General features: G+C 38.5%; 47 protein-coding genes and 1 pseudogene (2 of these 48 cut by a window edge). 27 read left to right on the top strand and 21 right to left on the bottom strand.

Annotation, left to right across the window (positions count from 1 at the left end; translation table 11 throughout):
- Nucleotides 1-681: the 3' portion of a hypothetical protein gene (locus tag RM549_RS03470; protein WP_311681279.1), read on the top strand. The gene continues 159 nt to the left of window position 1, outside the view; 681 of the gene's 840 nt are visible here — the last part of the coding sequence; the start codon falls outside the window, past its left edge; its stop codon occupies nucleotides 679-681.
- A gap of 56 nt (nucleotides 682-737) precedes the next feature.
- Here the strand turns inward: RM549_RS03470 and RM549_RS03465 are convergent, their stop codons facing one another.
- The 4 genes from RM549_RS03465 to RM549_RS03450 all read right to left on the bottom strand — a co-directional run bounded on the left by RM549_RS03465 (nucleotide 738) and on the right by RM549_RS03450 (nucleotide 8794).
- Nucleotides 738-3575 (bottom strand): hypothetical protein, encoded by a 2838-nt coding sequence (locus tag RM549_RS03465; protein ID WP_311681278.1) that lies wholly within the window; start codon nucleotides 3573-3575, stop codon nucleotides 738-740.
- The gene (locus tag RM549_RS03460) at nucleotides 3576-6944 is read right to left on the bottom strand and encodes a DUF8740 domain-containing protein (RefSeq protein ID WP_311681276.1); all 3369 of its coding nucleotides are present in this window, start codon (nucleotides 6942-6944) and stop codon (nucleotides 3576-3578) included. It abuts the gene before it with no gap.
- Between the two features lie 5 nt (nucleotides 6945-6949).
- Complete coding sequence (locus RM549_RS03455; protein ID WP_311681274.1) at nucleotides 6950-7528, bottom strand: T9SS type A sorting domain-containing protein; 579 nt, start codon at nucleotides 7526-7528, stop codon at nucleotides 6950-6952.
- A 729-nt stretch (nucleotides 7529-8257) separates the two neighbouring features.
- Nucleotides 8258-8794 carry a hypothetical protein gene (locus tag RM549_RS03450; RefSeq protein WP_311681272.1) on the bottom strand — a complete coding sequence of 179 codons (537 nt, stop codon included), beginning with the start codon at nucleotides 8792-8794 and terminating at the stop codon, nucleotides 8258-8260.
- Nucleotides 8795-9126: 332 nt separating this feature from the next.
- On the opposite strand from RM549_RS03450, the gene RM549_RS03445 reads away from it, so the two are divergent.
- Complete coding sequence (locus RM549_RS03445; RefSeq protein ID WP_311681270.1) at nucleotides 9127-10305, top strand: PQQ-dependent sugar dehydrogenase; 1179 nt, start codon at nucleotides 9127-9129, stop codon at nucleotides 10303-10305.
- Nucleotides 10306-10501: 196 nt separating this feature from the next.
- On the opposite strand, the gene RM549_RS03440 is transcribed toward RM549_RS03445, so the two are convergent.
- From RM549_RS03440 to RM549_RS03430, 3 genes are all read right to left on the bottom strand, one after another.
- Nucleotides 10502-11725, bottom strand: coding sequence for a DUF4126 domain-containing protein (locus RM549_RS03440; protein ID WP_311681268.1), 1224 nt, complete (start codon nucleotides 11723-11725; stop codon nucleotides 10502-10504).
- Nucleotides 11726-11900: 175 nt separating this feature from the next.
- Complete coding sequence (locus RM549_RS03435) at nucleotides 11901-12410, bottom strand: hypothetical protein (RefSeq protein WP_311681266.1); 510 nt, start codon at nucleotides 12408-12410, stop codon at nucleotides 11901-11903.
- Nucleotides 12411-12601: 191 nt separating this feature from the next.
- A complete protein-coding gene (locus tag RM549_RS03430; protein WP_311681264.1) occupies nucleotides 12602-13720 on the bottom strand; it encodes a GAF domain-containing protein in 1119 nt (372 codons plus the stop codon).
- A 427-nt stretch (nucleotides 13721-14147) separates the two neighbouring features.
- Here RM549_RS03430 and RM549_RS03425 point away from each other — a divergent pair, with 427 nt between their 5' ends.
- The 3 genes from RM549_RS03425 to RM549_RS03415 all read left to right on the top strand — a co-directional run bounded on the left by RM549_RS03425 (nucleotide 14148) and on the right by RM549_RS03415 (nucleotide 16861).
- Complete coding sequence (locus tag RM549_RS03425; RefSeq protein WP_311681261.1) at nucleotides 14148-14702, top strand: hypothetical protein; 555 nt, start codon at nucleotides 14148-14150, stop codon at nucleotides 14700-14702.
- Nucleotides 14703-14994: 292 nt separating this feature from the next.
- Nucleotides 14995-15759 carry a LytR/AlgR family response regulator transcription factor gene (locus RM549_RS03420; RefSeq protein ID WP_311681260.1) on the top strand — a complete coding sequence of 255 codons (765 nt, stop codon included), beginning with the start codon at nucleotides 14995-14997 and terminating at the stop codon, nucleotides 15757-15759.
- Between the two features lies 1 nt (nucleotide 15760).
- A complete protein-coding gene (locus tag RM549_RS03415; RefSeq protein WP_311681258.1) occupies nucleotides 15761-16861 on the top strand; it encodes a sensor histidine kinase in 1101 nt (366 codons plus the stop codon).
- 349 nt (nucleotides 16862-17210) lie between these two features.
- Here RM549_RS03415 and RM549_RS03410 read toward each other — a convergent pair whose 3' ends face one another.
- From RM549_RS03410 to RM549_RS03400, 3 genes are read right to left on the bottom strand one after another with little or no spacing between them, the layout of a single operon-like run.
- Nucleotides 17211-20339 carry an efflux RND transporter permease subunit gene (locus RM549_RS03410; protein ID WP_311681254.1) on the bottom strand — a complete coding sequence of 1043 codons (3129 nt, stop codon included), beginning with the start codon at nucleotides 20337-20339 and terminating at the stop codon, nucleotides 17211-17213.
- Between the two features lie 5 nt (nucleotides 20340-20344).
- Nucleotides 20345-21556 carry an efflux RND transporter periplasmic adaptor subunit gene (locus RM549_RS03405; RefSeq protein WP_311681249.1) on the bottom strand — a complete coding sequence of 404 codons (1212 nt, stop codon included), beginning with the start codon at nucleotides 21554-21556 and terminating at the stop codon, nucleotides 20345-20347.
- Nucleotides 21557-21574: 18 nt separating this feature from the next.
- Nucleotides 21575-22888: an efflux transporter outer membrane subunit gene (locus RM549_RS03400; RefSeq protein ID WP_311681657.1), complete on the bottom strand. Its 1314-nt coding sequence runs from the start codon at nucleotides 22886-22888 to the stop codon at nucleotides 21575-21577.
- Between the two features lie 568 nt (nucleotides 22889-23456).
- Between RM549_RS03400 and RM549_RS03395 the strand changes: the two genes are divergently transcribed.
- On the top strand, nucleotides 23457-23663 hold the full coding sequence (locus tag RM549_RS03395) for a hypothetical protein (RefSeq protein ID WP_311681246.1): 207 nt from the start codon (nucleotides 23457-23459) through the stop codon (nucleotides 23661-23663).
- A gap of 87 nt (nucleotides 23664-23750) precedes the next feature.
- On the opposite strand, the gene RM549_RS03390 is transcribed toward RM549_RS03395, so the two are convergent.
- Nucleotides 23751-23900 (bottom strand): hypothetical protein, encoded by a 150-nt coding sequence (locus RM549_RS03390; protein WP_311681240.1) that lies wholly within the window; start codon nucleotides 23898-23900, stop codon nucleotides 23751-23753.
- Nucleotides 23901-24410: 510 nt separating this feature from the next.
- Nucleotides 24411-24677 carry a hypothetical protein gene (locus tag RM549_RS03385; RefSeq protein WP_311681232.1) on the bottom strand — a complete coding sequence of 89 codons (267 nt, stop codon included), beginning with the start codon at nucleotides 24675-24677 and terminating at the stop codon, nucleotides 24411-24413.
- Between the two features lie 610 nt (nucleotides 24678-25287).
- On the opposite strand from RM549_RS03385, the gene RM549_RS03380 reads away from it, so the two are divergent.
- Nucleotides 25288-27933, top strand: coding sequence for a PAS domain S-box protein (locus RM549_RS03380; protein ID WP_311681226.1), 2646 nt, complete (start codon nucleotides 25288-25290; stop codon nucleotides 27931-27933).
- A 25-nt stretch (nucleotides 27934-27958) separates the two neighbouring features.
- Here RM549_RS03380 and RM549_RS03375 read toward each other — a convergent pair whose 3' ends face one another.
- The 6 genes from RM549_RS03375 to RM549_RS03350 form a co-directional block, all read right to left on the bottom strand.
- A complete protein-coding gene (locus RM549_RS03375) occupies nucleotides 27959-28276 on the bottom strand; it encodes a hypothetical protein (protein WP_311681221.1) in 318 nt (105 codons plus the stop codon).
- A gap of 80 nt (nucleotides 28277-28356) precedes the next feature.
- Nucleotides 28357-28791, bottom strand: a complete 435-nt coding sequence (locus RM549_RS03370; protein ID WP_311681216.1) for a hypothetical protein — start codon at nucleotides 28789-28791, stop codon at nucleotides 28357-28359.
- Entirely contained in the window at nucleotides 28754-29194 is a 441-nt protein-coding gene (locus RM549_RS03365) for a GreA/GreB family elongation factor (RefSeq protein ID WP_311681209.1), read from the bottom strand. Before RM549_RS03365 ends, RM549_RS03370 begins: the two co-directional genes overlap by 38 nt.
- A gap of 22 nt (nucleotides 29195-29216) precedes the next feature.
- Nucleotides 29217-30497 (bottom strand): Glu/Leu/Phe/Val family dehydrogenase, encoded by a 1281-nt coding sequence (locus RM549_RS03360; protein WP_311681205.1) that lies wholly within the window; start codon nucleotides 30495-30497, stop codon nucleotides 29217-29219.
- A gap of 354 nt (nucleotides 30498-30851) precedes the next feature.
- Complete coding sequence (locus tag RM549_RS03355) at nucleotides 30852-32168, bottom strand: sigma-54-dependent transcriptional regulator (protein ID WP_311681656.1); 1317 nt, start codon at nucleotides 32166-32168, stop codon at nucleotides 30852-30854.
- Nucleotides 32169-32171: 3 nt separating this feature from the next.
- The gene (locus RM549_RS03350) at nucleotides 32172-33269 is read right to left on the bottom strand and encodes a sensor histidine kinase (protein WP_311681201.1); all 1098 of its coding nucleotides are present in this window, start codon (nucleotides 33267-33269) and stop codon (nucleotides 32172-32174) included.
- A 256-nt stretch (nucleotides 33270-33525) separates the two neighbouring features.
- On the opposite strand from RM549_RS03350, the gene RM549_RS03345 reads away from it, so the two are divergent.
- Complete coding sequence (locus tag RM549_RS03345; protein ID WP_311681195.1) at nucleotides 33526-35112, top strand: hypothetical protein; 1587 nt, start codon at nucleotides 33526-33528, stop codon at nucleotides 35110-35112.
- Nucleotides 35113-35160: 48 nt separating this feature from the next.
- The gene (locus RM549_RS03340) at nucleotides 35161-36552 is read left to right on the top strand and encodes an aldehyde dehydrogenase (protein WP_311681187.1); all 1392 of its coding nucleotides are present in this window, start codon (nucleotides 35161-35163) and stop codon (nucleotides 36550-36552) included.
- A 405-nt stretch (nucleotides 36553-36957) separates the two neighbouring features.
- Here RM549_RS03340 and RM549_RS03335 read toward each other — a convergent pair whose 3' ends face one another.
- Nucleotides 36958-37881: a LysR family transcriptional regulator gene (locus tag RM549_RS03335; RefSeq protein ID WP_311681180.1), complete on the bottom strand. Its 924-nt coding sequence runs from the start codon at nucleotides 37879-37881 to the stop codon at nucleotides 36958-36960.
- 85 nt (nucleotides 37882-37966) lie between these two features.
- On the opposite strand from RM549_RS03335, the gene RM549_RS03330 reads away from it, so the two are divergent.
- From RM549_RS03330 to RM549_RS03285, 10 genes and pseudogenes are all read left to right on the top strand, one after another.
- The gene (locus RM549_RS03330) at nucleotides 37967-38218 is read left to right on the top strand and encodes a hypothetical protein (protein ID WP_311681173.1); all 252 of its coding nucleotides are present in this window, start codon (nucleotides 37967-37969) and stop codon (nucleotides 38216-38218) included.
- An 11-nt stretch (nucleotides 38219-38229) separates the two neighbouring features.
- A complete protein-coding gene (locus RM549_RS03325; protein WP_311681165.1) occupies nucleotides 38230-38520 on the top strand; it encodes a hypothetical protein in 291 nt (96 codons plus the stop codon).
- Nucleotides 38520-39356, top strand: a complete 837-nt coding sequence (locus tag RM549_RS03320) for a DUF6671 family protein (RefSeq protein ID WP_311681159.1) — start codon at nucleotides 38520-38522, stop codon at nucleotides 39354-39356. Before RM549_RS03325 ends, RM549_RS03320 begins: the two co-directional genes overlap by 1 nt.
- A 9-nt stretch (nucleotides 39357-39365) precedes the next feature.
- Nucleotides 39366-40322: an L-threonylcarbamoyladenylate synthase gene (locus RM549_RS03315; RefSeq protein WP_311681150.1), complete on the top strand. Its 957-nt coding sequence runs from the start codon at nucleotides 39366-39368 to the stop codon at nucleotides 40320-40322.
- Between the two features lie 5 nt (nucleotides 40323-40327).
- A pseudogene (locus RM549_RS03310) lies at nucleotides 40328-41677 on the top strand (dihydroorotase).
- A 77-nt stretch (nucleotides 41678-41754) separates the two neighbouring features.
- Nucleotides 41755-42714 carry a sodium-dependent bicarbonate transport family permease gene (locus RM549_RS03305; RefSeq protein ID WP_311681132.1) on the top strand — a complete coding sequence of 320 codons (960 nt, stop codon included), beginning with the start codon at nucleotides 41755-41757 and terminating at the stop codon, nucleotides 42712-42714.
- Between the two features lie 418 nt (nucleotides 42715-43132).
- Entirely contained in the window at nucleotides 43133-44326 is a 1194-nt protein-coding gene (locus RM549_RS03300) for a PepSY-associated TM helix domain-containing protein (protein ID WP_311681126.1), read from the top strand.
- Between the two features lie 516 nt (nucleotides 44327-44842).
- Nucleotides 44843-45172, top strand: a complete 330-nt coding sequence (locus tag RM549_RS03295) for a DUF4256 domain-containing protein (RefSeq protein WP_311681654.1) — start codon at nucleotides 44843-44845, stop codon at nucleotides 45170-45172.
- Nucleotides 45173-45256: 84 nt separating this feature from the next.
- Nucleotides 45257-46228, top strand: coding sequence for an ion channel (locus RM549_RS03290; RefSeq protein ID WP_311681120.1), 972 nt, complete (start codon nucleotides 45257-45259; stop codon nucleotides 46226-46228).
- A 317-nt stretch (nucleotides 46229-46545) separates the two neighbouring features.
- Nucleotides 46546-46854 (top strand): hypothetical protein, encoded by a 309-nt coding sequence (locus RM549_RS03285; RefSeq protein WP_311681112.1) that lies wholly within the window; start codon nucleotides 46546-46548, stop codon nucleotides 46852-46854.
- Nucleotides 46855-47100: 246 nt separating this feature from the next.
- On the opposite strand, the gene RM549_RS03280 is transcribed toward RM549_RS03285, so the two are convergent.
- On the bottom strand, nucleotides 47101-47238 hold the full coding sequence (locus tag RM549_RS03280; protein ID WP_349254673.1) for an FKBP-type peptidyl-prolyl cis-trans isomerase: 138 nt from the start codon (nucleotides 47236-47238) through the stop codon (nucleotides 47101-47103).
- A 20-nt stretch (nucleotides 47239-47258) separates the two neighbouring features.
- Nucleotides 47259-47387 carry a hypothetical protein gene (locus tag RM549_RS03275; protein WP_311681098.1) on the bottom strand — a complete coding sequence of 43 codons (129 nt, stop codon included), beginning with the start codon at nucleotides 47385-47387 and terminating at the stop codon, nucleotides 47259-47261.
- A 631-nt stretch (nucleotides 47388-48018) separates the two neighbouring features.
- Between RM549_RS03275 and RM549_RS03270 the strand changes: the two genes are divergently transcribed.
- The 8 genes from RM549_RS03270 to RM549_RS03235 form a co-directional block, all read left to right on the top strand.
- On the top strand, nucleotides 48019-49023 hold the full coding sequence (locus RM549_RS03270; protein ID WP_311681090.1) for a LacI family DNA-binding transcriptional regulator: 1005 nt from the start codon (nucleotides 48019-48021) through the stop codon (nucleotides 49021-49023).
- A gap of 248 nt (nucleotides 49024-49271) precedes the next feature.
- Entirely contained in the window at nucleotides 49272-50420 is a 1149-nt protein-coding gene (locus RM549_RS03265; RefSeq protein WP_311681082.1) for an endo-1,4-beta-xylanase, read from the top strand.
- Between the two features lie 22 nt (nucleotides 50421-50442).
- Nucleotides 50443-52377, top strand: a complete 1935-nt coding sequence (locus tag RM549_RS03260) for a glycoside hydrolase family 97 protein (RefSeq protein WP_311681074.1) — start codon at nucleotides 50443-50445, stop codon at nucleotides 52375-52377.
- Nucleotides 52378-52418: 41 nt separating this feature from the next.
- Nucleotides 52419-53981 (top strand): glycoside hydrolase family 43 protein, encoded by a 1563-nt coding sequence (locus tag RM549_RS03255; RefSeq protein WP_311681069.1) that lies wholly within the window; start codon nucleotides 52419-52421, stop codon nucleotides 53979-53981.
- A gap of 1 nt (nucleotide 53982) precedes the next feature.
- Nucleotides 53983-55341, top strand: a complete 1359-nt coding sequence (locus RM549_RS03250; protein ID WP_311681068.1) for a family 43 glycosylhydrolase — start codon at nucleotides 53983-53985, stop codon at nucleotides 55339-55341.
- A gap of 5 nt (nucleotides 55342-55346) precedes the next feature.
- Complete coding sequence (locus RM549_RS03245; protein ID WP_311681067.1) at nucleotides 55347-56396, top strand: glycoside hydrolase family 95 protein; 1050 nt, start codon at nucleotides 55347-55349, stop codon at nucleotides 56394-56396.
- Nucleotides 56397-56420: 24 nt separating this feature from the next.
- Nucleotides 56421-57389, top strand: a complete 969-nt coding sequence (locus tag RM549_RS03240) for a glycoside hydrolase family 43 protein (RefSeq protein ID WP_311681066.1) — start codon at nucleotides 56421-56423, stop codon at nucleotides 57387-57389.
- 72 nt (nucleotides 57390-57461) lie between these two features.
- Nucleotides 57462-57671: the start of an alpha/beta hydrolase-fold protein gene (locus tag RM549_RS03235; RefSeq protein ID WP_311681065.1), read on the top strand. The gene runs 960 nt beyond the window's last position; the window shows 210 of its 1170 coding nt (coding positions 1-210); its start codon is at nucleotides 57462-57464; the stop codon falls past the right edge of the window.

Below are 57671 nucleotides of genomic sequence, written 5' to 3'. Positions count from 1 at the left end.
ACCCTTTACCAGATCCAGGGAATAATTATACATATTATTGCCTTTTCAGTAGCATATGAAATAGGTTATATTTTTACAGATAATATTTCAATAAAAAAAGAAAATGAAAATATCCGAAAGCTTATATATAAAGATCCTGTCCCAGATGCAATCATTTACTTTTCTATTTTAATTAGATTTATAGTATTGGCAGGAATTCTTCTGCTCTTTAATGCGTGGGTAACTACCGAGATAATTATCCTATATGGTACAGTTTTGTTAATTTACTGGGTGTATGGTAATCTTAAGGAGGAATACAGGGTCCCTCTTTTTCTGCTGCTTAGGTTCTTTAAGGGTTTTGTTCCTTATGCTTTTCTTATATTAATGTTAAGTGGTCCCACTTTAACGCTTATTTCTCTCCTTTTAGCAGCAACAGCGTGTTTCTTTACCATAGAATATGCAAGCAGAAAACTGGATTTTCAATATGTTAATATTCAATTAATGAGGTATGTTTGGATACGATACCTCATTATATTGTTTTTTGTTGCCCCATATGTTTATTTTGGTCATATAGGTTTCCAGAAATTCAGTATGTTATTTACCATTTATGTTGCTATACATTTAATTATGATCATTTCTTCACTTGTGCGCCGTGTTTTAATTGGAGAATTCAGCTTAAAATATTTTCACAAGGAATTATAATAATTTTTCTAATTCACTTAATATGGTAAAAGTGAATTCAGCATTACTCTGACTAATTAATTCCCTGTAGAGATGGGCATTCTTCTTTCTTCAACGCTATCCAAATTCGAAATTTTCCAACGGTGTACACCATAATGATGATCTTCCCCATTGTGGTATAGGTAATAATCTTCTCCTACCTTAACTATTCCTCCGGAAAAAGCATTACCAGCCTGGCCTTTCACAGGGACTTCTTTAACGTGCGTACCAAAAAGACCTAACATAGCACCTGTATTAGCATTAAAATGCTGCCAGTAATTTGTTTGAGCCTGTTTCCAGAATTCTCCTCTGTAGTTCCAGAATACATGGTCTTCAATCGTGACGCAAACTCCTCCGGAATTTTGATTTACTCCATTTCCTATGTCAAATCTTCCATCTGTTGGATAATTACCACTATAACCCTCCGGGGTGTTTTTTGAAGTCTTCCATAAATATTTATTGTCTCCAACCTTTACTCCGCCTAAATGGTAATTCGTGCCGCCATTAGAGGGAATGTCACTGTTATAAGCTATTATAACATCTTCAGGTGTTACTTCGGGTAAGGGAGAAGAGATATATGAAGATGAAAAGTTGTAAGGTTCATCAAGAGTAATATTCTGTACAACTGCCAAAGTTTCTTTACCTCCCCAAATTGGATTATTCTCAGCGTCAAATCCCGTGACCTCACGTTTATACCAGATGGAATTATCTCCCGATTTTGAACCTCTTGGTCTTAATGTTCCATCATAATTCAAGACCTCTCCAAAACGACTTTGGAATAGACCGGTATATCTTATCCCTTTTTCGGTATCTAACTCTACAATTTCAAAGAATCTATCATTACCATTCTTGGTTGTAGATTCTATCTGGGCATACGTCCTCCCATTTGAAAGGGTTGCGATCCTCTTAAAACCTTCAGCCAGTCCATCTCTCTCATGGCTATCTAAATTTCCCCTCCAGTTCCTTTTTAATTTCCATGATCCATTAAAATTTGCAAAGGGCTTTGAATAATCAATTTCAAATTCATGATAATAATAAAATAGTCGCTCCGGGTGATTAGGGTCTATACTTACTTGCTTTAATGGATCCTGAGTCATAAGGCTGTGTTCCAATTTATCACCATTAAAATGTTGTACTCTGTGATTCCAGGTGTCATTTAACCAAACACTATTATCAGATTCATATGCTACAAACGTTATCCCTTTGTGAGGCTGGTGCTCATTTTGACTACTACCGAACATGAACTTGGTATCCTCGACTTCTGGTGATTCAGCATAAGCATTTAATTGTCCAAAAGTACGAGTTAGAGAACCATCAGAAGTATTATAAGTTTTCACCTGTTGACTTTTTCCATCAATAATAGAGACTGTGTTTCCATCATGCTCGCCTCCTATGGCCAATGCTTCATTTCCAGCAATAATAATTCCGGTAGAGGATAATGACCCATCTGTATTAATTCTGAATTTCTCTACTCCAGAACTATGGCCAACCCATAAATCTCCATTTCCGTTAGTATCAATAGAAAGTCTGAAAGGTTCTGAGAATGAAGAAATATCACGTACCAGAGCACCTGTGGTTTTATTATAAACTTTTATAAGATTTAGATCCCTGTGTGCGACAAAAAGATAGTTTCCATTCCTTTGTACATCCATTCCGGTAATTCTTCCATTTTGATCCTGTACTCTGCTAATAATACTGGGAAATGTTGTGTTACCGGAAGGAGGTCGATAAGAGGAGCCGGAATTGAATATCCGAAAACTGTCGTCGCTCACTTTAGTGCCAAAAACAAAATTTTCCCTATCCGCATAAGGATCATAGCCACCCCAGTAAACTGTATTGGCATCAGAACAAACTACCCAACTCTCTTGCCCTCTGTTAAAGGGGTTCAAACTATGCAATTCTATTCTGTCATATGGATTTGCTAAGTTTATTTTAAATGAGGAAGGATTGTTTTCACCTTCATTATACCCAAGAGTTAAATAACCATAGTTTCCTTCTATGGTCATATCCATAATACGGGCATAACTTCCAATGTAAAATCTCCCTCCGGCAAAGTCGTCCGATGTGTTTCCTACCACACCTTCCCATTCGTATTTTACGTTGTTGGAGGTGATCTTTACATGGTAATCTCCTTGAGGAACATCCCTTCCTTCATCATCCCTCCCATCCCATTCGGGTGTTTCCCGGGTGCTCTCATAATCCTTGGGTACATTGTTCCATAGCGTTCTAACTAATACTTCTTCACTATTATAAACACCAGCGCTGGTGGTTACAATATTTCTATTTTCCACATTGTTTGCAGGTTCATCTTCCTCTTTTGTAATAAATATTCTGTCAAGTTGATAACCTTTTTCATGTATATAAAATTGGAGAGTATTGGTGCCTTCTTTAAAATCGAAAACAAGCTTATTTGTGGGAGAAGAAATGCCTGCCCCGCCGTGGGATGATGTCCAGGAAAATTCTTCACTATTGTCGTTCACGATACCTTCATATGCTTCGCTACTGTTGTTGGCTGCTACCCAGAAGGTATTACTTGAAATTTCTACCTTGCCCCGTACCCAAACTGTATACCTTCCCGCTTCACAATTGGGAAGGACAAATTCTATTTTGTCTTTATCGTTATCGGGAGAATGGTTATAATTTGGATAGGGATTTTCAAAAGGATACTTAGGAGCAACCACATACATACCAGCGCTGGCTCTTGAATCTCTAAATTTTTCAAATGTTGAGCCTATAAAATCTGCATCCTCAGCCTCAAAATACCATCCATTAGATGGATCCACTGCAGCAGCAGCTGGGCCATCCAGAGGATAGTAATAATTTTGAGCTGTTAAACTCCCGCAGAGGAGGATGAATATGGAAAATAAGTTTTTCATTTATAGTACAATATACGTGTTTGATCCTGTTTTTCTTAATATCCCTCCGGTGTAGGCTTCATTATTACCAAGTGCTTTGCTTCCTCCGGTATTACCATTTATAGTAACGCCAGAACTTCCTTTTACAGTAAGGGTAGTGCCATGAATTTCTAAATTTATAGTTTGACCCACAATCATATCATTAAAATTAGAAGTTATGGTAAGTGTGGCAGATGTCGTACAAACTATCGTATTTTCAATATCTGTATTTTTAATAGTCCTTGAAGAACCAAAGTCAACAATTTCCGCTTTTTTAGCATACTTTCGTTCCACCTCTTCCAGAAGATCTGCTTTTATACTATCTACCTGTGATTGAGTGTAGATTTTTGGAGCATTAATAAGACTTGAATAGTTGCCATCAAAATCATCTGTTGCATCTCTGTCCCAGTTTTCAAAGGAAATTGTATTTCCATTAGAAATGGTTAGTTGATCTTCATTTAAGGTGAGGAATTGTGAACTGTCAGCTGATTCTTCAGAACCTCCATTTGCTACCAGATCATCTACTTCTGCTTTAGTATAAACTTCTGGAGCATCAATGAGACTTGTGTAGTAGCCATCAAAGTCATCAGCAGCGTTGGTGTCCCATTTTTCAAAAGAAATACTATTTCCTCCTGAAATTGAAAGTCGGTTTTCTTCCAAATTTAAAGATTGTACGGCACCCCCATCACCTACATTAGCAGAAACCAAGCTATCCACTTGGGCTGTTGTATAAAGTTGCGGTAGATTTCTTAAATCAAAATAATCTCCGGAAAAATCATCAGAATTATCCATATCCCATCCTTCCAAAGAAATACTGTTTCCACCGGAAATATTTAATTCAGATCCTTCTAAACTAAGGGTTTGAACAGTTCCTTCAGAACCGTCCCTGGTAACTATTAAACTATCGACCTGGGACCTGGTGTAAAGTTCGGGAAGACCTTGTAGATCCTCATAGTTCCCTGTGAAAAATTCTGGAGTATTGGCTAAATCTTCGAAATCACCACTAAACAATTCCGGTCTGTTTTCCAGATCCAGATAATCTCCTGAAAATCCTCCTTTCCATTCATTTAAAGATATCGTATTTCCTCCTGAAATTGAAAGTTGATCTCCTTCTAAATTTAAAGATTGTACGGCACCTTCAGATCCGCTTCTGGTTACAATCAAGCTGTCAACTTGTGTTCGGGTATAAATTTCGGGCGTGTTCATCAAATCAAAGAAATCCCCACTAAACAATTCCGGCCTGTCTTCAAGATCAAGATAGCTTCCTGAAAATCCTCCATTCCATTCATTTAAAGATATCGTATTTCCTCCTGAAATTGAAAGTTGATCTCCTTCTAAATTTAAAGATTGTACGGTACCTTCAGATCCGCTTCTGTTAACTAAGAGACTATCAATTTCTGCTGTTGAATATAGTTGTGGAAGATTTCTTAAATCCAGATAATCTCCCGAAAAGTCATCAGAAGCATTCATATCCCATCCTTCAAATGAAATGCTGTTACTGCCGGAAATTTTCAATTCATTTCCTTCTAAACTTAAAGACTGTATGCTGCCTCCAGGTCCGTTGCTGGTTATAATCAAACTGTCAACCTCAGTTCTGCTGTAAATATCCGGTCTGTCTTCAAGCTCAAGATAACTTCCAGAAAAGCCTCCACCCCAATTGTTTAAAGAAACTGTATTTCCTCCTGAAATTGAAAGTTGCCCTCCTTCTAAACTTAAAGACTGAATGCTTCCTTCAGCTCCGCTTCTGGTTACAATCAGGCTATCGACCTGACTTTTGGTATAAAGCTGGGGGAGACCCGTTAAATCATTAAAGTTCCCACTGAAGAATTCCGGGGTATTCATAAGATCATTGAAATCACCACTGAAAATTTCCGGTTTGTTTTCAAGATCTATGTAGTCACCCGAAAAATCGTCAGAACTATCCATATCCCATCCTTCAAAAGAAATACTGTTTCCACCAGAAATATTTAATTCATCTCCTTCTAAATTTAAGGATTGTACGGCACCTTCAGCTCCGCTTCTGGTTACAATTAGGCTATCCACTTGGGATTTTGTATAAAGCTGGGGGAGACCCAGTAAATCTTCAAAATTCCCACTGAAGAATTCCGGGGTATTCATAAGATCATTGAAATCACCACTGAAAATTTCCGGTTTGTTTTGAAGGTCCATATAATTTCCGGAAAAGTTTCCATTCAATTCATTTAAAGAAATAGTATTACCTCCAGTAATAGAAAGTTGATTGCCTTCCAGGCTTAGTAATTGTAAGTTTCCTTCTGACCCGCTTCTTGTAACGATTAAACTGTCTACCTGATTTCTGGTGTATATTTCGGGCGTATTTCTTAAATCATAAAAATCACCGCTAAAAAACTCAGGTTTATTTTCAAGATCCATGTAATTACCAGAAAAGTCATCAGAGCTATCCGTATCCCATCCTTCAAAAGAAATACTGTTTCCTCCGGAAATGGAAAGCTCATTTTGATCAAGGTTTAAAGATTGCGCTACTCCGTCAGGACCGGTATTTGCTATAACTAAACTATCCACCTGGGTAGTAGTGTAGATACTTGGAACATCCTGCAAATCGAGATAGCTACCGCTAAAAAGATCCGGTTTATTCTCAAGGTCTGAGTAATTTCCGGAGAAATCATCTGAAGCATCCCTGTCCCAGTTCTCAAATGAAATACTGTTTCCTCCCGAAATTGAAAGCTCATTCTCAGTAAGGTTTAAAGACTGGGTAAATCTACCTGGACTTTCATTTCCCGAAAGAAGTTGGATGACTTCACTTTTAGTATAGATATCTGGCAGTCCGGTGAGACTGGAATATTTTCCATCAAAATCATCGGAAGCATCTTTATCCCAACCTTCAAATGCAGCTTCAAACCCGTTAATATCTGCATCAGAATAATGATAAAGATCTGAGATTTGAGCTTCTGAAATTGCACCTGAAAAATTTTCAGCTGTTTTTGAATGTAACGAATAAGGTACACTCAGGATCTGGCTTACACCTGTTATAGAATAATTACTACTACCTGTAGGATCCACCTGGGATTCTATAAAATAAGATCCCTTTGCCCAATTTATATTTTCAAAGCTTCCTCTGTTTACTATTCCCGTACCTATTTGGAGGGAAATTAAACCATTGCTATTCGTGGTAGTATAGTGGGTTTCTTCATAAACAGCTGTACCTTTAGCTGAGCCTTCGCGAATAAGTATTTTCAGATCGACATCAGAGCTGGTTACAAGTGCCTGGGAGTTATCTCTTATTACGGCCTGATAACTGATTTTCTCCGGGGTTTGAGCAAAAAGGCTATTAATGGTCAGGAGCAGTAGGGGGAAAATGGGGATCCATTTCATTGCTTTTATCTTTTAAGAATTTTAAATGTTTTAATATTTTTGTTTTGCTTAAAAACCTTGAGTATATACATTGCAGATCCTAAATTACTCGGGCTAATTTTTGTTCTGCGATTTTCGATTGGACCTAGTTCCAATAACCTGCCGTGCAAATCAAAGAACTGGTAGGAGTAACCTTCAGCCTTAAAATTAGATATTTCAATAATGAAAAATTCAGTCATAGGATTGGGGTAGGCTATAACCTCAATACTTGGCGGAAGGTTTTTATCCGTTTCATCCCCGGGAGGATTAGATTCATCTACAACAGCAGGAACTTCTTCAGATGCATTTAGAAATGGTTGCTGGATACCTTCGTTAATAGAATTATCGGTATCCTCATAAGTGAGATAAAATACCTGGCCTAAAGTAAAAGCAACAGAACCGCCATCACCATTAGCATCTCCTCCCGAAGGAACAATTACATTATGAATGGTATAACCTGGGTTTGCTTCAGGTTGCTCTTCCTGAGCCTGGATAACATGGGGTAGGAATAAAATAAGCAATAGGGACAAATATTTCATAAGTAGGGTTAGGGGCAGATTACTCATTCAAATTTTACTGCTATTCTTTTTGTTAATGATTTGCCAAACATCAAAATAATATCCGATAAAACAAACATTATAATCGATTAAGTGCTAAGTAGGAAAATACGTAGGTGGGGTGTAATCTTAAATTCTTATGATATCAAATGGGAAACTTTAAGGATAATTTAGACGTCTATTGTGGAAGGAAATGTGCTTTGAAAAAAGGTTGTAGAAATTGAAAATTCAGAGACATAAAAGTATCTCCCTGGTCGAAAAAGAATATTCTTTCTCATAAAGTTTCTGTGTTTTGAAAGTTCAGTAAACTTAGGTGTTTCCTACGTAATTAGAAATAATAAATGAAAAACCATTTATGTATAGGGTTTTGGTTTTCAATAATTTAAAAAGCTGTTTTGATCACGACAGGAATAAAAAATGAGGCACCTTTCTTACAGCTTGAAAGTTACTTTTTAAACTCATTTTCCAACGAGCCATGTGGAAATTCGAGTTAATGCGTGGCTAATTAAACGACTTATTATACGTAGGAAATATCTGGCGATGTCCAAATAAGTAATTTTTCAAGAAGAGGTAGGATTTTCCGCAATAGAAGGATTGCAAAAGGGGTTTAAAGAAGATTAAATCCTGGAGAAAATAGTCGAAAATTTTTTTTGAAAGAAAATAATTCTTGTAATCCTAAACTTACATCGCTGAAAGTCAGTAGAATGAATGTAGTTTTTTACTTACAAAAATAGGGTATTAAAAAATGTAATTAAAGCTCCTGACGTTAGGAAGAAATTCATAACTAACTTCAGAAATACCATTTACCCGATTTCTAATAGTAAGAAAAAAGATCCCGAGCCTTTCGCCTTTGTGTTCGATAATATAGCTTCCGGGAAAATCTTCATGGTAGATTTTATTGGTTGCTTTAATAGCCTCCCATGAAGCGGCAGAGTTTGGTTCCAGATTTAATGAATTGCAAAGAACTTCACTTAACATTTGTTCTTCCTCTTCTTTACTGTTGTCGTTAATAACATAGGTAGCTACGGGGGTTTCTTCCTGTTCTGGAAAAGTTTGAGGGCTGTCAATTAATTTTTGCCAGGCGTTTAAAAAGGAACTCACAAGGCTATTGCTTACTTTACCTAAAGATATTCCTATGGATTTCTGTTCTTCTTTTTTCGGGTTCTTTAAACCGACTTTTAAGCTCGCTGATCGACTTACGGTTATAGAAGAGACTTCATTTCTCACCAGGTAAGGATTAGGATATGTACAGAAAACCTCAGAAGTTTCTTTCATGACTATCAAGAATTAAGGTTTAAATATAATAAAATATAGATTAAGTGCAACATTTTTGGTAAAAATAATTCTTTTTGTAAGATAATTAAATGATTGGATATTAGTGATTTAGAGGTTTTATATGCCATTTCAAGGGTTTTTTATAATGGTGTGTAGGAAATTATGGTTCTTTGTCCATAGTATTTGTATTTGAGGTTGTAAAGGAAAGTGAATTAAAATGAAGGTGAAATCCTACGTATTATATAATTTTTAGCTGTTAAGGCTTTGCCAAGTTATTGTCCAAATTTGCAACTCTTGCTATATTAGGTATATAGGAATAAAAAATAAAAGCTATGATTCGAAACAGACAACTTATTTTCCATTTACAGAGACAGTTTTTGTCTTTAGTGCCTGAGAGCCATTTTAAAATTACTGGGGTTTTTTTGCTCTTAACATTTTCATTTTCGGCTTTTGCGCAAAAGAGTAATGTTAGGACAGACGCCGGTGACATTAAGGTTGAGGTGTTGGCAGAGAATCTTGATCATCCATGGGGAATGGCGTTTTTACCCGATAACCGGCTGTTGGTTACAGAGCGTGCGGGGACATTAAGAATTTATGATGAACAGGATAGTATCTCCCAACCAATCCAGGGTACCCCAGAAGTTTTTAATCAGGGTCAGGGAGGTTTATTAGATGTAGCATTGGATCCCGACTTTGAACGGAACAGCTACATTTATCTCTCTTTTGCTGAACCTGGCCAGGATAGTACGGCATCAACTGCTTTGGGAAGGGGACGATTTGAAGATAATGAGGTAAAAGATTTTGAAGTAATATTCAGAATGGAGCCAAAAGTTGAAGGCCCTAACCATTTCGGCGGAAGAATTATTTTTGCACAGGATGGAATGCTGTTTCTTACACTGGCCGAGAGATTCAAATTTGAACCCGCTCAGGATAATTCCAGTCATCTTGGCACTATAGTAAGAATCAATAAAGATGGCTCGGTACCGCAAGACAATCCCTTTACAGATCAGGACGATGAGAAGGATGAGATCTGGACATACGGTCACCGCAATATAGAAAGTGCTGCCATAGATCCAGGTACCGGTATGCTTTGGGTCGCTGAAATGGGACCTTTTGGAGGTGATGAGTTTAACCTGATTAAAGTTGGAGAAAATTACGGTTGGCCGGTAGAAAGCTGGGGTGATAATTACGACGGAAGTGAAATTCCAGATCCTCAACCCAATTCAGAATTTGCTGATGCCGTGGTGCATTGGACGCCTACAATTTCGCCTTCAGGTTTAATATTCTATACCGGAAGTATGTTTCCCGAATGGCAAAATAGCGCCCTCATTGGTGGATTGACAAGTAGCGGACTGGTAAGAATGGAGGTAAATGGTGAACAAGCCGAAGAAGTGGAGCGGATTCCTTTAACCGTAAGGGTAAGAGATGTTGAACAGGCTCCAGATGGATCCATTTATGTTCTTACCGACGATAAAAACGGTAAAATCCTTCGCTTAAATGCCATGGATTAATTAGCAGAGCGTGAAAATTAAGTTTTGATCTAAAGGACAGCCAAATTTTGGCAATTTTCGCACTTCATTACTTTTTAGACATAGAATTAAACCTGCAGTTGATAAGCTGCGGGTTTTTTATTCACATCATACATACCTCATATTAGAATACGAAAAAGACACCTTTAAAAAATGTCAATTATCGTCCTCCATTCCTTCAAGTGGTTGTTTTTTCCGCAGAAGAAAGAAAATTGGCAGACTTACCAGCTCTTGATTGGAACTTTTTCTTCCAGATATAATAGCGAAGCACGATATAAACTGGTGCAGCTATAAAGCCCAGGGCAATTCCAACCACAAAGAACAGGAAAGTGAGAATTTTAATAAAGACTTTAGTAAGGAAGGAACTTCCTTTAGGTATATACCTGCGGTAAGGCGAAAAAAGGTGGATATTGGCTATTACAGCGCTTGTAAGAAAGCCTACCACGGGCACAAAGCCAAGCAGAAATGACAGTCCGGCAATTTTATAAAATTTCTTGTCCTGATTCTTTATAAATTCTTTTACAGTAGGGGACTGAAAATGGGCGTTGCCGCAAAAATGGCAGTTTTGAAACAATCTGTTACTGTCGAGCTTGTTTCCGCAGTCTGCACATTTTCTATGAGAGAGAAGGTTTAACTGATGCTTCTCAACATTAACAATAAGTTCTTCTTTCTTTTGCCCAAATATTCCTATAGCATAAATTTGAGGCTGAAGTTTTTTGCAATTCACACATTTTACTGCAAAAGGCAGGTTTTTTTCTCCGCAATTAAAGCATTTCAGCTTTTGCTCTTCCAGCTTTTTATCATAGCGCTTCCTTATAAATACAAAAAAAGCAATGGCTGTAGCGTAAAGGATTACCATTATTATTCCTGTCCAGATAAGCAATAGAAAACCAAAAACTACGAGACTGTCTTCTATCCAGCTGGTGATGCGGCCGATAAAAAGATTGTCATCCTCATCTATATCTTCAAGAAAATCTAGGAAATCCCTCCTCAAAGTGGCGAGCCAGTGCACCATGAGGGCACCAAAGGCCAATACTACCCAAAGAGGATCAAATGCCGCCCACTGGACTTCCTGAAGAACTTCTACTGAAGTCTCATCCAAAAGGCTCAGGTTAATAGCTAAAAAGGCAATCGGTTTTAGGTAAGTTTCGGCGTTTTTTAGGAGGTTACGAACATCGGTATTCTTATCTCCAATAATTTCCAGCAGGCTTAAACTTCCAAGTACAATTAAAACCCAATTTCTGCTAATAAAAGCTTCTTCAGAGACTGCAGGGACACCTTCCAAGCCGGGAAAATATTCAGGATAAGTTAAGAGTAGGGCCGTTAAAAATGCCGGAAGAAATGTCCTTAAGGAGAACAGCGGAATTGAACCAATAATGGTGACAATTTGAACTATAGACATTTTTATTCTTTAGTAAATCTAAGATAAAACTAAAATATCACATTCGGGAGACGGTAAAATGGTGCGAAAAAAAGAAGATCTCGATTTTTGCCAATTATCGACTAAATGATGACAGATTCTGGGAACCACAATTTACCAGAAGAAAATATTGAGCATAAAGTCTTATAAGCAGATCCTATTCGCTAAGCCTGGTTTCTGATATTGATTTCAGCTTATAATTTGCATCCCAATGCGTCCTTATATTTAGATGGTAAGCCTGGTAATTTTCGTTTAAATTACGTTTGGTTCTGTGAAGCAAATGGTAGGTCGCGATATATTCGCCACTCTCCAGATGCTCAACTTTAAAAGAATCCCAGTCTACTTCTGAATGAGAAAAAGGAAATCTCACGCGCTGTTTTCTGGCCTCCTTCATTATCTCCTTAAGGCTAAAATCTTTGTTGCCGTACCATTCACATACTTTAGGACTGAGATATTTGGGGAGGGTTTCAATTTTATTGAAGTTCATGGCGTGGTAATATTCTCCAACAATAGATTTTAGTTCATGTTCAGGTACGGTTTCTTCTTCAGTAAAAGCGAAGGTGTAAACGGTAAAAAGCAGCATAAAAATTCCGAGGCAGGCAGCTACGAAAACTTCTGAACGATTAAAAAATCTTTTCCCAAAGACTCTTATTTTCTCTTTCTTCATTACTTAAACATTAAGTTCAATCCTCAAATCGTAAAAATTTTCTTACAAGAACATTCAGCAAATCTAAGAAAAATTTCAAAATTCAGGAGGTTGTTTTAGAACCGCTAAGAAGGATTTATAGAGTTGAAGATGATAAAGGAAAGATGGAATGTACTACAACCATTTCCCGGCAGCCAATTTCCATAACAAGATTAATTTTCTTCAGGATTTTCTGAAAAGAATTGCATTTTTATTTTTGAATAATCATCTGCCAATTGATGTATAAAAGAGTCCATTTCTTCTGAAACTGCTTTTAGATGCTTACTGTAAAGCTTTATTTTATGATCATCCAATTCGTCAGATTCCAGGGCAGAAGTTAAACCAAGCATATTTGCCACGGGCTTGCGAAGCACATGAGAAATATCAAAAAGAATCTTTTCCAGGGTTTGAATATATTTTTTTTGCGGAGTAACATCCTCAAAGGTTCCATACCATACCACCGTGTTATTGGGTTGCTTTTCTGGTTTAGCAAGAGCTCTGTGCCAGTTAATATCACCTTCTGCTGCACCAACTCTGTATTCTACATCCCAAATGTCTAGGTCCCTGGCAGATTTCTGAAGGCTTTTTCTAACCATTTCCCGATCCTCCGGGTGGACTACACTAAAGCAAATTGTGGCATCTTCTTTTAATTCTTTAGGGTTAAGGTTTGGATGTACTTCTGAAATGCCTTTGCTGATAAAAGAAAAGTATAGCCTGTTGTCAGGGGTAAGCTCCAGCTGGTAGATTACTGCGGGAGCAAGATCTGTAAGCTTTTTAATACGTGCGGAGCTAAGTTCTATTTTGTCGTCCTGTTTCTTCAGTACTTTGCGGGTTTCCAGATAATCTATGGCCTTGCCTGCCAGTAACTGTAGCATCTTTTTTTGTACTTCAGTAATAGTTTTTGGTTTGCTGTCAATAATGCAAAGGGTTCCTATCACATTGCCTTTCGCAGTTTGGAGTGGAGCACCGGCATAAAAGCGAATTTTAGGATCGTTAAGGACAAGGGGATTGTCCTTAAACCGAATATCATTTAGAGGATCTTCGACAACAAGTACTTCATTGGGGCGGTGGAGGGTGTGAGCACAAAAGGATGCTGATCTGGGAGTCTCCATCCGGTTAAAACCTTTGTTTGCTTTAAACCACTGGCGTTCTTTATCTACAATAGATAAGAGGGAAACCGGAGTGTCGCAAAGAGCCGAAGCAATTTCAGCTAATTCATCCAGATATTTTTCCGGGGGAGTGTCTAATATCTCCAATTGCCGGATCTCAAGAAGTCTTTCTTCTTCATTCATAAACTATAGTAATACACGGAGAGCTTTAAATTTAACTCAAAATTAATATTAGATCAAGCGAAAGTAAAAAAATTACTTTTTTACAGGTAGACGAATCAACAGGAAAACTATTACAAAACAATTTTTTCACCTTCTTCTGTATTAGTTAAGGTTCTGATAACCAATTAATAATAATCCTAGTCACTTCTTTGCAGCAGGTTGCTTTTTCTTTGTTCTGAACAACTTCAAATCTGGTTTAAATGGATTTACTCATTAAAATTAAAATTCTCAATCACTTTATTACATCTTATGGATATCCTGAAACGATAAATCAGCAGTTCAAATCTTTTCAAGGTTAGGTAGGGGAGGTATACGGTACTTTTATTTATGTAAATCTGAAATAGCAACTAAAACAATAAAAACAACCAACATTTTAAAATTCACAATCATGAAAACACTAATTTTTAATCTTGTATTATTTGTATGGGCTGGCGCTGTAAGTGCTCAGGGAATCGTCGAATTAAATGAAACCACTGTTTCATTTGCTCCAAATGCTTCTCATATCACCAATAGCGGAAATAAATATTTCTATAATGTAAGTGAAACTTATACTGGGGAATTTGAAAAAGATCCTTTAGCTTTTATGGAAAAGAACTTTGATGTAGACCGCTTTATCCTTGAGCTGAAAGATAAGGATATGGATTCTTACCAGGTGAGTTTTGTCACCCTAAAGGGTTTTCTAAAAGTGGATTTTGACAGAGAAGGCAAGGTGGTAAAAACCTATCAGAGGTTCAGGAATATAAAATTGCCCAATGCTCTTTCTCACGAAATCTACAGGGACTATAAAGGCTGGAACATTTTAAGGAACCTCTACGTCGCAAAAGGTAGAAACGGTAACATAGACAAAGAATTTTATCGTCTTAAACTGGAGAACGGCAACAAAATACAGAATATTAAAATAGACAGGACTGAAGTGGCACCCATTGAATTAGCCAGTAATTAAAATATAGCCATCTTCAAAACTCGGGACGGACTAAAGATCAGAGACATTGATTTTAGTCCGTTTTTTTTGTTCTGTTTTTATTGAATTTTTCTTTTTTAGTTTTGTATTAATCTCAATTTTAAGTCGTTCATATCGTATTTCAGGCCATCCGCATCAGTTTTTAATTATCGGCAATTTTATTTCATAATTTTTCGGGCTGGAAGCTTTTCCGAAGAAATAAGAGGAGATAAATTTTAGCTTTTAGGAATAACATATTCATAAAAAGTATAAAATTGCAGTAAAATTACTGATTATGAGAGCGTTAATAATTGATGATGAAGAACTCGCTAGAAAGCGGATTTTAAACCTTTTGGAGGAGGTTCCGGAAATTAAAGTTGCAGGGGAATGTTCTAATGGTAAAACAGCCATAAAACAGATAAACGATCTTAAGCCCGATCTCATCTTCCTGGATATTAATATGAAGGATATGAATGGGTTTGAAGTTTTACAGAAAATAAATATTTCTCCTAAGCCAATTGTGATTTTTGTCACTGCTTTTGATAATTATGCCAGCAGGGCTTTTGATGTGGATGCTTTTGATTTTCTTTTAAAGCCTTTTAAAGATCAGCGGTTTTTTAAAACAATCAGTAAAATTCTGAATATTTCCCGCAGTGAAGCCGATAGTAATTTTGAAAAGAAAATAAGGGAATTGTTCAACATCTATTCCAGGGAAACAAAAGGTGGGTCTTCCCCGGTTAAAATTCCGGTAAAACAGGGAAATAAAACAATGCTGTTGGATCCTTCAGAAATAAGCTACATCATCGCTTCCGGTTGTTATGCCGAAATTTTTACTAGCAATAAAAAGTTCGTTCTCCGGGAATCTTTAAATAATCTAGAAGAGATGCTGGATACTAATATTTTCTTTAGGATTCACAGGTCTACGATTCTTAATCTTAATCATGTAAAGGAAATTGTGCATTCAGATTACTCTGAAATTGACGCCCGAATGACAGATGATAAACTGCTACATATTAGCAAATCCAATAAAAAACAATTCCTGGAAAAAATAGGAATTTAACATGAAAATTCATCTTAAAAAATACCTGGACGTAAAACTTATCCTGCTTTTAACCGGGTTTTATGCACTTTTTAATATCGTGTATGTGGCTAAAGCGGCTTACATGCATCATTATTTCCCAAGGATGCCGGAGTTCCCGTGGCGTGACTTCCTGTTGTACAATATTTTGGTGGATTGGGTAGTGGTGGTAACGTACATGACGCTTATCGCCATTAACACCAAAAAGCTGCTGAATAAAAATTATTCGTGGGTTAAAATTATTTCCATCCACACGCTTTTTTCGATATTAATCGGATTAATTATCAGGATGATATTTGATATTTTTGGGATCCTTGCCGGTCATATAGATCCTTCAGAATATGAATTACAGGAGAGTTTTCACCGGTTTGTGGCGGTAATGGAACTTAATTTTTTGATCTATTTCGCGATGATTTTCATCATTTACACCTACTATTATTTAAAGCAAGTAAAAGAAGCAGAGAAACGCCACAGCTTGTTAGAGACTCAGTTGGTGAATACGAGAATGAAGATGCTTTCTTCCCAATTGCAGCCGCATTTCTTGTTCAATACGCTTAACAGCATTTCGGTTTTGGCAGATCTGGATGCCGGCAAAGCGAAGGATACTATTGCAGATCTCAGCGATTTTCTGCGGGAAATATTGTATAGCAGCGACGAAAATGAAATTAGCCTTGGAAAGGAATTAAAAACACTGGAATATTATCTTAATATATTGAACATCAGGTTTTCAGATCATTTAAAGATTACAAAGGTTATCGATGAGGAGTTACTTAACAAGAAAGTACCGGCGCTTATCCTGCAGCCAATTATCGAAAATTCAATTAAACATGGATATTCCTACGGGCATACAGATCTGGAGGTTCACATATCGGTACAGCAAGAAGGGGATCACCTGCAAATAAAAGTGGAAAATAACGGAGAGCCAATTAGGCTGTCTGAAGTTGAACTACAGAAAAAAGGGGTTGGTTTGGCAAATATTAAGGATCGTCTTAATAATCTCTACGGAAGTGATTTCTTTTTTAAGATTCGTAACAAGGAAAACAACGTGGGAGTGGAAACGATTGTCTGTATCCCGCTGAAATAATGCCTTTTTCTTCTGAAATAGTTTAAATTCAGTAACATTCAGCGCTTTTTGTTATTTTTTCACTGTTTTTCGTGTGGAAAGCAGAAGGAATTCTTCTTAAGAAGCATTTTTAGCTGAAAATGTTAAATTTAAAGGTTATAGGTACTTCATTATAAGTATTTTATAAGTGAAAATACCATATTTTGGGTATTGATATGTAGCTTCAGAAGTATTAATTTCAATTTTAACAAAAGACAACTATTCTTAGTTTAATTTGTTTTAGTCTATAGTTAAAAATGCCAGTTTTCGACCTTCAGTTTGAGTAGGGGCAACCTGAAGGAGTGGAAGCTGGTATTTTTATTAATTGCACTTATGTTGCTGAAGTCTCTGGATTTCGTTTTACAGTTTTACCCTTTTTAATAAGCAGCGTAACATCTTCCAGCGCCAGATAAAGACAGGGTACAATAACCAAAATAATGGAGGTGGCAAAGATAATTCCGAAGCCCAACGAAATAGCCATTGGGATAAGGTATTCTGCCTGGCTTGAAGTTTCCATGATAATAGGGGTGAGGCCCCCAAAAGTAGTGAGGGTGGTAAGCATAATTGGCCGGAAACGCCGAAGCCCCGCTTCATGAATGGAATCATAAACCGAAAATTTTTCCCGTTGTTTATTGGCAAAATCTATCATTATCAAAGAGTCATTTACCACAACACCAGAGAGGGCAATAACGCCCATCAAGCTTACTACAGAAAGATCGTAACCCAGTAGAATATGTCCTATTACGGCTCCCACAATTCCAAAAGGAATGGCAGAAAGTACAATAACGGGCTGGGTGTAACTGCCAAAAGCAATGGCTAAAAGTGCATAAATAATTAACATAGCCATAGCAAAGCCGCTCCATAACGAATCTGTAGATTCACGCATATCTGCCTGGCTCCCTTCAAAACTCCAGGTAAGCCCCGGAAAATCTGCTCTCAGCTGAGGTAAAACTTCGTTTTGTACCGATTCCAGCACCTGGCTCACGGCATTAGAAGGTTCTACATCCATTCCTACATTTACCACTCTGCGTCCGTCCCGACGGTTTATACTGGTAAAGGCTTCCCGCTGTTCCACCTCTACCACATCTAAAAGTGGAACTTCAACTCCGGCGGGAGTACGAACAAGGAAATTCTCGAGGTTATCGATATCCCGTCTTTCTTCCAGTGGCAGTTTAACCCGCACTTCAATTTCGTTGGTGCTTCTTAGTTGTCTCATGGCAAGAGCCCCAAAAAAGGCATTTCGCACCTGCCGGCCTACTTCATTAGAGGTGAGACCAAGATTCCTGCCTTCTGGTAGAAGCTTAAAATCGTATTGAAGTTTTCCTTTGTCATAATTATCGTTGAGGTCGCGGGTATTTTCAAAAGCTTCCATCTCTTCAAGAAACTTTGTGCTTGCCTGTTCCAGCACATCAATATCTGAATGGCTAAGGTCTACGCTAATATCCTGCTGATAGCCACCTGGCCCGCGTTCTGCTTCAAAAGTAATCTGGTCCACACCTTCAATTTCTCCAATATTGTCGCGCCATAATTCGATAAGTTCCCGTGCAGACATATCCCTTTCATCGGGTGGAAGCATTACAATTTCCACATCAATAAAATTTTGTCCGCGTACGTTGGTTTTCACTCCTTCTGCCACTTCGAAGAGGTTATGTTCTTCAAACATTAGGCGTGTAGATTCAGTAATTTCTTCGGCAACTTTGGCAGCCTGTTCAGGAGTTGTGCTTACAGGTAGTCGCACCCCGGCTTCAATTTCATCGGCTGCCACTTCAGGCATCATAATCATTCCCATATGATCGCTGTAGCCGTATCCGCCTACGATTAGCAGAAGTGCTACAGCAGCGCTCAATGTGATATACCGGTATTTAAGACAAAGGTCCAGCAGGGGGCGGTAATATTTATCAATAACACGGTTATAACCTTCAGCAAAAGATTCCTGCATTTTTTCCAGTTTGGCTGCCCACCCTTTTGTTTTTTTATCTTTAAGATGCCCAAGGTGCGAAGGCAGTATAAAAAGGGCTTCTAATAGGGAAACAGCCAGAATAACAATCACAACTGCCGGCAGCGGCCACCAGAATTTCCCTGTTTCCCCGGGCATAAAAAGCAGCGGTACAAAAGCGATTATTGTAGTGAGGATGCTAAAAATTACCGGTTTCGAGACATCTTTGGTTCCTGCAATGGCAGCATCTATAGGGTTCATTCCCTTTTGCCTGTATTCATGGATGTTTTCACCTACCACAATGGCATCATCCACCACAATCCCTAAAACTACAAGGAAACCAAACATCGAGATCATATTAATGCTTAGTCCTACCAAGGGGAGGAATATCATGCCGCCAATAAAGGAAATGGCCATTCCCATCATCACCCAAAACGCCAGCCGGTATTCCAGGAACAGCGCCAGTATTACCAGTACAATTACAATAGCCATAATTCCGTTTTCTGTAAGCAAGGCTAACCTTTCGCGGTAATCTTCGGCACTATTACTGTCTACACGAAATTCCACTCCCGGAGGTAGTTGAAAATCTTCCATAATTTCCAGAACCGTTTCTTCAATATCCAGCGGGGACTGATCCCCAATGCGGTAAATACTAAGGTCTACGGAAGGGCTTTGATTAAATTGTCCGTGAAATCCGGTTTCTTCAAATCCGTCGGTGATGGTTGCTATATCCTTCAGGGTAACCCGTGCGCCTGAAGCAGAGGAGACAATAGTAATATCTCCAAATTCTTCAGCCCATTGTTTACGTTCCTGCATGCGGAGCAAAATTTCCCCGGAATGGGTTTCAACTGCACCCGCCGGCACATCTTCGCTGGACTGGGCGACAATATTCGCCACCTGCCCCAAAGTAAGGTTATATTGTCTAAGATTATGCCGCGGGATTTCAATATGCGTGACATAATCTGGCACATTTCCTATTTCTACCTGCGTAATTTCCGGATCGCTGAGAAGTCGGTTGCGGAGCCGTTCAGCAAGAATCCGAAGTGTCCAGATGTCTGTTTCCCCGTAAATGGCAATTTCCATTACATCCCGTTGGCGGGACTGGAGGTTTACCTGCGGCCGCTCAATATCATCGGGAAAAGTTTGTATGCGCCGCACTCCCTGATCTATATCCTGAAAAGCCTGCATCCGGTCTGTACCGGCTACCAGTTCAATAAGAATATTTCCTGAACCTTCATTAGCGGTGGAAGTAATTTCTTTGATGCCCTGAATGCCGCGGATTGCTTCTTCTACCGGAAGTAATATCCCCTGTTCCACTTCAGCAGGAGCAGCACCGGGATAAACCACATTTACCTCTACATAATCCAGCTGGAACTGCGGAAATACTTCCTTTTGAATATTGAACATCGTCCAAATCCCGCCACCTATTAAAATGATCATTAATAGGTTTGCAGCAATAGAATTCCTGGCCATAAACGCTATAGCTCCTTCTTTCCGCACTTTTCTATTCTCCGGCTTCCCCATTTCTTTTATTCCTCCGTGTTTCGTTCCTGCTGGTTGTTGTTTCCGGAAGCATTTTCAGATTCTCCCGTTCTTAATTTGACCCCTTCAGAAACAGTGCTAAGATTTGTGGTCACCACTTCTTCCCCTTCACTTAAGCCGGAGCTTATATATGCATATTCCGAATCTGTAAGAATGATTTCCACTTCCCTGATGGAGAGTTGCCCATCTTCATTTACCCACACGGTTTGATTATTCCGAAGGTAATCCCGGTTTAATCTTACCACATCATCAATTTCCTTTGCCTGTACATTTGCTTCTACAAAACCTCCTATCATAAGTTCCCTTTGAGCGTTGGTAGTATCTTCTCTTGCCAATGGATCATCAACTCTCACGAGAACACGTGCAAGACGGGTCTGGTCATCGAGTGCGCCTACCTGTTTATCCAGATAACCTGTCCGGAAAACATCCTTTGGCCATCCTGAATTCCTGATTACTACCGGGGATCCGGTTTCATCATCAGATTTCGGAAAGGATAACCATTGCAGCTTATCTACGGGAACTGTAAGGGTAATCCAGTATTGTTCGCTGCCCACTAATCTTCCCAGCTCGTCACCGGGTGTGACCTGTGATCCCACCGTTACATTCTGGCTCAAAATATGGGCATCAAAAGGAGCTCTTATTGTTGTGCGCGATAATTCAAGTTCGGCTTGGGCGACAGCTGCTTCGGCAGCTTTCACCTGCGCTCGTATAGCATCCAGCTGAGGTTTGCGGAGTACCAGGGAGCGCTGGTTTGCAGAGAGCGAATCGACCTCGGCAAGTGCCAGGTCCTGTTCTGCAACTTCCTGCCGTCCCATTTCCATGTTAAGATCGGTTTGTACCTGTAGCAAATCGCTTCTGCGTAACTCCAGGGTATTCCGAAAATCTGAAGGATCGATTTGCAACAAAACCGCTCCCTTTTGCACAAACCCTCCCGGAATAAATTCCGGAGACCTGCGTATTACCTGTCCACTCACCTGCGGACTCAGCATTACGTCCTCTACCGGTTGTACCATACCAGTTGCCTGAATTACCGGCTGGAAATTGCCATGTTCTGCCTCTACAACATCTACCAGCATTGCAGTTTGTTTGGTTGCACCTTCAGAACTTGCCGTGGGTTCGGTAGAAAAAATAAAATAAGTAATTACCACCGCGAGAAGCAGGATGCCAAGGCAGATCATCAATATTTTTTTTGTGCTCATAAGTGCCTTTCTGTTTATTTAAAATTCAGCGGTATCAGTGCGTTCAGTTTCAAATCCGCCAGCAAGCGCACGGTATAAAGTGATCCTGTGTTCCAGGAGCGTTTGCTGTGCTTCCAGAATATCCCGCTGTAACTGCTGTTCCTGATCCAGCGAAAGCAGTACATCCAGGTATTCACTAAGTCCGTTAAGAAATTCAATTCTCAATTGTCTATTTGTTTTTTGCGCAAGTTCCAGTCGACGTTCCAGTACTTCAATTCTCTCTTTTTGCTTTTGTTCCTGGATAAGGGCATCTTCCACTTCCCTAAAAGCTTCCAGCACCGTTTGCCCATAGAGGTAGAGCTCCTGGTTTTTTAAAGCTTCAGTGCGATCAATTTCTGCACGAATGCGGCCGCCATACAACAGCGGTGCCACAAGATTTCCGGCCAGAGTGTATGCCCAATCCTGGAAAAGGTTGTTATAATTATTGGATCTGGATTGAGCGCTTAGGTCAAAAGAGAGACGCGGATACTTACTTCTTATAGCTTGAGCCATTTCCCGGTCTGCAGCCAAAACAAAGTTGTAAGCCTGCTTAACGTCGGGCCGGCGCCTGATAAGCTTCAATGGAAGGCCGGTCTCGGGAAGAGGAGGTAATTCCGGAAGTTCATTTTCTGGTGTGATAGTGAAATTTTGAGGTGGACGTCCTAAAAGCAACGCCAGTCTGTTTTGAAGTAGCATCAATTGTGTTTCAAAGAATATCTTTTGATCCCGTGTACTTTCCAGTAACTGCTGCTGGCGCAGGATATCTACGGCCCGTATTTGTCCGCTAGTAAATCTGGCGCGGATAAGCCTTATAATTTCTTCGTTGGTTTCAATTTGCTGATTGGTAAGTTCCAGTTGCTTTTCCAGAGTGAGCAGCTGGAACCAGGTGGTGCTAATTTCTGCGGAAAGGGTCATAGCCGCAGCCTGGTAATCATAAAATGAAGCTTCTGCCCTAAATTCTTCCGCCTGAATTCCTGAACGAATCCTTCCCCAAAGATCGAGTTCATATCCTGCAGCAAGACCTGCCTGAAAGTTTTCACCACCTGCAAAATCTGGTTCCGGCCGGCTTATGGCGCTTCGGGCTGCAAGATCTATATCTGGCCATAAAAAAGATTTTTCCCTCCTCACAATGGCTTGTGCGGCTTGAAATTGTTCCCATGTGGCTGCAAGGTTGAGGTTTTCTGTAAGGGCGCTGTCAATAAGTTTGTTTAAGTCAGGATCATCAAAGGCAGTCCACCATTCTTCTGGAATAGCCTCGGTCCCGGTATAGGAGAAAGCTTCTGCTTCTTCAATGGGAGCTTCTACGTTTTGCAGTTTTGGGGAGCAGCTAATAATACAAAAAAAGAGTAGGGGCAGCCATAATAGAAATGGTGACCTTATAGCAAATGTGCCGGATTTTGCCGGAAAAATTGTTTGAGGTAAAATAATTTCAGCTTCAATAAAAACAGGAGCTTCTGTAGCATGAAAATGCTACTTTTATTACCCACTGTTCCAGGTTCTTAATTCTTTACACATCGGTATTTCCTAAAGTTACTATTTTTTTGGAAGTTAACAACAGGTCTTTATCTGGCAGGAAAAACTTTATGATCTGTTTAATAGCCGTGCGGGGCAAATCAGAGGGTAGGAGGGGTGAAGTGGCAAGAGCGAATAGTAGATTCTCCTAATAGCACGAGAGGCGGAACTATATATGAAGATAATCAGGATTTTAAGTGGTAGGTCATTTTTATAGCCCTGAGGGAAATTATTAAGCATTCTTTCCAGTGTAGGGCTGTCTGGCGTGAGGTGAACCCATAGAGTAACCGGTGAAAAAATATCTTCCGAACAAGAACTTATTAAGATTAGCAGCACATTTCAAATTCCAGGATCATAAAACTTTTCAGCTATGATGCTGAAACAAGTAAATTATGACACAGTTGATCATACAGGCCGATATTTGCCATTTACAGGCAGCCTCTTTATTTCTTCACAAAAAAATAAACCTTTGTTAGGCGTAACAAGTCTCTGGAATAAAACCCACTCTAGTCTGGCTGAGCCTGTCAAAGGCATTTTCCTTGACAAATTTTTAATCACCAAATTTCAAGTTCAATAATCAGGTTCAATTCATCCAAAAAGAACTCTGCTGTAGACCTTAAGATAAGGCTTCAGTTTAAAAGATTAGTAGAGAAATTATAAAGTTCTATGCTCCATTTACAATTACGTTCACAACAGCGCTAATCACTGTAAGAAGAATAAAAGCAAGGACAAGCGTGAAGAAAAACTTCACATAAGGATTAATGCCCTTCATGGTAACTCTATAATTATCAGCAAAAGCAGAAAAGATTTCCATGGCGATAATTTTTAAGTTAATACTCTGTATACTATTAATTTAAGCATAAAGATCAATACTTAAAATTTTATTCGCTGAAAGGTAGAATTATCTGTTTAAAGGTTTTTTTAGATTAAATTCTTATAATAATCTCATTTTTTCCTACTCATTTTCTTCAAACTGATAATTTTTTCTGTTTATACGGAAATTGTAGCATTCAGAAGAAAATTTCGGGAAAATGAGAAGTTTTTAATCGTAATACTTAGGTTTAAAGCCTAAATTCTAGTTGAATGAATGGATTGTTAGAAAAAAATTCTCCATAATAGCCAAAAATAAAATTTTTAGCTGAATTAATGTGGTTGAAGCTTGCCTTTTGAAGTAAATCCATTATTCTCCCCAAGAACATTAGAAAGAATTATAGTATAGTAACATGCTGAAGGCTCAATATGTGGAGGGTACAAAATTGGCATTTTGCACTGTCACTTTAAAAGCCCTGTTTTTTCTTGCAGAACGAAAAAGAGGAGCTGGTTTTTAAATAAAAACCATATCCTCTTTTAATTGCTCATCATCACAACGCAGGTTTTCTTTAAAATGATACTCGTTTAGTAGTTTCGCCACTACTTCCCCAATGGCATCCTGCCGCTGTTCAGGTTTGTCCATAAACTGGATCTTTCCCCAACCTCGAATATCACAAACCATCATCTTTTTTGCGTCTTTTATTGTTTGTTGTACCCTGTCGTATTGAACAGGAAACTCGATGGTCTCACGAATAAGCCTTTTTTCTTTTTCTAAAATCATAATATTTGATTTAAAAATTATTTTATTCAAAAGTAATGGCGATTTTGCCGGTGGGGGTTATGTATAAATTAAGGTTCGGTACCATCCGTTATTATAGCGTTAAGAGTGGAGAGTTCAACCGGTCAACACAAATCACGGAGGTTCATTCTTTATCCCCAATAAAGGAACAGTGCTGAAAATGGCAAATATCTACCTGTCGATAATTGCCATTTTTTGGGCACAGACTTTTTTCTGATGAAATCCAAATGTTAAACAGTTTTAGAGAGCAAAAAGTAATGATTTTTTAAAAGGTTATTTGAACTTTTTCCGGTTGATGAAGAATTTTGAAAGGGACCCGAGTGCAAAAAAACATGGGAATTAGTGAAAAATATGTTCTTTTGTGAAAACTATTAATTTTAGCAGCAGATTGGAGGAAAAAGAGGAAATAAGGTACTGCTTTAAATGGTGCAGCTATGATTAATTCAGAGAGGACAAATTGTGAAATAAAACTTCTTCTTGTTTTTTAAAGAAATTAATATAGTTAATTAGCACAGGAGCAACGCTTCCGAATAAAAATGGTAGCAATTTTGATAATGATTTTTTTGTCAGGATTACCACAAGAAAAAATTTCATGAAGAATAATATAGACGGTGCTAAGAGCCCGCTAAAAGATAGAACTGCAGGTATTAACTTGGCAAAATCTATTGTTTATACCGTCAAAGAGCCGGTAGTAGTGGTAGATAAGCAGGGAATGGTAATACAAGCCAATGATGGTTTTTATTCCACATTTAAACTGCAAAAAGAAGAAAATTCAGCATTAGCATTAGGCGAAAGAGAGATTTTTTTGGAGCTGGACGAACTCCTCAAGAATGACGAATTGCAGGAGAAAGGTATAAAGGATCTTGAGGTATCTTTCAATATTCTACAAGCTGGTGAGCAGAAATTCCTTGTTAATGCCGCTACTCTGGATAAGGAGAAGAATTCGTCAGATTTAATTCTTATTTCATTTAATAAAATCAACTCTGAAAATCAGGAAACAAAGGCAGATAAAGATGACTTGGAAAACTTCCGGGATATTTTCTCCCAGGCCCCTGCCATGATTTGTATTTTACGCGGTCCTAAGCATGTTTTTGAACTGGCTAATGATAATTATTTTCAACTGGTTGCGAATAGAGATATTTTAGGTAAGGAGGTAAGGGAGGCCTTGCCCGAAGTAGAGAATCAGGGATTTTTTGAGCTGCTTGACACCGTGTATACTTCTGGTAAATCTGTTACAGGCAATGAGATGCCAATAAAAATGTATACAAAAGATAACAATTTTAAAAATTCTTATGTAGACTTCGTTTACCAGCCAATATTAACGGGATCAAATGAAGTAAACGGGATATTTGTGCACGCCGTAGATGTTACCGAGAAGGTGGAGGCAAGGCAAAAACTTGAAGAAAGAGAAAATGAATTACGCCAACTAATAGACACAGTACCGGCAATTATCTGGATCACCCGACCCGACGGACAAAATTATTATCTCAACAAAAACTGGTATGAGTATACAGGCCAAATTGAAAGTGAGAGTACAGATTTTGGTTGGTTAAAGGCGGTGCATCCGGAGGAAGAACCCCGGGTGAGGCAAATTTTTAAAAAGGCAAACGACAATAAGGAGGCTTTTAGTATAAGCTTTAGACTGCGTAACAAAAATGGGGATTACCGATGGGTTATTGATAGCGGCAGACCAAATTATGATGCGGGTGGTGAATATTTGGGAATGATAGGAACTGTGGTAGATGTGCATGAGGAAAAAGTAAAGGAACAGCTAATAAGGGAAAAGGAGCATCGTATAAGGTCTATTATAGAGGAAGCAAATGTGGCGACCGCGCTTTATACCGGCAGGGAAATGAAAATTGAAATAGCCAATGATGCCATGATAGAGCTTTGGGGTAAAGATCATTCGGTAGTAGGAAGAACGTTGAGAAAGGCTTTACCAGAACTGGAGGGGCAGCCTTTTCACGATTTGCTTCAGGAAGTCTATGAAACCGGGGAGACTTATTGGGGTAAAGAGGATCCGGTCAATTTGATGATAGATGGCACATTGCAGTCTGGTTATTTTAATTTTACTTATAAAGCCTTACGTAACGAAAAAGGTGAGATCTACGGAATTTTAAATATGGCTGTAGATGTAACCGAAATGGTAAAATCCAGGGAGCTTCTAAAGGAGAGCGAATCCCGTTTTAGACAACTGGCCGATTTAATGCCTGAAAAAGTAGCCAATACAGATGCAGATGGTAATTTTATTTATTTTAATCAGGGATGGTTGGAGTATACAGGATTTACAGCTGAGGAGCTTACAAGAAAGGGCTGGGTGAACTTCATCCATCCCAATGAAAAAGAAGAATATCTCAAAAGCTGGCAAAATTCTTTGGAATCGGGCAAAGATTTTGAAATGGAATTCCGTTACCTTAATAAAAAGAACAGATACAAGTGGCACCTTAGCAGGGCAGAAGCGGTAAAAGACGAGAGTGGAAAAATCAAGATGTGGATTTGCACTGCCACAGAGATTCAGAAAATAAAGCTGGAGGAAAAACGCAAGGAAGATTTCCTGAAAATGGTGAGCCATGAATTAAAAACCCCCATTACCTCCATTAAAGGTTACGTTCAATTATTGTTAAGTCTTTTAAAAAAGGAGAAGGAGCAAAAGCTTTCCGAAAAACCTTATGAAATGTACCTGGTACGTGTGGACCATCAGATTAACAGATTGACGAGGCTTATTTCAGAAATGCTGGATTTATCCCGGATCGAAAAAAATAAACTGGACCTTCAGAAGGAAACTTTCAGCCTTAACAGTCTTGTAGCAGAAACCGTTCAGGATATTAATTATACAAATACCGGCCATAATATCTATATTACCGAAGACTACAACTGTAATATTCATGGGGATAAAGACCGTATCGGCCAGGTTTTAATCAACCTGGTGACCAATGCTATTAAATATTCACCTTTTAACCGTGATATTGAGGTAAGGATAAGTAAAGCGAAGGGGAATAAGGTTTCAGTAAGTGTAAAAGACTTTGGAATTGGTATAGGACAGGAAAATCAAAAGAAAATATTTAAACGGTTTTATCGTGTAGATGGCAATAATGAAGAGACCTACTCCGGTTTTGGTATAGGTTTATATCTCGCTAATGAAATAATAAAACGACATAACGGAGTTCTAAGAGTAAAAAGTGAAGTGGGTAAAGGTTCTGTTTTTACCTTTACATTATTTGAAGCCTCAGAGCTTTAGATTATATTATAAGCTTACTTTCTTTCTAAAAAGAAAATTTTTTAATGAATAAATTATAAGATATAACCAAGGCAACTCCTATAATTCCGGCATCGGCGTAGATCACCATCACAAGCCACTCATTAAGAAATTCCATGATATTTTCTTTATGGAGATAAATAAGTCTGATACTATAAACTCCCAAAATCAGGGACATACTTTTACACAATTTTATAACAAAAATTGTATCGAGCACATTATCTGCCTTTGCTATTCTTCTTAATATTCCTAGTAAACCCTGATACAGAAATAACATAGTGGCGAAAAAAAGAAGAACGTTCAATATAAGAAGAGGGAGGGTCATAAAATCATTTTTTTAAAATTGGGTCCGTATTACCTTCTATACCGGACATCCGGACCCAAACAATTAATAAATAAACCTAACTACTTTAAAAGATAGCTGTCGATACCCGCTTTTACATATCGAAAAGCGGATGCTTTAATTCTTCTGAATTCCATAAAATGTTTTTCGAACATTTCTTTTAAATAAAGATGTTCTTTGAGGTACTGGTTATCACACTGTACATCATCGCATTCCTTCATATTTTCCAAAGAGTTCTGAAACCTGATACAGGTTTCTATATGTGACTCGTTGGAATCTTTTAAATCCTGAAGTTGCTGAAATAAGTAATTTGCGTCCTCACAATTAGATCTTGTCCTTTCAATAAGATTGGACGATAAGAGAGTAGTGTAAAAATGAATTTCTTCATTGGTAAATTCCAGTTCTTCTCTCCAGTTGAAGACTTCTTTTGTCATTCCCAGATCCCTTATTTCTTCCTCATTATGATGTTTCTGAATGTTGTTTATTAAATTTTCCATTGACTGCAATTTTTTCTGCTTGTAAAACCTTTATTATTTTTATAGAACTTTCCCCCATCGGGAATTGCCAGCTAACTTCATCTCCTTCAGCATAACCAAACAGAGCGAGGCCCATTGGTGCAAGAATAGAAATTTTATCTTTTCGCAGGTCACTCTTATCCGGTGTGACGATTTGATAGGTCTTTTTTACCGCGTAAGGTGTTTCGATGGTCACCAGGGAATTAAGCCTTATTACATCCTGTGGCATCTTTTCTATAGTAACAATTTGTGCATGTTTAAGCTCCTCATTCAGCTTTTCAATAGAGGTTTTATAAGTATTATCCTTGTAATATTTCGCCAGGGACATTACCTGCTTTAAAAATTCTTTTTCTTTCTTTTCTATAATTAATTTTCCGTATTTCATATTCGTTTTTCTTAGGTAATAACTATGGGAAAATTCCTCTTTGAGTATAGGCTGTTTCTATTCTGGTGATCGCCAAAATGTATGCGGCTGTACGCCAATCGACTTCCCGTTTCTGTACTTCAGCATGTATTTTATAGAAGTTTTCTGTAATTTTTTTCTCCAACTTTTGTAAAACTTCTTCTAATTGCCATAGCTCTCCGTTCCTGTTTTGTAACCATTCAAAATAGCTGCCTATAACTCCGCCGGAATTACAAAAGATATCTGGCAGTATAGTTACCCCATTTTGGAGTAAAATCTCCTCGCCTTCATTATCTGTAGGTCCATTTGCTCCTTCTGCGACTATGCTTGCTTTTATTCTATAAGCATTCTCTGCGGTAATCTGGTTGCCCAGGGCTGCCGGAATAACAATATCACAGTCAAGGCCAAAGAATTCTGTAGCGTCTATTTCATTGGCTTCAGAAAAACCTTTTATCGAACCTTTTCTTGGTTCGGTATGTTGTGCCAGTTTTTCAGAATCAATTCCGTTTTCATTATAAATCGTAGCATGTGCATCCTGGACAGCAATTAGCACTGCACCGTCTTCAATTAAAAAATGTGAAGCCCAGTAACCAACATTCCCATATCCCTGGACTATAAAAGTTTTTCCTTTTAAATCTTCTCCCTTTGTTTTAAGCAAGAGTTTAATGCTCAGATAAACACCATAACCTGTTGCCCGGTCCCGACCTTCCAAGCCGCCAGATCCAACCGGCTTCCCAGTCACTACGTGCTGATTGTGGGAACGCTCTGAAGTGGATTTGGTAGACATATACGTATCTGCAATCCACGCCATGGTTTGGGTATTGGTATTAACATCTGGCGCCGGGATATCATGTTCCGGTCCTATATTTTCACCAAGGGCATAAGTAAACCTTCTGGTTATTCGCTCCAGTTCAGCCAGGGAATAATCCCGTGGATCTATCTGGATTCCGCCTTTTGCGCCGCCGTAAGGAAGTCCAGTAAGGGAGGTTTTCCAGGTCATCCACATTGCCAGTGCTTTTGCAGCATCGATATCTACCGTGGTGTGGTAACGTAAACCGCCTTTATAAGGTCCCAGGGCATTATTGTGTTGTACCCGATAGCCCGTAAAAACCTCTACCTTACCATTGTCCATCTTCACAGGAAAATGAACAATAATTTCGTTGTTGGTAATTCCAAGGATCTTTCGGATATTTGGGTTAAGCTCGATGATATCTGCAGTTTTGTTAAACTGCTTCATTACAGTATCATACATGTTTTGCTTGCTGATAGTTTTTGTCTTTAGCATATTTTTTTATTCAAAATGTTCACAGTATAACTTCCTGTTTTCTTTCCAAACGCAGGATCGTCTGTTGTCACAATTAAAGCACAGACCCTTTAACATCTCTTGGGTAACTTGAAGATTCATTATAGGCTGTTGCTTTTTTTTGGGTGAATTTTTCTTTTCTAATACTTCCGGTGCCATCATTTATCTTTTAGGTCTCTAAAAGTCAAATGATATGCCGGGGAAGCTTATAATGAAAAACTATATTATAAAACACTGATATACATTAGATTATAAATAATTAAAAATTGTAAGGAGGTGCTAAAGGCGGGGAGGAATGTACCGGTCGGGGAAGAATGACCCGGTCCGAAATATTCATTATTTTAATTTGTTCCGGAGAGTTTTTCTATCAATTTGCAGAATTTCTGCAGCCCGGGTTTTGTTGTTGTCAACGGCTTGTAAAACATTTAAAATATGTTCTTTTTCTACCTGTTGAAGGGGTTTTAGGGTATTTTCGGAAACGGGCTGGGGATATTTCAGATAATCCGGAAGATCTTCTAAATCAATTTGTTTTTCACTCATAATTATTGATCTCTGGATGATATTTTCCAGTTCCCGAACATTTCCTGGCCAGGGATGTCTCTGGAGAACTTCTGCGGCCTTTTCAGTTAACCGCATTCCGGGTTTGTTGTATTCCAGTCCGTACTTTTTCAGGAATGTTTCTGCTATAAGCAGAATATCTTCCGGTCTTTCCCGTAGTGGGGGAGTAGCAATGTTTACCACGTTTAACCTGTAGTAAAGGTCCTCCCGAAAATTGCCATTTTCGACCATCCTTATAAGATTGCTATTGGTTGCGGCCACAATGCGGACTTCAATTTTCCGCGATTTTTGTTCCCCTATCATCCGTACTTCTTTCTCCTGAAGAACTCTGAGCAGCCGGGTTTGAACTGTGGAAGAGGCAGTTCCAATTTCATCCAGGAAAATAGTGCCACCTTCTGCAGCCTGAAAGAAACCAATCCTGTTTTCAATAGCTCCCGTAAAAGCGCCTTTTTTATAACCAAAAAGTTCTGCTTCAAGAAGATCTTCAGGAATTGCACCACAGTTCACCGCTATAAAAGGATTTGCGGCAAAAGAACCTTTATAATGGATGGCTCGGGCAACGAGTTCTTTGCCTGTCCCGCTCTCTCCTTCAATTAAAATTGTGGCCCTGTTGTTTTTCACACGTTCTATAGTATCAATAAGAACTTCAGTCTTTTTTGACTGCCCAACAATACCGGCATAAACCTTTGGCTTATCCGAAGCTTCAATGTTAACCTTATCTACTTTTTCCGGAAGGGATTTTTCCACAGCCTGCTTTAGTTCCCCCGCAGTAAAAGGCTTGACCAGATAATCTAACGCACCAGATTTTATTGCGCCCAGGGCTCCATCTACAGAGGGATAGCCTGTAATTACCAGTTTGGGAACCCGTGGAAAATGCTCCGTTACATATTTAACGAGCTCCATCCCATTTATTCCGGGCATTTGTAAATCTGTAATGAGCAGATCTATGGAATTGGATTTAAGGATATTTATGGCTTCAACTACAGAAGTGGCTTTATAAGAATAGTATTGTTGTTCATGAAGCTGCCGTTGCAGCAGTTCCAGCATATCATAATCATCATCAACAATAAGAATATTTTCTTTTTTAAATTGCATCATCTAAAACTTTAGAGGGAGTTGAATTTGAAAAATGGCACCAGCGTTTTCATTATCAAAAATCGCGATTTCCCCTTTATGACTTTTTATAATTCCGTGGACTACGCTCAAACCAAGACCAGCACCTTCGCCTATAGGTTTTGTGGTGAAAAATGGTTCAAAGATTTTAGCTTTTAATTCGGAAGAAATTCCGGGTCCTTCATCTGCAATTTCTAAACAAAATGATTTCTCGTTGCTGGTAACGGTTATTGATATTGTGCTTTTTGGAGGGGAGACGTAGATTGCATTGATTAGAAGATTGAATAAAACTTGCGTAAACTGAATCGAATCCAGCTGTGCTTCAAGTTTCGGGTTATCTATATGAAATTTATGATTAACATTAGCTTTTTCGAAATTTGGACCGAGTAATGCAAGTGCCTGAAGGATTACTGGTTGTATCTGGATCGCTTTCTTATCCTGTGGCATTTCACAAGCAAAAAACATAAGTTTCTTCACCACTTCCCGGGAAAAAATTGCCGACTTAATTATTTTGGAGGCATCTTTTTTTATTTGAGGATTTTCAGATTTGGAAGCGATAAGCTCTGCGAAACCTAAAATGTTACCTAAAGGCGTATTAAGCTCGTGTGCAATCCCTGCAGTAATTTCGCCCAGGATGGAGAGCCTGTCATTTCTTTCAGCAATTCTTTTTAGGTGTTCTTCTTTATGATGAGCCTCCAGTCTTTCAAAAAATTCGCTTATCTCGATAGCAAGCTTGTTAAGCAGTTTTTGCTCCTCTTTTAGAAAATGTGCTTTTTGATACTTTTCAGCATTATAATGAACTATAAGAGCGCCAGATTCTTCTCCAAAGATCACAATATTACTTTGCTGGGTTACAGTTTGGGTAGGAATGGTAGCGGTGGTTATGTGATAATCTTTTAACTTAAGTTCCACAATAGCATCTTCATGATAAAGCCAGGCCTGCCCTGTAATTTGGCAAATTTCGGTAAGTGTGGAAGTTACAGAATCAGAATGTTTCCGTATGGCAGAAGATACATTATAGAGACAGGTTAATTCTTTAACCCGCTCTTCAAGCCGTTGTTCTACTGAAATTCCTGTTTTCATCTTTCTGTAAATTAAACTGCAATATAAGCCTTTAAAAATTCAGATTAATAGGTGAAAGAACAGTGCTTAGTTAGGATATTTTGCAAAAATGAAGATGATTTACACACTGGTAATTAATAAACCAGATCAAATTTCTTCCGAAGAAGTGGAAGCGGAACAACTAATACTGCGGTTCTTAAAATCTTTATATACCTTCATCTCCAGTAGTCACTCATTAATTGCTAAATTGTGAAGAAGCTATTAGAACAGCAGGAGAATGAAAAGAAACAGAAGACTTTACAGGACATTTTACAAACTTGAGGAGCAACTGGAAATACCCATGTTTTTATTGGCGCTGGTATGGCTTTATTTATTCATTATAGAACTTGTAAGAGGTTTAACGTCATTTCAGGAAACGCTTATCTACATTATCTGGGGACTATTTATTTTTGAATTTTTAGTAAAGGTTTTACTGGCACCCAGAAAAGCCAGTTTTATTAAAAAGAACTGGATAACAGTTCTGGCACTTTTAATTCCCGCTCTACGGGTTCTTAGAATATTAAATGCCATTAGAATACTACAGTCGGTAAGGATTATAAATTCTACCAGGGTGATAAGGGCTATAACTTCTGGAAAGCGATTTTTTAGTGCATTAAAGGAAGCCCAGGGCCCCCAGCCAAAACCCGAAATGGAGGTGGGGATCCTTATTGCCTTCAGCAGAGTTCAGAATAAGGAGGTGCTTATTGCGTATGCAGAACAACTGGTTGAGGATGTGAAAGATGAATTAAAACATAGCACCGGGATCAACTGGTATTTTGATATTGTAGATTCTACAAAACTGGAAAATGACCGCTCAAGATTTCCTTCAGAATTTCTTGACGGTGCCAGTCTTAGAATGGCAGAAGGTCCCTATGATCTTGTCACGGTAATAACAGATGTTGGGCTTATGTCGCGAAAAAATAACCTAGTGGCAGGACTTTCCTCTTCGGTAACGAGAATTGTGGTGCTTTCTACCAGGAAACTTACTTCTACCGGAAGAAATGAGCCAAGGCTGGAGCTTAGTGACTCCAGGACGAGGTTTAACAGCGCTAAAATTTTTCTTCATCAGGTAGGGCATTTGTTGGGGCTGGAACATACCTCGCCGGCTGTGAGCAAAATTATGGGCGCCAGATCTTTTAATGAGGAGATTCCTAAAATTCCTTCTTTTACTGCTGAAGAAAAAGAAAAATTAAAGAAGAACGCGAAAAAAGCGCCCGACAGGGAACTGCAAGACGCAAATGATCTGGAAACTTTTATTTTTCATGTTTTAATGACCTTCAGGCACCTGAAGGATTTTATAAAACCTTTGCTTAAAAACAGGGCACTCCTGCTGCCATTATCTTTGCCCGGTTTGGCTACAGCAGCCGTAGCGCCGGCAATCATCCTTATTTTTACGGCAGAAATCTGGGATGTTGGCCTTGGAATGACTAACGGGACAGCTGCTTTTTTCGCAATTATCAGTATAATGCTGGCGAGCTTCTATCTCGTGCGGGTGCAGTCGCTTTTTCTTCCCAGAAAAGAAAAAAGGATACTTACAGAACATCTGGCGGTGGCAAACAGCGTAATTTATTTCAGCATCTTTCTGGCCTGCATCGGTTTATTTTTGCTGGTGGGCGGGCTAATGATGATTATTGAAATTTATGTATTTCCCCCAGATTTGATGCAAACCTGGCCCACACTTAACAAACCCGAAATCCTTCTAGAAGATAAAATCCGGCTGGCGGTTTTTATTAGTACCGTAGGAGTGACAACAGGAGCATTGGCGGGAGGTCTTGAGAGTCGGACGCTTATTCAGCATCTTGCATTGTTCCGAAGCAGGGAATGATGGCTGATTGTCTGAAGAAAAAAGTTGGAGTTGCTGAAAAATTTAATTTTGAAAAAGACAGAAATGAAGGAAACGAATGAAGCTACGATAGATAAAATCCTGAAAGCACAGCGGGATTATTTTGCAACGCACGAAACAAAGTCGGTTGATTTCAGGTTAAACCAGCTTAAGAAATTTAAATCGGCCATTGAAAAGAATGAGAAGAAAATTACCGATGCGCTTCACAAGGACCTGCATAAATCTTATGAAGAAGCTTATTTAACCGAAGTGAGTATTGTACTTCAGGAACTTAAAAACCATATCAAAAATGTGAAAAAGTGGAGCAAACCTCACAAGGTTTCTACTCCGCTTCACCTTTTACCCTCCAGGGGTAGTTTACACCACGAGCCGCTGGGTGTTTCTTTAATTATCGCACCGTGGAATTATCCTTTTCAGCTGCTTATGAATCCTTTGGTAGGCGCTATTTCTGCAGGATGTTGTGCTGTTTTAAAACCTTCGGAATTTACTCCGAATACCGCACAGGTAATGCAGGAAATTATTGCTGAAATTTTTGATGACAATTACATCGCGCTGGTACAGGGTACGCAGGAAACCGGGGAGGCTTTGCTGAAAAAGCGATGGGACCTGATTTTCTTTACCGGAAGCACCGCCGTTGGAAAGATTGTAATGAAAGCAGCTGCTGAACATCTTACTCCGGTAGTTTTGGAGTTGGGAGGTAAAAGCCCATGTATTGTAGATGAAACTGCCAATCTTGAAATTGCTGCCCGCCGGATCGCCTGGGGGAAAACCATTAATGCCGGCCAGACGTGTATAGCACCAGATTATCTGCTCGCGCACGAAAGCATTAAAGAAGAACTGATTGTAAAAATAACCGAATCGTTTGAAGATATGTTCGGGGATGAGCCACAGGAAAGCAAATTCTATCCGCGTATCATCCACGAAAAAGCTTTTGACAGGTTAAAAGGATTAATGCAGGATGGGACTGTAAAATCTGGTGGGGAGACAGACAGAGAGGAGAAGTTTATTGCGCCTACTGTTTTGGATAATGTAAAGAAAAGCGATCCTGTAATGCAGCAGGAAATTTTTGGTCCTATTCTTCCGGTGCTTTCATATTCGAAAATGGAAGAAGCGCTCGCTTTTATTAATCAGAATGAAAAACCGCTGGCTTTGTACTACTTCGGAAAAGAAAAGAATGCCAAAGAGGTCCTGACCAAAACCACTTCCGGCGGAGTCTGCATTAATGATACGCTCATGCACATTACCAATCATCATTTGCCTTTTGGAGGCGTAGGCGGCAGCGGAATGGGGCAGTACCACGGCAAGGAAAGCTTTAAAACCTTCAGCAATCAACGAGCAGTGGTGAAAACCCCTACCTGGATCGATGTGTCTTTTAAATATGCACCTTTTAAACACTTTAAGTGGATCAGGAAGTTTGTTTAGGAGTTTTTGGGTTATTTGAAAGTTGCCAGTCGCTAGGAAAAACCCACAACTCACAACCACATTCAAGATTGTGCCTCAAAAATGGCAATTATCGACAAGTATAAATACTTCTTTTAAAAGTTCGTAGTTTTTGAGGTGTAAGCATTTCCACTACGTTGTGACAGTAGGTTAATAGTTGATATAAGCTTTTATATAAAAGTCGAACTCTAAGAATGGCAATTACCGGCAATGCAAAAAGTCTTAGTTTGTAGTCGTGAAAAAGAACAACCGATAACTCACTACTGACAAGCCTTAAAACAATCAATAAATCTGATCGAAAATTACTAAAAAACATGAGGGGTTATAAGAAGTTCTTATGGGAGTGATAAATCTTTTTCTTTAAAATTTTTTATAAGAAAACAGGAGCTAATATTTTTCAAACCATCCAAACTTTTCTTTAATAATTTTACTTTTTTCCTTTTCTACATATTCAAGATAGGCAGAGGCAGCGGGGGAGAACTTTTTGCCTTTCATCCAGATTATTTGCCAGTTTGATTTTATTGGAAATCCGCCCACCGGTATAATTTCCAGATCTCCATTCCGCAGCTCATTTTTAATCCCGATTATCGGCACAACAGAATATCCTAATCCTGCTATAACCGCTTGTTTTACAGCTTCGTTTGAAGTTAATTCCATTTTTTTGAGAATAGGCAGATTGTGCTGTTTCATAAAGCTTTCCATTACATGTCTTGTCCCGGATCCCTGCTCCCTGTAGATTAGAGGAATCTCTCTAAAAACTTCCCTGCTGTGATGTGCTAATTTCAACTCCTGTTCTCTGCCTCCCACAAGAAAAAGTTTATTTTCCATCAAGCCGATACTTTCAATCTGCAAATGATCTGGAAGCACCGAAACAAGTGCAAAGTCAATTTCATTATTTTCCAGATTTTCTACTACCGAGTTCTTATTTGTTACATCCAGGGAAAGATTTACTCCTGGATGTGCCCGCATAAAAGCAGATAAAAAATAAGGCATTACATATTTACCGGTAGAGACCACAGCGATTTTCAGGCGGCCCACGAGCTGGTTCTGGTAGGCAAAATTCTTCATATTTATTGCCTCAACTTCTTTTAAAATATATTCGGCGGCCGTGGCTATTTCCTTGCCAAAGTCGGTGATATGGATCTTTCTTCCAATAATTTCGGTTAAAGGAATGTCAAACTGCTCCTGAAAATTTCGGAGCTGCATAGACACCGCTGGCTGGGACATATGTAGTTCTTTGGATGCCCTGGTTACACTGAGAGTTCTGGAAACCGTTAAAAAAATTTTTAACTGATGCAAGGTGTAGTTCATAAGGTTTTTTTATGTGAGTTATCAAATATATATATTTTCAGTTATACTTCCAATTTTTAAACTTTGCAGCACAAAATAGAACCAAATGATTTCAAGCAGCAGTAAAAAGAGAAACCTTTCTTCAGAAACCTCAAAAGTAAGTTTTGTGCAACAATTATCCAGTTGGACTTCAACCTTAAATCTGGAGCTATTCTTCAGCCTGTTTTTGGGCGGCATCTTCCTGGCCATCTTCATTTTTTCTGATAATGTTCTTCTGGAAGAGCTTTCTAAAGCAATGATAATAATAACCTTTTTAAGTCTGTTCCGCTTTCTAAAACCTAATTCAAATAACCTTTAAATAACAAACACATGGAAAATGTAAAATTCATTGACGGACAATTTACTCCAACAGAAGCAAAGGAGATTTTGCTTAACATGATTAGCAGTAAAATTCAGTTTCACCGTATCAAAGAATTTAGTTCAGAAATTCGTGACGGTAAACCTGCAATTAACTCACAGCAAAGAATAAAGGAGCTGCAGGAGGCTCGGGAAAAAATTATCACCTTAATGAAGGATGCTGAAAATCAGAACCAGATGATTGATCTGCAATCCACAGTGAACATATCCTACACCGCAAAAAACGAAGTAGAGAAAATATAATGTTCAAAAGCAGGCACTTATTAATTGCGACAAAACATAAGAAGGAGACCGTTCTCGCACCTTTAATTGAAAAGAGCCTGGGAGTACAATGCTTTGTACCCGAAAATTTTGATACAGATTCCTTCGGAGCTTTTTCCGGAGAAATTGAAAGGAAAGAGGGGCCGGTGTCTACGGTACGCAACAAATGTCTGGAAGCTATGAGAATTTATGGCTACGACCTGGGTATTGCCAGTGAAGGATCTTTCGGCTCCCATCCTTCAATTCCTTTTCTACCTGCCAATGAAGAGATTGTGATATTTATTGACAGGAAAAATGATCTGGAAATTACTGCTAACAAAGTTGAGGTTGAAACCAATTTTTCTACAGAAGAAATTAAGACCTGGAAAGAACTGGTGGATTTCGCAAACGAGGCTCAATTTCCCTCACATGCTCTTCTATTGCGTAGTTCAGGAGAGACCGGTAATGTGCTTACTAAAGGTATAACGGACTGGGATCATCTAAAAGCCCGTTATCAGAAATTGCAAAAAGACAGCAATACTGTTTTTGTTGAAACAGATATGCGCGCCCTGTACAATCCTACAAGAATGAAAGTAATTGAAAAAGCAGCAGAGGTGCTTGTAGAGAAAATTAAATCCTGTTGTCCTCACTGCAATTCTCCCGGTTTTGGTGTGACCGCGGCAAAAACCGGTCTACCCTGTGAATTATGTGGATCACCCACAAAATCTACATTAAGCCATGTCTATAAATGTGGAAAATGCTCTTATACAATAGAAAAGGAACATCCATTTGGCATACGTCGGGAAAATCCTATGTATTGTGATATATGTAATCCCTGAAAAATTTAAATGCAAACAAACATCGAAAAGGCGATCCTAGAATTAAATAATACCGGAATTGTAGCTATACCTACGGAAACTGTTTATGGCCTGGCCGGAAACGCCTTCAGCGAAAATGCTGTAAAGAAAATTTTTAGATTGAAAAAGAGGCCTGCTCATAATCCCCTGATTGTGCACCTGAGTTCAGCAGATGATCTGGAGAAGATTGCAAAAGAAATTCCGGAGACGGCTTTTAAACTGGCCAGATCTTTTTGGCCGGGGCCCCTTACTCTGGTTCTAAAGAAGAAAAATATAATTCCGGGTGTGGTGACTTCGGGTCTTGAAACAGTTGCGGTACGAGTACCAAATCATCCCCTCACACTGGAGCTACTGCAGAGACTGCAGTTTCCTTTGGCGGCCCCAAGTGCAAATCCATTTGGATCTATAAGCCCCACAAAAGCGGCACATGTAAAAAAATATTTTAAAGGCAGGTTAAGTACTGTCTTAGATGGGGGGGAGTGTGAGAGAGGAATAGAGTCAACTATCGTGGGTTTCAATGGTGAAGAACCCATAATATTAAGACACGGTGCAATTTCTATAGAAGAATTGGAAAAGGTGGTTGGAAGCCTAAAGTTTTCTACGCACAATGAAGATAAACCAAATGCTCCCGGAATGCTTTCCCGGCATTACTCACCGGCTACAGAAAGTTATTTGACAACTGATGTAATAAAGGCCATGACATCATTTCCCGGAAAAAGAATCGGGTTACTTCTATTTAGCAAAAGAGTGCCAGATCACACACTTATTCACCAGGAAGTACTATCGGAAACAGGAAACTTTAAAGAAGCTGCAAATAAATTATATGCCGCAATGCATCGTCTGGATAAAAAGAACGCTGATGTTCTCATTTTTGAAGAGCTTCCGGAGAAAGGCCTTGGTCTTACCATAAATGACAAATTAAGAAGAGCCACTAATCGAAAAATTTAAGAGGAATGTCTACAACCATTATTAGAAATGCTACAATTGTTAATGAAGGCAAACGGTTTGTGTCTGACCTTCGCATCTCAAATGGAAGAATTGAGAAAATAGGGACATCTGTGGATGTCACCTACGACTCACATGAAATAAATGCAGAGGGATTATTCCTTATGCCCGGCGTTATTGATGACCAGGTGCATTTTAGAGATCCCGGCCTAACTCATAAAGCTGATATTTTTTCAGAATCTGTAGCAGCTGTTGCTGGAGGAGTGACATCATTTATGGATATGCCCAACACTATTCACAATACCCTTACCCGGGAATTACTGGAGGATAAATACAAAATGGCTTCAGAAAAATCTCTTGCCAATTATTCCTTCTTTATGGGCATAAGAAAAGATAATCTCGAAGAGGCCTTAAAAACAGATACTGAAACTGTCTGCGGAATTACAGATGACGGACTATATTTTCACAATGAAGAAGGAATTCTTGCAAATGATCCCGAATTCTTGGATCAGCTTTTTTCCCGATGCGAAACCCTGGTTGCTCTACATTCTGAAGATGATGAAATTATAAAGAGAAACCTTGAGAAATATAAATTAAAATACGGAAAAGAAATCCCCTTTTCCTGCCATCCGGAGATAAGAAGCGAAGAAGCCTGTGTGGTTGCTACCAGGAGAGTATTGGACATTGCCCGCAGGTATGATAATCGCCTTCACCTTTTCCATATCTCTACTCTTGCAGAAGCGAACCTTTTTAAAAACAGCACCCCGGTTGAAAAAAAACGTATAACAGCCGAGGCCTGCGTCCATCACCTTTGGTTTTCTGAAAAAGATTATGAAAACCTTGGCTCCAGAATAAAATGGAACCCTTCAATTAAAAAAGAAAGTGACAGAAATGGACTCCTGGAAGCTTTAAATGATAACAGGCTGGACATTATAGCTACAGACCATGCACCTCATACCATAGGAGAAAAATCAGGTAATTATTTTCAAGCGAATTTGGGAGGGCCTCTGGTGTAACATGCTTTGGTATCTATGCTGGAGCTTAGTCGCCAGGGAAAAATAAGTCTCGAAAAAGTGGTTGAGAAAATGAGTCACCATGTGGCAGAGATTTATCGGATAAAGGAAAGGGGATATATACGTGAAGGATATTTCGCAGATCTGGTGCTGGTAGATATAAATTCTCCATGGAATGTCACCACAAATAATCTTCTCTATAAGTGCAATTGGTCCCCTTTTCTGGGAGAGAAGTTTAACAGCAGGGTCACGCATACTTTCGTAAACGGTAACCTTGTTTATGAGGGCGGGAAAATATTTAATAATAAAAAAGGACAAAGACTACTTTTTAAAAAGCTGAGATAGAACTATCAGCAGATGATTTACAACACTTTTCACTCTTATTACTCAACAAATAAATAACATATAAAAGAAGAACATTTATGAATCTTAATTTACTCCTAGATAATTTAACGAGTCCTGCCTTACTATTTTTTGTAATGGGAATCCTTGCTGTTCAGTTAAAGAGTGACCTGGAAATCCCGAAAAGCTCGTCCAAATTCATTTCCCTCTATCTTTTATTTTCCATAGGGTTTAATGGGGGACGCGAATTATCCCACAGTCATTTTTCCATGGAGATGATCTGGACTGTATTATTTGGTGTAATTAGTTCGATTGCAATTCCGGTTTACACCTTTTTTCTTCTTAAGAAAAAGCTGAGTATCGAAAATTCCGGAGCCATTGCAGCAGCCTACGGGTCAATTAGTGCTGTAACTTTTGTGACCGCTGTTTCCTTTCTTGAAATTCAGCAAATTTCCTATGGTGGGCATATGGTGGCCTTAATGGCCTTAATGGAAGCTCCTGCTATAATTGTAGGTGTAACGTTGATTTCGCTGTACGGAAAAAAAGATGAAAATTCGCCAAAATTCAGCAATTTGATTGGTCATTCTTTTACTAATGGTAGTGTGCTAATGATCTTAGGAAGTTTAATTATCGGTCTTCTGGCAAGTGAAAGTCAGGCCCAGGGTATTGCCCCGTTTACCACAGATATTTTTAAAGGCTTTCTGGCTATTTTTCTTCTGGATATGGGAATAATCAGTGGGAGAAAATTGGCAGATTTTATAAGAAGTGGCTGGTTTACCTCGCTCTTTGCCGTTGTTATCCCTGTAATAAATGGATGTACTGTGGCCTGGATAAGTAAATTGGTAACAGGTAGTACCGGAGACAGGTTTATGCTGGCAATATTAGCGGCGAGTGCTTCTTACATTGCGGTACCTGCAGCTATGAAAATGGCGGTTCCCAAGGCAAATCCCGGACTATACCTACCAATGGCCCTGGCTGTAACTTTTCCTTTTAATATTACTTTTGGAATGCCCTTATACATGATGATTATAATGGCTTAAAACAAGAATCGTGAGTCTGGTTATTACAGAGGCAGATTAAAAGTCATTTAACCTTGAATCTTTCAAAAATTAATACTTGGGAATTCCTATAAAAACATGTTTAATACTGAAGTAAGAACTGTCATTTCTTTTATCTGGATTTCTGAAATAGAAGGGTATTATTTAATCATCTCTAAATTAAAACCATTCTAAATAAAATTTGGATTATTTATTTTTTATCATAATTTAGCGTCTTTATTTGGACTAATTCTAAATGAGTTTATTTACCGCTTTTGTCGTCTTTGATGTGTTTATGGGTAGTACTGCCGCACAAGTATACATAAAGTATTAAACAGTAATTGAAGCTTATGTTTCAAAATTAGTATAGAGACAATGAGGGATGTAAAGTCTTTAATCTATTGATAAGTCACCGGACAACATGGGAAAAAGTAAGAGTACAACTACTACAAAGAAGTGGATCAGGAAAATTCATCTTTATCTGGGCTTAGCTACAGGCCTGGTAGTTCTTATTGTGTCACTTACCGGGTGCCTTTGGGTTTTTCAGGAAGAGATTAACGAACTTACCTCAGGTGTGCCGCAGGTAGAACCTCAAAACGCGGAAAAAATTGACCCTCTTGAAGCTAAGAATATGGCTCAGACTGTCTTCCCCGGAAAACATGTTCACGGAACGCTTTATGAAGGAGGAGCAAATCCTATTCAGGTAATCTTTTATGAAGAGGAACCGGAAGAATTCTACAGTTCGGTTTTTTTAAATCCCTGGGATGGAGAAGTACTTCATATTGAAAATCATCTTACAGGTTTCTTTCATTTTATTCTGGATGGCCATATGCACCTCTGGTTACCGCCAGTGATCGGCAGCGAAATCGTAGCTTGGAGTACCGTTATTTTCTTTTTAATGATTATTTCGGGTATAATTTTGTGGTGGCCCAAAAATAAAAAGGTGAGAGGACAAAGAACCTGGTTCCGCTGGAATCCCGGTACTAAATGGAAAAGAAAGAATTATGACCTTCACCAGATAGTTGGTTTTTACGCGAGTTTTATTGCGGTATTCTTTATCCTTACCGGTTTAATTATGACCTTTGACGCCTTTAGTGCTGGCTTTTATAAAGCTATTGGAGGGGAAAAAGGCATAGAGTTTTCTGTTCCGCTTAACAATTCGGGAGCTTTAACCACAAAGGAGGGAGAAGAACCCATCAGGGAATTAATGCCTATGTTACAGGAAAGATTTCCAGATGCAAAAGATTATGAGATCCATTATCCCTATGATGAAAACTACAGTATTTATGTAGAGGTAAGCAATAGTGACGGAATCTACTATGACTCCGATTACAGGTTCTATGATCAAAATAATTTAGCAGAAGTCCCTTCAGAAAGTATTTATGGGGTATATGAAGAAGCAGGATTTTCTGAAACAGTACTGCGAATGAATTATGACATTCATGTAGGTGCCATTGGAGGTATACCCGGCAAGGTACTGGCATTTTTTATTAGTTTATTCTGTGCCTCTTTACCTGTAACCGGATTCTTGTTGTGGTACGGAAGAACATTTAAAACGAAGAAAAGTCAGGTAAAGGTTGAGAAGAAGGAAAGGGTAATGGCTTATCAGCAGTAACGTACAGATTTGAAAATGTGCTGATTTGAAGATTTGCTACTATTTTATTCGAGTTAAATACAAAGCGACAGCTCCAAAATGTCAATTATCGGCCTGTAAATCTTTTTCCTTAGATGAAAGTGCTGATTTGAAGATTTGCTAATGGGCTGGCTGTAGCATTCTTTGTACCGAATGTCACACAGAGCCTGTCGAAGTGTGGGCTGGCTTCAGCGAATTTATTTCATTTTTTATATTTGAATAGTACAAAGCGACAGCTCCAAAATGTCAATTATCGGCCTGTAAATCTTTTTCCTAGATGAAAGTGCTGATTTGAAGATTTGCTAATGGGCTGGCTGTAGCATTCTTTGTACCAAATATATAATATTGAGCGGAGTCAACTCTGAACTCAAAACTCTGAACTTTTTTTAAATGTGGTGATTTGCTCACGGGCTCACTGTAGCCTCCTGCTTCCTGTTTCAGTTTTAAAATGAATGCTCCGAAATGTCAATTATCGTCCCTAAATCAACTTAAGAAGAACTGGCATTATCAGCAGAAGAACAGGAAGAAGGCATCAGCGTTTTACACTTTAGTTTTAATAGAAATATGCACCGCCATGAGGGTCTTAATTGGTCCCAAATCGAGAAAAAGCTGCAGGGAAATAATGAAAAGCTGAACTTGCTTTATCAAATGGAGCAGTCTGGTGGGAAACCCGATGTTGTTGGTGAGGATAAGAAATCGGGCGAATATATTTTTTACGACTTCTCGGCTGAAAGTTGTGATCGTCGTTATGATCAGGTTTTTATGTCCTACAACGGAGCGGAATCTTATTATGCAGCCAGAGGTTTCCGTGGTTCGCTTAGGGTTTAAGGTTGTTATTTTTAACTTAAAAACTTGCCACTCCTGCCAAGTCTCCTTAAGTTCTATAGCTGTTAACCCTAAAGGAGAAATCAGATGTCCGAAATTTTACTAATCTGTGGGAGCCTTATTTTATTACTGGCGATTCATGATTTTTTCTATACTACTCTGTCAGGAAGTGGCGCTGGTTTTATTGCTGAAATTGTTTCTATATTTTCAGATAAAGTAATCCAGGTTGTTGTACAGCTTACCGGAAGAAATGCTTACAATTACCAGGGATTATTTGTTAATCTCATGATCCTTTCTACCTGGCTGTTATTAATCTGGGGCGGATTGCATCTGATTTATTCCTCTAACCCGGAAGGATTAACGAATAGTAGTGGTAGGGTTGCGAATAACTGGGAGCGCCTTTATTTTACCGGGTACACTTTATCTACGCTCGGTATGGGGAATTTTAAGCCTACCACCGCATTTTTTGAAATTTTGACCAGCTGCTTCTCATTTTTCGGTTTTATTTTCTTCACCAGTTCAATGACTTATTTTCTCTCTGTTTCCTCTTCTTTGGTGAACAAAAGATCGCTCTCTAAAGGAATTTATAGTTTAGGAAATACCCCGCAACGCATTGCAGAGAAATTTCGCGCAGTCGATCCATATTTTAGCTACCAGAAATTTTTAAATTTACAGGAGATGGTAAGTAAACACTCTGTAAATCATAATTCCTATCCTGTTATCCATTTTTATACTGAAAAGGATAAAACAGATAGTTTCTCCATTAATATAACGAGGTTAGATGAAGCAATAAGTATTCTACTTAATTCTGAAAAGGATGAGAATCTATTGGCAGAATTAGAACCTCTGCGTTCTTCTGTAACGAGCTTTCTGAAGAATATGGATACCAATTTTTCCCGGAGTCTGCCCCGGGTGGGAGACTCAGTAAATTCAGCTGATTTACCATATATCCTGAATGGTAAAAATTCAGAAGAATTAATAGAGCGCAGACGTATTTTAGAAAGGTTGTTGAGAAGCGAAGGATTTAACTGGAAAGACGTTGTGGGGCAGGATATGTAATTTTTTGCTCATGCCAGTTTGAAAAAGAAATTTTTCGGTTTTTTTTTTGAAAAACCTGACTGGCATTTAACTGATATTAAGGCTTTAATATTAGTAAGGAGCTTCAAAAATGGCAATTATCAGCAATAAAAGGGTTTTATGTTTTTAATTTGGAATTTATTTAAAAAACTTAATACTCTAATTCATAATCCATACACCTTTAATAGGGACAATCATAAGTGTTTAAACCGAAATTAAAACTATTTAGGGAAATTTTATCTGCACCTTGTGAAAGTCCTGTTCTTACAAACCTTATAATAGCAGAAAATAATAATGTTATGAAGAAAAATGAAATAGAACAGGCTACCGTCTGGTTGGAGAATCTACTTGATGAATTTAAGAAAACCAGGGCAATGGGGAAAAAGACCAATTCCAACGAAGAAAGAGCACAATCTATTGCTGAGATAAAGGAAATCACACAAAGGCTGGAAGCTTATATACGCAATAATGAAAAATTACTCGAAGAGATCGCCGGCACTGAAATTGAGCTGGCAAGAAATATATCCTGGAACGAGGTGGTACGCCCTGCCCATTTTGAAGAAGATCTGACTAAAGAAATTGATAAACTTAAAAAGCAGGTTTCTTAAACTGTTTTTTAGTTTAATGTTTATGGTCTGTTGTCCTATTAACCTTTTCCGGCATACGTTGGCAATATCTTGGATTTATTCTAATTTTTTAAGAAAGTTTCATGTTAATTTTTAGGTTATGGGACATTCGTTTTAGCATCTTAAGTCAATCGAGAGGTTTTTTTAGGAGAAGATATAGACCTTTATGGCAACTTGAAAAAGGCAATTATCGGCCTGTAAATTTTGGTTTGCGGATCCAGTTTAATATTAATCTACTACCTCGATAAGATCAATTTCGAAAATTAATACTGAGCCTCCTGGAATGCCCCTGTAATCCTGAAAACCATAAGCAAGATGGGAGGGTATGAGGAGCATTCCACTTCCACCTTCTTTAAAATAAGTAATTCCCTCTGTCCAGCCTTTGATTACTTGCTGTAGGTTGAAAACAATTCCTTAATCAGGTCTTTGGTCAAATATCTCACCATTAATAAAATATCCTTTATAGGCCACACGAACATCATCTGTTGCTGTTGGTTGCTCTCCAGTACCTTCATCTTCAATAATATAATAAAGTCCGGAATCACTCTTCTCTGCCTGAAGATTATTTATGGACAGATATTCCTGTATTTCCTGATCATTAAGTATAACATAATCTTTGTCCTGATCATTATCTGATGAATTATCGTCGCTGCAGGAAATAAAGTGCTTTTATATTTCAAAAAATTTCAGGATGAATAAAGTTTCTGAATAAAATTGATATCATACATTTTTTTAACCTGCGGATCATTTTTCCTCAAAATGTAACATAGCAGAAAGAAATTGTAACAGTTCAACCTCCACAGTATCAATGATTGAAGTACATTCGTGCATGGGTGTTTCAAAAAGTTTTCTTAAGTCTAAGAATTCAGCTTTACTGAATAAAAATATAAATTAAATTAAGAAGAACTTGCAAAACAGGTTGTTTTTGTCATAGAAATAAGAGGAAGATATAATAAGCTATTTATGTGTTTTAGTTAGGAAAAGTTAAGTGGAATTTACTGGTTCTGACATCAATCATATTACGATGTATATAATCTTATTCAGTTATGATGTGGCAACCTGTTACTTTAAAAAATAGATTTCAGAAACACATTCCGCTTTTTTAATTGATTAAAAAGGGATAATTATTACGAACAATTAAAAATTATGAGAGAAAAAATAACATTAAAAGCCCTTTCAGAATTATTAGGATTATCTCCAGCTACTATATCGAAATCTTTAAGTAATAGTAGCGAAATAAGTTCTGAAACAAAGGAAAGAGTAAAAAAAGTTGCAGCTTTTTACAATTATGTTCCAAATCATTATACGCCAAAACCAAAAATTAAGAAAAGGAAAACAATAGGAGTTATTATTCCCACTATGCAAATAAGTTTTTTTTCTCAGGCACTTGAAAGCATGATTAATGAAGCTAATAAGAACGATTTTAGAATAGTAGCATGTATTTCTGATGAATCGGTAAAGAAAGAAAGAGAGAATATTGATTTTCTTATCCAGAGACAGGTAGATGGGGTTGTTATATCTCCTGCCTATGAGACACAGGTTTCGGCTAATATTACTCATTTAAATAAATTGAAGCAATTAAAACTGCCAATGGTTCTGTTCGGTAGAACGATTGATAATATCACTTGTGATAAAATTGATATTGATGATTTTGGGGAAACTTATAAAGCTACACAGGAACTATTTATGTCCGGTAGAAAAAGAATTCTTTACATTTCAGGGTCAACAGAAACAGGTAGTAATGAACAGCGGAAAAATGGATATATAAGTGCAGTTTTAAATTTAAATGGCAAGTCTTCTTGTTTAGAGTACCGTAATACAAAGGTTTTTCTTGAGGATTTTAAGTTAAGTCTTAAATCAAATGAAATTGATGGAATTTTAATTTCTGATGAATTAACTGCTATTCAATTAATTAAAAATTTACAGAAGTGGAAATATAATTTACCAAAGGATATTTCTATTACTGGATTTTCTACTGGTTTAATTGAAGAAAATTACTTTCCATCTTTCATTGCTATTGATCAGAAACCTGCTGAGCAGGGGGTCCTGGCTATAAAAACCCTCATAAATAGGATTGAAAACGAAATAGATTGTGATGTTGCTTCTTGTAAATTGCAGACTTCTCTTCTTCACGAAGAATCAACAGTTTAAATTTGCTTAAATAAGCAAATGAAAAGCTTTATTCTTTAGTACTATTTTAGGATTATACTATTTATATTTTAAGATCACGGTAGATCTCTGTTATTCTTTGCGGATTGGAAGTTCTTTAATAAAACAATTCCTTCATTAAATTTAACCGATTTGCCCGGGGGATCTGGAAGACATTTTAGTAGATTGCCAAATTTCTGAATATTATAATAATAAAGTTATGTTGGATACAGGTCTTGAAAAATACAGCTATGAAAATAAATAAACTACTTACTCTGCTTTTCTTCTTAAGCTGCAGTCTTATAATGGCAAATAATGAAGCCGGGGGGTTAGACTCTACAGTAATCAGGAAAGGAATAAGCTTGAAGGAAGCTTATAAAGATAAATTTTTGATTGGGACTACTTTAAATGCCTGGCAAATTAGGGGGAGACAGCCTGAAGAACTTAAGGTTGCCACAGAAAATTTCAATTCCATTGTTGCCGAGAACATTATGAAAAGTGCAAGAATTCAGCCTAATGAAGGGGAATTCAATTTTGAACTTGCCGATGAATTTGTGAAGATCGGTGAAGAAAATAATATGCACATCCATGGGCACACTTTAATATGGCATTCCCAGGCACCTGACTGGTTCTTTAAAGGTGAGGATGGAAATACGGTTTCCAAGGAAGTGCTAACTCAAAGAATGAAAGATCATATCCATACGGTAGTTGGACGTTATAAAGGCAGAATTCATTCCTGGGATGTCGTAAATGAGGCTATTGAAGACGATGGCAGTTACCGAAAAAGTAAGTTTTTCGAGATTTTAGGTGAAGATTTTATAAAGCTGGCTTTTGAATTTGCCCACGAAGCCGACCCCGACGCGGAGCTTTATTATAATGATTACTCTATGGCAATTCCTGGAAAACGTGCCGGAGTAGTTAGAATGGTAAAGAAGCTCCAAAGTGAAGGTGTTACTGTTCACGGGATAGGAATGCAGGGTCATATAGGGCTCAATAATCCTGATATCAGGGAATTTGAAAAAAGCATAGAAGATTACGGGAAGCTGGGAAAGGTAATGATCACAGAATTGGACCTGAGCGTTTTACCATCACCTTGGGGGGATGCCGGGGCAGAGATTTCAGACAGTTACGAGTATGAAGATGAAATGAATCCCTTTCCTGATGGTTTGCCCGGCAATGTTGAGCAGCAATTTGTTAATAGATATGTAGAGTTTTTTAAACTTTTTCTAAAACATGAGGATAAAATTACCAGAGTTGCGCTTTGGGGGGTAAACGATGGTAATTCCTGGAAGAACAATTGGCCGGTTAGAGGCAGAACCGATTATCCATTATTATTTGATCGTGAGAATAATCCAAAACCTGTTGTGAATGCCCTTGTAAAACTGGCTTCAACAAAATAACCCTACAAAATTTAATTTAGAAATGAAGAACTTTTTTTTTGTTATCTGCCTAATGGGCGTTTTTCCATTTGTAATGGCACAGGAAGCGACTGTTAAGAGTCCTAATGATGCCTTAAAATTAGATGTATACATAGAATCAGGAATACCCACATATACCGTGCTTTATAATAATGAAGTGGTTTTGGAAAAATCCCGGCTGGGCCTTAAAACTAATATTTCGGATTATTCCGACGCTTTGAACTTTGAAGGAAGTAAGACTAATTCTATAGAAAAGAATTATGAATCCCAAAAGCTGAAAGATTCAGAAATAAATTACAATGCACAGGAACTAACCGCCACTTTTACCACTCAAAAAGGGCGAAAAATGGATGTAATTTTCCGGGTAAGTAATAATGATATTGCTATTAGATACCATCTCCATAAATACAGCGACACCATAGCTCACGTGGTGACGAAAGAATTTACCGGATTCAATTTCCCAAATACAGCAAAAAGCTTTCTTACGCCTCAGTCCAAATCTATGGTTGGTTTCCAGCGTACCAAGCCCAGTTACGAAGAGGGTTATTATTTAGATCAGGAGATCACCGCAGCTTCAGCTCATAATATGGGCTATACATTTCCAGGTTTATTTAAAACTGAAGATCATTGGATCCTGCTTTCCGAAACAGGAGTGGACGGAACTTATGTGGGTGCTCATCTCAGCGACCCCAATGCTGAAGGGGAATACACGATCGCTTTTCCCGATAGTACCGAAAATAATAATTTTGGAAGTACAGGTGCGGCCATTTCCCTTCCATTCAGTACGCCCTGGCGAACTATTACGATTGGAGAAAGTTTAAAGCCCATTGTAGAAACCACCATTCCTTTTGATGTGGTGGAGCCGCTTTATGAAGCATCTCAGGATTATAAATTCGGACGCGGCGTATGGAGCTGGATTATGTGGCAGGATGCAAGTATGAATTATGACGATCAGGTGACCTACATCGATTTTGCTGCAGAAATGGGTTATGAATACATTCTTATAGATGCTCTTTGGGACCAGAAAATCGGGTACGACAGGATGGAGGAGTTAATTGAATACGCCAACAGTAAAAACGTTGATGTCTTTTTATGGTATAATTCCAATGGCGTAGCGAATGACGCGCCTATGACGCCAAGGCATAAAATGCACAGGGCAATTACCCGTAAACAGGAAATGAAGTGGTTGCAGGAGAATGGCGTAAAAGGTTTAAAAGTTGATTTTATGGGTGGTGATAAGCAGGAGACCATTCAGCTTTATGAGGATATTATGTCCGATGCCAATGACCACGGATTGATGATGATCTTTCACGGCGCTACTTTACCCAGAGGATGGGAAATTCTGTACCCTAATTTTATAAGTACTGAAGCGGTTCTTGCTTCAGAAAACCTGATGTTCAGTCAGTATGCAAACGACCAGGAAGCCCGAAGTGCTGCAATTCATCCATTTATAAGAAATACCGTGGGAAGTATGGATTTTGGAGGTACCGTTCTCAACGAAAGGTATAATCGAACCAATGACGGTGGAAATGTAAGAAAAACTTCTGATGCTTTTCAGCTGGCAACTGCTGTTTTATTCCAGACGCCGGTTCAGTTTTTCGCTTTAACACCGAATAACCTTAAAGATGCTCCTGAATTTGCCGTAGAATTTATGAAAAATGTTCCTACCAACTGGGATGAAACTATCTTTATTGATGGTTATCCGGGCGAATACAGCGTAATAGCAAGGAGACATAAGGAGCAGTGGTATGTAGCCGGGATCAATGCTTCAAAAGAAGCAAAGAAAGTGAGCTTTTCCCTTCCGGAACTTGAAGGAAATAAATTCGGTATTATTAATGACAATAGAAAAGGGAAATCTGAAAAGAAAGAAATAAAATCAAAAAAGGGAAAATTTGAAGTAACAATTCAACCTCAGGGTGGCTTTATAATTACAAATTGAATGGCTGTTTAGTTGGTTTTTTAGGATTAATTAGAATCGAAATGAATAAAGTACATGTAGTCCTTATAATTTTAAGTCTGCTTCTGGGAAATCCAATTGTTGCACAAGAGCAGGCTCAAAATCCCATAATCCACGCCGATGTTCCCGATATCTCTATTATTCGAGTAGGTGAAAACTATTATATGAGCAGTACCACGATGCATATGAGTCCGGGGGTACCAATAATGAAATCTACCGATTTGGTGAATTGGGAGATAATTAATTATGCTTACGATACTCTGGGAGATGAGAATGCGCTTGAGTTAGAAAATGGAGAAAATGCGTATGGTGCCGGATCCTGGGCGAGTAGTTTACGTTACCACAACGAAACTTTTTACGTTTCAACTTTTGCAAGCACTACAGGAAAAACGCATATTTTTAAAACAAATGATATTGAAAATGGTAGCTGGGAAGAAATTTCTTTTGCACCCTCTTTTCACGATAACACCTTATTTTTTGATGAAGACGGGAAAACTTACCTCATTTGGGGTGGCGGAAAATTGAATATAGTAGAGCTTAAAGAGGATCTTTCAGGAGTAAAAGAAGGTACAGAGCGGGTTATAATTGAAAATGCTACTAAACCGATTGGTTCTGACTATATCCTACATGCCGAAGGATCTCAAATATTTAAAGTTAACGAAAAGTATTATTTATTTAATATCGCCTGGCCGAGAGACGGGATGAGAACAGTTATTATTCACCGGGCCGATAAAATTACTGGACCTTACGAAGGAAAGCTCGCTTTTCAGGATAAAGGGGTGGCACAGGGCGGTCTACTTGACACACCTAAAGGGGATTGGTATGCTTATTTATTCCGGGATTATGGCGCAGTAGGGCGTATTCCATATCTGGTTCCGGTGGAATGGAAATATGGCTGGCCGATATTAGGCAAAAATGGCAAGGTACCTGAGACTTTGGATCTACCCGCAAGTGAAGGATTAATTCCGGGGATTGTTGCTTCAGATGATTTCAATAGAAATTCCGGTGATCGAAATTTGCCTTTGGTCTGGCAATGGAACCACAATCCGCAGCCGGAATTCTGGACGGTAGAAGACCGCGAAGGCTATCTTAGATTGACTACCGACAGGGTAGATTCTTCATTTTTAGATACCCGAAACACTTTAACCCAAAGAACCATTGGTCCCAAAAGTTCTGCAATTACAAAAGTTGATCTTTCAGGAATGAAGGACGGGGATTATGCTGGACTTGGATTGCTTCAGAATAATTTTGGATTTGTAGGAGCTAAAATGCTAAATAATAAGAAGCACATTATTATGGTCAATGGAGCTTCCGAAGAACCCGTTGAGGTGGAAAGTATTCCTTTGAATCAGGAGGAGCTTTACCTTAAGGCTGTTGGTGATTTTCAAGACAGGAAAGATACAGCAGAATTTTACTTTAGTCTTGATGGTGAAAACTGGAAAGCTATAGGCAACGAACTTAAAATGTCCTACACGCTTCCGCACTTTATGGGGTACAGGTTTGCGTTGTTCAACTACGCTACCAAAGAATCTGGGGGTCACGTAGATTTCGATTACTTTAAAATTGAAGCTGAAAAAAATAATTAAAATGAAAAATTTAAATATCCCGAAAACGATATCTCTTAGTCTGATTATATTTTTCCTATCAGTAAATGCTTTTGCACAGAATCCGCTGATTATGGATCAGTTCACAGCAGATCCTACGGCAAGGGTATTTAACGGAAAACTCTATGTATTTCCTTCCCACGATATTGTGCCGCCGGAAGGCGAAGGCCGTGCCGAATGGTTCAATATGGCCGATTACCATGTGTTTTCTTCGGAAAATCTTACCAATTGGACAGATCACGGGAAAATTCTGGATCAAAAAGATGTGCCATGGGCAGATCCTAAGGCTTACAGTATGTGGGCGCCTGATGCAGTATCCAAAAATGGCAAATTTTACTTCTATTTTCCCACCAGACTCAAAGACGCCGGAGACGGGGAAAAAGGTTTTTCCATCGGGGTAGCCATTGCCGACAAACCTGAAGGACCTTATAAGCCACAGCCAAACCACATTGAAGGTGTGGAAGGCATAGATCCCAATGTTTTTATTGATAAAGACGGGCAGGCTTATTTGTACTGGTCCCGTGGAAAAATTTATGGTGCAAAACTGAAGGATAATATGCTGGAGCTGGATTCAGAAATAAAGACTTTCGAGGAGATCCCTCAAAAAGGGCATATTGAAGGACCTTTTGTTTTCAAAAGAAACGGGACTTTCTATATGACCTATCCCCACGTTCCCAATAATACCGAAAGGCTGGAATATGGAACTTCAGATAATCCAATGGGGCCTTTTACCCATCAGGGGGTTATTATGGATGAATCGGCTTCGGGTACCTGGACCAATCATCATTCCATCGTAAATTATAAAGATCAGTGGTACTTATTTTATCACGATAATGATCTTTCCCCCGATTTTGATAAGAACCGCTCCATTCGTGCCGATAGTTTGTTCTTTGAAGAGAATGGTAACATAAGGAAAGTGACTCCAACTAAACGGGGAGTTGGAATTACTTCTAGTACTTCTGAAATCCAGGTAGACCGCTATAGCGCAAAGAGCAACTATGGCGCTGCTTCAGTTTTTTTAGACAGGCTTGATCCCTTCCAGGGTTGGAAAGTGGTTTTAAATAAACCTGATGCCTGGGTAAGATATAATAAGGTCGATTTTGGGACAGAAAGGCCGAAAATTGCCAAAATAAGAGCAAGATCTTTAACCGGCGGTACTGTAGTGCTGAAACTGACAGGTGAGAACGATGAGGATGTTGTTGAAGTAACCATCCAAAAAGGCGGAGAATGGGATGTTTTCTCGGCTCCTGTAAAATCTGAAGCAACAGCTGTTCAGGATCTTATCGTGCAACTTAAAAGTGGTGCCGGAGTTGAAGTAGACTGGGTGCTATTTGAAAAATAGAAGGGATGAGCATTGGTAAGATTAAAATTTCAAAAAGTTATATTTTCAATTATGGGTTTTCTGTAATTCTGGGAATGCTGTTTTTGATCTCACCTTTTCAATCCTGGAGTCAAAATTCCCAATTAAAACTCTGGTATAATAAGCCTGCTGAAAAATGGGTAGAGGCACTTCCCCTAGGAAACGGACGCCTTGGTGCAATGGTTTATGGAGATCCACAGGAAGAGATCATTCAATTAAATGAAAATACGATCTGGGCAGGACAGCCTAACCGGAATGACTATCCCGAAGCCAAAACCTATTTACCCGAAGTGCAGAAACTTCTGTTTGAAGGAAAAAGCGCAGAAGCAAAGGAGCTTGTCAATCAGCATTTCATAAGCAAAACTTCCCACGGAATGCCTTATCAAACCGCAGGGAACCTGAAACTATCTTTTCCGAATCACCAAAATTATACTGAATATTACCGGGAACTGGATTTGGAAACTGCGGTTACCACAACCCGCTATACAGTTGGAGGTGTTAGCTATGAAACTAAAGTTTTCGCATCCCATCCCGATCAGGTGATCGTGGTACAAATTACAGCAGATAAACCCGGAGCTTTAAATTTTACAGCTACGATGGACCGCCCAGGAGATGCTGAAGTTTCAGCTGAAAATGGGACATTAAAACTACAGGGTAAAACCAGCGATCTTGAAGGAATAGAAGGTAAAGTTGAATTCCTGGCGATCACTAAAATTCAGACTGAAGGCGGAAAAATTACTTCAGAAAATAAATCTCTTAAAATTCAGGATGCCAATAGTGCTACACTATATATTTCCATCGCTTCAAATTTTAAAAACTATAAAGATCTAAGTATTGATGAAGAAGTTAAAGCGGCAGAATATCTTTCAGCAATAGAAAAAAAGGAATCAGCAGAGATCTACCAAACCCACCTGGATGAAAGCAACCCGCTTATTTCAGAAGAATCTGATTTAAACCCGGTTGAAATTCAGAAGGGTTATGAATACGATTTAAAAACTTCTGAAGGAGAACAGTATACATTAAATATTACAAAATGACTATAACCGATAAATAATAAAATTATGAAACTAAAAATTAAAATGCTCGTATTGGTAGGATTAGGGGTAATGCTTGCACCACAGCTTACAAAAGCTCAAAACCCTATTATTACAGATGTTTTTACCGCAGATCCGGCACCGCTGGTTTATGACGACACGGTTTATTTGTACACCAGCCACGATACAGCTTCGGTATCTTCCACCAACTATGAAATGAAGGATTGGCTGGTTTTTTCTTCAACTGATATGAAGAATTGGAAAAATCACGGACCAAAACTCTCGCCAAAAGATTTCTCCTGGGCAACCGGGGATGCTTATGCCGCTGAGGTTGCAGAAAGAGACGGTAAATTTTATTTCTATGTCTCTACATTTCATAAAGATGATGACAGGAGCGATGGAGGTGCTGCAATAGGAGTAGCGGTTGCAGATTCACCCTTAGGGCCATTTAAGGATGCAAAAGGAGAAGCTTTAATCTATAATGAAATGACCACCGATAATCCTCACGGGTGGGATGATATTGATCCTTCGGTTTTTGTAGATAATGATGGGCAGGCATATATGTACTGGGGCAATGGTAGTCTCAAAATGGTGAAATTGAAAGATAATATGACCGAATTAGATGGGGAGATCCAATATTATAATCCAAAGAATTTTATAGAAGGTCCCTGGGTTTACAAAAGAAAGGGCCTGTATTATTTAGTTTATGCGAGCAAGGGAGAAGAACGCGAAAGAGTTGAATACGCTACCTCTGATAGTCCCGAAGGTCCCTGGGAATACCGTGGAATACTTGCGGACAGCGCTCCCAATAGTTTTACCATTCATCCCGGTATTATCGAGTACAAAGGAAAAGATTATTTCTTTTACCATAACGGGGTATTGCCAACCGGAGGAAGCTATCGACGTTCAATAACCGTAGATTATATGTATTATAACGAAGATGGTACTATTCAGAAAGTAGAACAAACGGAGGAAGGAGTAGAAGCCGTAGAATAGTTTTATAAACTGAATGAGTAGAGAGTGCATTTCTTCTGGAGACTATTATCTCCTTTCTAAAAACTTTAAATTATGAGAAATCAATTATTGTTATTATTTATTCTTTCAGTATCATTTTCTTTTGCTCAAACGAAACAGGAAAAGATCGCTGAAGATTTTGAACCTTCTTCAGTGAATCAGTCCGGAAAGAAATTTCCAAAGGTAAATTCAGAAGGAAGGGTAAGGGTCCAAATTGGAGCACCCGAAGCAAATAAAGTTCAGCTAGATATTGGTGGTGTAAAG

The sequence above is a fragment of the Autumnicola patrickiae genome (genome assembly GCF_031846525.1).
Taxonomy (GTDB): Bacteria; Bacteroidota; Bacteroidia; order Flavobacteriales; family Flavobacteriaceae; genus Autumnicola; species Autumnicola patrickiae.
The sequence above is the reverse complement of the archived record's forward strand: the minus strand, read 5'-3'. Positions and strand labels throughout refer to the sequence as shown.

What these genes read in the sequence shown, in the direction of transcription:
- RM549_RS03465 (WP_311681278.1), bottom strand. Translation starts at nt 3,575, where the DNA reads ATGAAAAACTTATTTTCCATATTCATCCTCCTCTGCGGGAGTTTAACA.
- RM549_RS03460 (WP_311681276.1), bottom strand. Translation starts at nt 6,944, where the DNA reads ATGAAATGGATCCCCATTTTCCCCCTACTGCTCCTGACCATTAATAGC.
- RM549_RS03455 (WP_311681274.1), bottom strand. Translation starts at nt 7,528, where the DNA reads ATGAGTAATCTGCCCCTAACCCTACTTATGAAATATTTGTCCCTATTG.
- RM549_RS03450 (WP_311681272.1), bottom strand. Translation starts at nt 8,794, where the DNA reads ATGAAAGAAACTTCTGAGGTTTTCTGTACATATCCTAATCCTTACCTG.
- RM549_RS03445 (WP_311681270.1), top strand. Translation starts at nt 9,127, where the DNA reads ATGATTCGAAACAGACAACTTATTTTCCATTTACAGAGACAGTTTTTG.
- RM549_RS03440 (WP_311681268.1), bottom strand. Translation starts at nt 11,725, where the DNA reads ATGTCTATAGTTCAAATTGTCACCATTATTGGTTCAATTCCGCTGTTC.
- RM549_RS03435 (WP_311681266.1), bottom strand. Translation starts at nt 12,410, where the DNA reads ATGAAGAAAGAGAAAATAAGAGTCTTTGGGAAAAGATTTTTTAATCGT.
- RM549_RS03430 (WP_311681264.1), bottom strand. Translation starts at nt 13,720, where the DNA reads ATGAATGAAGAAGAAAGACTTCTTGAGATCCGGCAATTGGAGATATTA.
- RM549_RS03425 (WP_311681261.1), top strand. Translation starts at nt 14,148, where the DNA reads ATGAAAACACTAATTTTTAATCTTGTATTATTTGTATGGGCTGGCGCT.
- RM549_RS03420 (WP_311681260.1), top strand. Translation starts at nt 14,995, where the DNA reads ATGAGAGCGTTAATAATTGATGATGAAGAACTCGCTAGAAAGCGGATT.
- RM549_RS03415 (WP_311681258.1), top strand. Translation starts at nt 15,761, where the DNA reads ATGAAAATTCATCTTAAAAAATACCTGGACGTAAAACTTATCCTGCTT.
- RM549_RS03410 (WP_311681254.1), bottom strand. Translation starts at nt 20,339, where the DNA reads ATGGGGAAGCCGGAGAATAGAAAAGTGCGGAAAGAAGGAGCTATAGCG.
- RM549_RS03405 (WP_311681249.1), bottom strand. Translation starts at nt 21,556, where the DNA reads ATGAGCACAAAAAAAATATTGATGATCTGCCTTGGCATCCTGCTTCTC.
- RM549_RS03395 (WP_311681246.1), top strand. Translation starts at nt 23,457, where the DNA reads ATGATGCTGAAACAAGTAAATTATGACACAGTTGATCATACAGGCCGA.
- RM549_RS03390 (WP_311681240.1), bottom strand. Translation starts at nt 23,900, where the DNA reads ATGGAAATCTTTTCTGCTTTTGCTGATAATTATAGAGTTACCATGAAG.
- RM549_RS03385 (WP_311681232.1), bottom strand. Translation starts at nt 24,677, where the DNA reads ATGATTTTAGAAAAAGAAAAAAGGCTTATTCGTGAGACCATCGAGTTT.
- RM549_RS03380 (WP_311681226.1), top strand. Translation starts at nt 25,288, where the DNA reads ATGAAGAATAATATAGACGGTGCTAAGAGCCCGCTAAAAGATAGAACT.
- RM549_RS03375 (WP_311681221.1), bottom strand. Translation starts at nt 28,276, where the DNA reads ATGACCCTCCCTCTTCTTATATTGAACGTTCTTCTTTTTTTCGCCACT.
- RM549_RS03370 (WP_311681216.1), bottom strand. Translation starts at nt 28,791, where the DNA reads ATGGAAAATTTAATAAACAACATTCAGAAACATCATAATGAGGAAGAA.
- RM549_RS03365 (WP_311681209.1), bottom strand. Translation starts at nt 29,194, where the DNA reads ATGAAATACGGAAAATTAATTATAGAAAAGAAAGAAAAAGAATTTTTA.
- RM549_RS03360 (WP_311681205.1), bottom strand. Translation starts at nt 30,497, where the DNA reads ATGCTAAAGACAAAAACTATCAGCAAGCAAAACATGTATGATACTGTA.
- RM549_RS03355 (WP_311681656.1), bottom strand. Translation starts at nt 32,168, where the DNA reads ATGCAATTTAAAAAAGAAAATATTCTTATTGTTGATGATGATTATGAT.
- RM549_RS03350 (WP_311681201.1), bottom strand. Translation starts at nt 33,269, where the DNA reads ATGAAAACAGGAATTTCAGTAGAACAACGGCTTGAAGAGCGGGTTAAA.
- RM549_RS03345 (WP_311681195.1), top strand. Translation starts at nt 33,526, where the DNA reads ATGAAAAGAAACAGAAGACTTTACAGGACATTTTACAAACTTGAGGAG.
- RM549_RS03335 (WP_311681180.1), bottom strand. Translation starts at nt 37,881, where the DNA reads ATGAACTACACCTTGCATCAGTTAAAAATTTTTTTAACGGTTTCCAGA.
- RM549_RS03330 (WP_311681173.1), top strand. Translation starts at nt 37,967, where the DNA reads ATGATTTCAAGCAGCAGTAAAAAGAGAAACCTTTCTTCAGAAACCTCA.
- RM549_RS03325 (WP_311681165.1), top strand. Translation starts at nt 38,230, where the DNA reads ATGGAAAATGTAAAATTCATTGACGGACAATTTACTCCAACAGAAGCA.
- RM549_RS03320 (WP_311681159.1), top strand. Translation starts at nt 38,520, where the DNA reads ATGTTCAAAAGCAGGCACTTATTAATTGCGACAAAACATAAGAAGGAG.
- RM549_RS03315 (WP_311681150.1), top strand. Translation starts at nt 39,366, where the DNA reads ATGCAAACAAACATCGAAAAGGCGATCCTAGAATTAAATAATACCGGA.
- RM549_RS03305 (WP_311681132.1), top strand. Translation starts at nt 41,755, where the DNA reads ATGAATCTTAATTTACTCCTAGATAATTTAACGAGTCCTGCCTTACTA.
- RM549_RS03300 (WP_311681126.1), top strand. Translation starts at nt 43,133, where the DNA reads ATGGGAAAAAGTAAGAGTACAACTACTACAAAGAAGTGGATCAGGAAA.
- RM549_RS03290 (WP_311681120.1), top strand. Translation starts at nt 45,257, where the DNA reads ATGTCCGAAATTTTACTAATCTGTGGGAGCCTTATTTTATTACTGGCG.
- RM549_RS03285 (WP_311681112.1), top strand. Translation starts at nt 46,546, where the DNA reads ATGAAGAAAAATGAAATAGAACAGGCTACCGTCTGGTTGGAGAATCTA.
- RM549_RS03275 (WP_311681098.1), bottom strand. Translation starts at nt 47,387, where the DNA reads ATGAAGGTACTGGAGAGCAACCAACAGCAACAGATGATGTTCGTGTGG.
- RM549_RS03270 (WP_311681090.1), top strand. Translation starts at nt 48,019, where the DNA reads ATGAGAGAAAAAATAACATTAAAAGCCCTTTCAGAATTATTAGGATTA.
- RM549_RS03265 (WP_311681082.1), top strand. Translation starts at nt 49,272, where the DNA reads ATGAAAATAAATAAACTACTTACTCTGCTTTTCTTCTTAAGCTGCAGT.
- RM549_RS03260 (WP_311681074.1), top strand. Translation starts at nt 50,443, where the DNA reads ATGAAGAACTTTTTTTTTGTTATCTGCCTAATGGGCGTTTTTCCATTT.
- RM549_RS03255 (WP_311681069.1), top strand. Translation starts at nt 52,419, where the DNA reads ATGAATAAAGTACATGTAGTCCTTATAATTTTAAGTCTGCTTCTGGGA.
- RM549_RS03250 (WP_311681068.1), top strand. Translation starts at nt 53,983, where the DNA reads ATGAAAAATTTAAATATCCCGAAAACGATATCTCTTAGTCTGATTATA.
- RM549_RS03245 (WP_311681067.1), top strand. Translation starts at nt 55,347, where the DNA reads ATGAGCATTGGTAAGATTAAAATTTCAAAAAGTTATATTTTCAATTAT.
- RM549_RS03240 (WP_311681066.1), top strand. Translation starts at nt 56,421, where the DNA reads ATGAAACTAAAAATTAAAATGCTCGTATTGGTAGGATTAGGGGTAATG.